Source organism: Bradyrhizobium sp. RT6a (genome assembly GCF_040547675.1).
Taxonomy (GTDB): Bacteria; Pseudomonadota; Alphaproteobacteria; order Rhizobiales; family Xanthobacteraceae; genus Bradyrhizobium.
The window spans coordinates 1-47,029 of the sequence record NZ_JBEPQC010000015.1 but is presented as its reverse complement, the minus strand read 5'-3'; the positions used below and the strand labels follow the sequence as shown (position 1 = coordinate 47,029).

General features: G+C 58.2%; 30 protein-coding genes and 4 pseudogenes. 8 read left to right on the top strand and 26 right to left on the bottom strand.

Annotated elements, in window-relative coordinates:
* From ABIC03_RS38440 to ABIC03_RS38365, 16 genes are all read right to left on the bottom strand, one after another.
* The coding region (locus tag ABIC03_RS38440) for an ABC transporter ATP-binding protein (protein WP_354066024.1) at positions 1-449 on the bottom strand (449 nt) is incomplete at its 3' end.
* Between the two features lie 877 nt (positions 450-1,326).
* Positions 1,327-2,127, bottom strand: a complete 801-nt coding sequence (locus ABIC03_RS38435) for an ABC transporter permease (protein WP_354066022.1) — start codon at positions 2,125-2,127, stop codon at positions 1,327-1,329.
* Positions 2,124-2,948 carry an ABC transporter permease gene (locus tag ABIC03_RS38430; RefSeq protein WP_354066020.1) on the bottom strand — a complete coding sequence of 275 codons (825 nt, stop codon included), beginning with the start codon at positions 2,946-2,948 and terminating at the stop codon, positions 2,124-2,126. The genes ABIC03_RS38435 and ABIC03_RS38430 overlap by 4 nt, the downstream gene beginning before the upstream one ends.
* Positions 2,949-3,031: 83 nt before the next feature.
* Positions 3,032-4,156 carry an ABC transporter ATP-binding protein gene (locus ABIC03_RS38425; protein ID WP_502917363.1) on the bottom strand — a complete coding sequence of 375 codons (1,125 nt, stop codon included), beginning with the start codon at positions 4,154-4,156 and terminating at the stop codon, positions 3,032-3,034.
* A 346-nt stretch (positions 4,157-4,502) separates the two neighbouring features.
* Complete coding sequence (locus tag ABIC03_RS38420; protein WP_354066015.1) at positions 4,503-5,612, bottom strand: ABC transporter substrate-binding protein; 1,110 nt, start codon at positions 5,610-5,612, stop codon at positions 4,503-4,505.
* Positions 5,613-6,507: 895 nt separating this feature from the next.
* Entirely contained in the window at positions 6,508-6,888 is a 381-nt protein-coding gene (locus tag ABIC03_RS38415; RefSeq protein WP_354066013.1) for a RidA family protein, read from the bottom strand.
* A 688-nt stretch (positions 6,889-7,576) separates the two neighbouring features.
* A complete protein-coding gene (locus ABIC03_RS38410) occupies positions 7,577-8,665 on the bottom strand; it encodes a dipeptidase (protein ID WP_354066011.1) in 1,089 nt (362 codons plus the stop codon).
* 189 nt (positions 8,666-8,854) lie between these two features.
* Entirely contained in the window at positions 8,855-10,033 is a 1,179-nt protein-coding gene (locus ABIC03_RS38405; protein ID WP_354066009.1) for an ABC transporter substrate-binding protein, read from the bottom strand.
* A gap of 537 nt (positions 10,034-10,570) precedes the next feature.
* Positions 10,571-11,455, bottom strand: coding sequence for a beta-keto acid cleavage family enzyme (locus tag ABIC03_RS38400; protein ID WP_354066007.1), 885 nt, complete (start codon positions 11,453-11,455; stop codon positions 10,571-10,573).
* 138 nt (positions 11,456-11,593) lie between these two features.
* Positions 11,594-12,553 (bottom strand): 3-hydroxyacyl-CoA dehydrogenase NAD-binding domain-containing protein, encoded by a 960-nt coding sequence (locus ABIC03_RS38395; RefSeq protein WP_354066005.1) that lies wholly within the window; start codon positions 12,551-12,553, stop codon positions 11,594-11,596.
* Between the two features lie 160 nt (positions 12,554-12,713).
* Entirely contained in the window at positions 12,714-13,496 is a 783-nt protein-coding gene (locus ABIC03_RS38390) for a carnitinyl-CoA dehydratase (RefSeq protein ID WP_354066003.1), read from the bottom strand.
* Positions 13,489-15,567, bottom strand: coding sequence for an acetate--CoA ligase family protein (locus ABIC03_RS38385; RefSeq protein WP_354066001.1), 2,079 nt, complete (start codon positions 15,565-15,567; stop codon positions 13,489-13,491). The genes ABIC03_RS38390 and ABIC03_RS38385 overlap by 8 nt, the downstream gene beginning before the upstream one ends.
* A 166-nt stretch (positions 15,568-15,733) precedes the next feature.
* A complete protein-coding gene (locus tag ABIC03_RS38380; protein ID WP_354065999.1) occupies positions 15,734-16,891 on the bottom strand; it encodes an acyl-CoA dehydrogenase family protein in 1,158 nt (385 codons plus the stop codon).
* Between the two features lie 49 nt (positions 16,892-16,940).
* Positions 16,941-18,134, bottom strand: coding sequence for an acyl-CoA dehydrogenase family protein (locus tag ABIC03_RS38375; protein ID WP_354065997.1), 1,194 nt, complete (start codon positions 18,132-18,134; stop codon positions 16,941-16,943).
* Positions 18,135-18,168: 34 nt separating this feature from the next.
* On the bottom strand, positions 18,169-19,632 hold the full coding sequence (locus ABIC03_RS38370; protein ID WP_354065995.1) for a 3-hydroxyacyl-CoA dehydrogenase NAD-binding domain-containing protein: 1,464 nt from the start codon (positions 19,630-19,632) through the stop codon (positions 18,169-18,171).
* A 775-nt stretch (positions 19,633-20,407) separates the two neighbouring features.
* A complete protein-coding gene (locus ABIC03_RS38365) occupies positions 20,408-21,379 on the bottom strand; it encodes a D-2-hydroxyacid dehydrogenase (protein ID WP_354065993.1) in 972 nt (323 codons plus the stop codon).
* Positions 21,380-22,306: 927 nt separating this feature from the next.
* On the opposite strand from ABIC03_RS38365, the gene ABIC03_RS38360 reads away from it, so the two are divergent.
* Positions 22,307-23,230 (top strand): HamA C-terminal domain-containing protein, encoded by a 924-nt coding sequence (locus ABIC03_RS38360; RefSeq protein WP_275174573.1) that lies wholly within the window; start codon positions 22,307-22,309, stop codon positions 23,228-23,230.
* The gene (locus ABIC03_RS38355; protein ID WP_354065991.1) at positions 23,230-25,341 is read left to right on the top strand and encodes a DEAD/DEAH box helicase; all 2,112 of its coding nucleotides are present in this window, start codon (positions 23,230-23,232) and stop codon (positions 25,339-25,341) included. The genes ABIC03_RS38360 and ABIC03_RS38355 overlap by 1 nt, the downstream gene beginning before the upstream one ends.
* Before the next feature lie 1,365 nt (positions 25,342-26,706).
* Here the strand turns inward: ABIC03_RS38355 and ABIC03_RS38350 are convergent.
* From ABIC03_RS38350 to ABIC03_RS38330, 5 genes and pseudogenes are all read right to left on the bottom strand, one after another.
* Positions 26,707-28,029 carry a CHAT domain-containing protein gene (locus ABIC03_RS38350; protein ID WP_354065989.1) on the bottom strand — a complete coding sequence of 441 codons (1,323 nt, stop codon included), beginning with the start codon at positions 28,027-28,029 and terminating at the stop codon, positions 26,707-26,709.
* On the bottom strand, positions 28,026-29,507 hold the full coding sequence (locus ABIC03_RS38345; protein WP_354065987.1) for a hypothetical protein: 1,482 nt from the start codon (positions 29,505-29,507) through the stop codon (positions 28,026-28,028). The genes ABIC03_RS38350 and ABIC03_RS38345 overlap by 4 nt, the downstream gene beginning before the upstream one ends.
* 18 nt (positions 29,508-29,525) lie before the next feature.
* Positions 29,526-30,338, bottom strand: coding sequence for a gasdermin (locus ABIC03_RS38340; protein ID WP_354065985.1), 813 nt, complete (start codon positions 30,336-30,338; stop codon positions 29,526-29,528).
* 1,625 nt (positions 30,339-31,963) lie between these two features.
* Positions 31,964-32,256 (bottom strand): annotated as a pseudogene (locus ABIC03_RS38335) (adenosylmethionine--8-amino-7-oxononanoate transaminase); the annotation flags it as partial.
* Positions 32,257-32,418: 162 nt separating this feature from the next.
* Positions 32,419-32,664, bottom strand: coding sequence for a hypothetical protein (locus ABIC03_RS38330; RefSeq protein ID WP_354065981.1), 246 nt, complete (start codon positions 32,662-32,664; stop codon positions 32,419-32,421).
* A gap of 606 nt (positions 32,665-33,270) precedes the next feature.
* On the opposite strand from ABIC03_RS38330, the gene ABIC03_RS38325 reads away from it, so the two are divergent.
* Positions 33,271-33,564: a hypothetical protein gene (locus ABIC03_RS38325; protein WP_354065979.1), complete on the top strand. Its 294-nt coding sequence runs from the start codon at positions 33,271-33,273 to the stop codon at positions 33,562-33,564.
* A 450-nt stretch (positions 33,565-34,014) separates the two neighbouring features.
* Here the strand turns inward: ABIC03_RS38325 and panC are convergent, their stop codons facing one another.
* The 3 genes and pseudogenes from panC to ABIC03_RS38310 form a co-directional block, all read right to left on the bottom strand.
* A complete protein-coding gene (gene panC / locus ABIC03_RS38320; RefSeq protein ID WP_354066026.1) occupies positions 34,015-34,857 on the bottom strand; it encodes a pantoate--beta-alanine ligase in 843 nt (280 codons plus the stop codon).
* A complete protein-coding gene (gene panB, locus ABIC03_RS38315) occupies positions 34,832-35,740 on the bottom strand; it encodes a 3-methyl-2-oxobutanoate hydroxymethyltransferase (RefSeq protein WP_354065977.1) in 909 nt (302 codons plus the stop codon). The genes panC and panB overlap by 26 nt, the downstream gene beginning before the upstream one ends.
* A 450-nt stretch (positions 35,741-36,190) precedes the next feature.
* A pseudogene (locus ABIC03_RS38310) lies at positions 36,191-37,293 on the bottom strand (8-amino-7-oxononanoate synthase).
* A gap of 1,367 nt (positions 37,294-38,660) precedes the next feature.
* Here ABIC03_RS38310 and ABIC03_RS38305 point away from each other — a divergent pair.
* The 4 genes and pseudogenes from ABIC03_RS38305 (at position 38,661) to ABIC03_RS38285 (ending at position 43,567) form a co-directional block, all read left to right on the top strand.
* Positions 38,661-39,875 (top strand): annotated as a pseudogene (locus ABIC03_RS38305) (diaminopropionate ammonia-lyase).
* 612 nt (positions 39,876-40,487) lie between these two features.
* Entirely contained in the window at positions 40,488-41,051 is a 564-nt protein-coding gene (locus ABIC03_RS39375) for a hypothetical protein (RefSeq protein ID WP_502917362.1), read from the top strand.
* Positions 41,052-41,728: 677 nt separating this feature from the next.
* Positions 41,729-42,484 carry an SDR family NAD(P)-dependent oxidoreductase gene (locus ABIC03_RS38290; protein WP_354065975.1) on the top strand — a complete coding sequence of 252 codons (756 nt, stop codon included), beginning with the start codon at positions 41,729-41,731 and terminating at the stop codon, positions 42,482-42,484.
* Positions 42,485-42,652: 168 nt separating this feature from the next.
* On the top strand, positions 42,653-43,567 hold the full coding sequence (locus tag ABIC03_RS38285; RefSeq protein WP_354065973.1) for a polysaccharide deacetylase family protein: 915 nt from the start codon (positions 42,653-42,655) through the stop codon (positions 43,565-43,567).
* 103 nt (positions 43,568-43,670) lie between these two features.
* On the opposite strand, the gene ABIC03_RS38280 is transcribed toward ABIC03_RS38285, so the two are convergent.
* Positions 43,671-44,318, bottom strand: coding sequence for a TauD/TfdA dioxygenase family protein (locus ABIC03_RS38280; RefSeq protein WP_354065971.1), 648 nt, complete (start codon positions 44,316-44,318; stop codon positions 43,671-43,673).
* 448 nt (positions 44,319-44,766) lie between these two features.
* Between ABIC03_RS38280 and ABIC03_RS38275 the strand changes: the two genes are divergently transcribed.
* Positions 44,767-45,954 carry a M24 family metallopeptidase gene (locus ABIC03_RS38275; RefSeq protein ID WP_354065969.1) on the top strand — a complete coding sequence of 396 codons (1,188 nt, stop codon included), beginning with the start codon at positions 44,767-44,769 and terminating at the stop codon, positions 45,952-45,954.
* A 516-nt stretch (positions 45,955-46,470) separates the two neighbouring features.
* On the opposite strand, the pseudogene ABIC03_RS38270 reads toward ABIC03_RS38275, so the two are convergent.
* Positions 46,471-47,029, bottom strand: a pseudogene (locus tag ABIC03_RS38270) (IS66 family transposase); the annotation flags it as partial.

Here is a 47,029-nt window from a genome sequence, read left to right as displayed (position 1 = left end):
AGCGCGACGCGCTGCTGCTGGCCGCCGGAAAGCTGGGCGGGCCGGCGACGGCCATATGCACCCAGACGAACCATGTCGAGCGCCCGCTTGATCTTAGCCTCTCGCTCCAGCTTCCCAAGCTTGCGAACCTTCAGGGGGAAGGCGAGGTTCTCCTCGACGGTCATATGCGGAAACAGCGCGTAGTTTTGGAACACCATGCCGATGTCGCGCTTGTGCGGCGGCATGTTGCCGATCGAGCGTCCCGCCAGCAGGATCGAGCCATGGGTGGGCGCCTCGAAGCCGGCGAGCATCATAAGGGTTGTCGTCTTACCGGAGCCTGAGGGCCCCAACATCGTCAGAAACTCACCCCGGGCGATGTCCAGGTTGAGATTCTTAACGACCAGAGTTTCGCCGTCATACGTCTTCTGAACGCCAGAAAACTCCACAAAGGCATCGTTCGTGCCCAGCATCGACCCTCTTCCCTCCCCCGCGCGCCCTGGCGCTCCCGTGGAAGACCAGACCGCGATCCTCTTGACCGACTGCAGCAGCTGCGTGCGCGGCCAGGATCGCAGCGACACACGTGCATATGGCGCCTGCGGCTGGCTCACTGTTCCCCCTCCCTCGTCTTCCCCTCCGCGACCCTGGCGGCCAGGAAAAGGCTTCTGTTTCACAAAAAATATGTATCCATTGACAGCGCTGGATTCCGCCGATTTGGACCTCCGGAGGGCCGCAATTGTGCGTTGAAGGGAAGGTTTCTGACTCTTTAGAGCGCTTCACTTTAGAGAGTCGGTTTTGAACCGGCGCACCGTCATGACATTAGGCGCGAACGTTCATCATCGTCGCGGGCATCAAACTCATAGGCGACTTCTTGCTTCAGGATTTTTCGCTTGAGCACTAGCCGCCGGCGCGAGGTGAAACCAGCCTGGTGTCCTGAGTGAGGACTTGGGCCCTAACATTCGTTCGCCGAACAACGTGTGGCCATAGTGAGCGATACTCCCTCGAGCAACGGCCGATCAAAGCATGCGTTGTTGTGGCAACACTCTGTTCTCTCGAGGTGCTATCGCGCACCCGATCGGGCATCCAGAGCTCACAAGTCCTGGTCTCCTGCGATGGTAGGTAAATTTCCCACAGAATCCGATAAGTGTTGATCATGCTGTACTGGCCCGCTCGGAAGTTAATCGGCCCGCAATCCAGCATGCTAATCTCCAGGAGCGATGGTGCACCATCGATCCCTCGGGCGCGATACACTGGTGCAGTTGATAACGCTCAAATCAGCCGTTCGAAGTCACTACAACAATCCCAAGTAATTGCGGATCGCACGAGCAGAGGCGAGCTTTTGGATCATGCTTAGCCTTTTTCGTTCTTCAGTTGCTCGGTGCGCCTGCGCATCAAGTGCGCGATGGCGAGCAGCAACGCTGTCAGAATTATCGTGAGCGTCGATACGGCCGCAATCGTGGGATTGAGCTGGAAGCGCAGGTCATCCCACATGCGCCGCGGCAGCGTGACAGCGCCAGAACCAGACAAAAACAGCGCTATGATCACCTCATCGAAGGAGGTGATGAACGCGAACAGCGCGCCGACGAGGACGCCCGGCCGGATCAGCGGTAATGTTACTTGCCACAAGGTCGCACCAGGTGTCGCGCCTAGGCTCAAGGCCGCATACTCAAGCCTGGGATCAATTCCAGCGAGGCTGGCGCTGACGCTAGTTACGACGAACGGCACGGCCAAGCAGGTATGCGCCAGCACGATGCCGATCGGCGAGCCGACCAGCCCGTAGCGGGAGAAGGCATAGTATACGCCGATCGCGACGACTATTCCCGGCACGACCAGTGGCGAAAGAACGAGGGCGGTTGTGACAATGCGTAAAGGTCGAGGCAGGCGAACAATGCCGATCGCGGCAACGGTTCCAAGCGTGGTCGAAAGCACCACGACAGCTGCCGCCACCCAGAGGCTAAGCCAAGTTGCGTCCAGCCAATCAGAATCCCCGAAATACGCCTTATACCATCTGAAGCCAAAGGCCGGTGGCGGGAACGTGAGATACGCCGCCGAGGAGAAGGAGAGCACGAACACCACAACAACCGGAAGAGCAAGGAATAGCAGGATGAGCGCAACGATCAACGACGGCACGAGGCGAACAGCACTCTTCACTTGCTTGTCCCAAAGGCGTTGCCAACCGCAGGCAGGAGTTGCGCAACGGCGACTAGGCCGAGCGCGATCGCCAGTAACAATGTGGAAAGAGTGGCGGCGTAACCCCAGTGGAGTTGATCGACTTCCTGAGCAATCAGCATCGAGAGCGTAATATCACGAGAGCCGCCCACCATGGCCGGTGTAATGTAGAACCCGAGCGCCAGCACGAAAACCAGCAGCATGCCGGCCGCGACACCTGGCATCGACAAGGGAAACGTCACTTGCCGGAAGGTGCCCCAGGGTGTGGCGCCGAGACCAGAGGAAGCCAGCGCCAGCGAGGGATCAATCTGCCGCAGCGCATTGGCAATCGGCAGGATCATATAGGGTAACAAAATGTGAACCATTGCGATCTCCGTCGCAAGCGTCGTGTTGAGCAGCCGGAGCGGCTGTTCGATTATACCGAGCGCCATCAGCGCCTCGTTGATCATGCCGTAACGGCCGAGCAACACCATCCAAGCGTAGGTCCGTACCAGCACCGAGGTCCAAAATGGCAGCAGGACCACAATTAGGATAAAGGGCGCGGTTGATCGGGCGCGAGAGAGAGCAAGCGCCACCGGATACCCCAACATCAGGGTGGCGAGCGTCACGATGAAGGACGTGCTGAGCGTGATCCAGAGAACCTTGAGGAAAACGACGTCGCCTAGCAACGCTGCATAGTGGTCCAGCGACCATTTCGGATCGTTAACACTGCGCAGCAGCATGGACACGACCGAAACGGCGTAGAACACGACCATGTAGAGGAGGAGCGGCGCAGTGAGCAGCAGCGGGGTGAGCCATGGCACCTCGCGCTTCCATCTGCTCCACTCCCATCGGCCACCTAGGATGCGCATGGATGACGTCATGCTCGAGTCGGACATTGCGTACCCTATACGATGATCGTGTCCGCGACCGACCAGGCGATCTCCACGCGATCACCAACGTCGCGGCGGCGGACCGTGGCACTGGAAGCTTCCTTGAGCACCATGGAGGTACCGTTCTCGGTCTTCAGCAGGTATCGGCAACGCTCACCGGCAAACACGGACTCCGTCACCGTAACAGCGATGCGGTTGATCGCATCGGACTCGGCAAGCCGTTCGGTGAAGCGCAGGCGCTCCGGACGGGTTGCCAACGTAATCTCCGCGCCGATTGCAGGACGCTGTGAGGTCGCGGCTCGCAGCAGCACGCCCCCGCACTCCGCAACGACCATGTCATTTTCCAGACCGCGCACAACCGCAGGAAGAAAATTGGACTCACCGATGAAGCTAGCCACGAAACGATTGCAGGGCCGGTCGTAGAGATCCACCGGCCGTCCGACCTGCGCGACCTTCCCGTCGTTCATCACGACGATGCGGTCCGACATGGTGAGCGCCTCTTCTTGATCGTGAGTCACATAGATGAATGTGATGCCGAGTTCTGCGTGCAGCCGGCGCATCTCAAGCTGAAGATTCTCTCGCAATTGCTTGTCGAGTGCGCCCAGTGGCTCGTCCATCAACAACAGACGCGGCTTGAAGACCAGAGCACGCGCCACTGCCACGCGTTGCTGTTGCCCCCCGGAAAGCTGGCGCGGATAGCGCCCGCCGTAGCCGGGCAGATGCATGAGTTCAAGCGCCTCGGCCACCAGGCGTGCCCGCTCCACTTTCGGAACACGACGCTGTTTCAGGGGAAAGGCGATGTTCTCGGCCACGGTCAGGTGTGGAAAGAGGGCGTAGTTCTGGAACACCATGCCGATGTTGCGTCGATAAGGCGGGGTATCGACTACCGATACACCGTCAATGGCGATGTCGCCCTTGCTGGGAGCTTGGAAGCCCGCGATCATCATGAGTGTCGTCGTCTTGCCTGAACCGCTGGGGCCCAACAACGTGAGGAATTCACCGGATTGAATATCAAGCGATACTCCGGCCACTGCGGCGAATCCGCCGTAACTCCTCTCCAAGTCACTGAGCGACACCGAAGCCCCGCGAAGACAACCATCGTCCCTAGGCCGAGCCGAACGCCCTGACGCTTCGTTCATAACATCCCTCTGGGTTAGCCTTAGAGCACCAGTTGACGACGACCACGAACTTCTCCAAGGGCTTGAATCTCATGGGCGGTTGCCTCGCGATTGTCCGGCCACTCTTCACAATCGTAGGACACGACGGTTTTCGATCCAGGCGAAGCTGGCAATATCGCTAACCGACCCGGCGCGACGTCCACTTGGGAAGCGAGAGGGACTCGTGACTGCAGATGCGGGTGTGGCCGTTGCCACCGCCGCATTTGGGTTGGCAATGAGCCCGGGTAAGCTACGCAGTTCTTCCCTCCAAGCGGCAGTTCAACTTAAGCTCGATGCAGCGCAGGGGCTGCTACCGGGAAAGAAGGCATCAGCCTAACAGCCACTTGTTGAACTTCGCGACAGCCATATCTTGATTGGCAATCCACCAATCGTAGTCGTACGAGATCAGCTTTTTCTTGATCTCAGGCGCGCTTGGCAGTAACGCCATTCGCTCTGGCGGGATATACTTAAAGGCATCTTCATTAACCGGCCCATATGGTATGGAGAGTGCAAAACGCGCCTGCGGAATTGCCATAGTCGAATAGGCCACGAACTTCATGGCATTGGCCTTGTTCTTGGCTCCCTTAGGAACCCCCCAACCGTCACGCCGGGCCACGCCCTGATTCCAGCAGATCGTCGCCGGCACCCCTTGCTCCTGCAACGCCGCCATCCGGCCGTTCCAGACCGTGGTCATGACGACTTCGCGATCGGTCAACATCTGCGGCGGCTGAGCGCCGGTGGTCCACCACTTCGTCACGCTCTTTCTAATCTTTTCGTAGCTCGCCAGAGCCTTGTCGACATCGAGCGGATAGAGCTTGTCAGCGGGTACGCCGGCCGCCATTAGAGCGAACTCCAACTCCGGATGCTCAGAGCCGATGCCGTATAAGGCGCGGCTGCCAGGAAATTTGCCGATGTCCCAGAAGTCGGCCCAGCTTGCCGGCGCTGCGCCGTTGAATGCATCGGTGCGGTAGGCCATCACGCTGGCCCAGACCAACATTTCCAGCCCATACTCGGACCGGTATTCTTTGCCGACACCATCGTCGACGAGGGAATAGTCGATTCTCTCAAAGTAATCGCCGGACTTCATCAGGTTCATGATGGAGCCGTTGCTGAGCTGTACGATGTCCCATTCGACGTTGCCGGTTTCAACCATGGCCTTGACTTTGGCCTGGTCGGCGCCAGGAAGGGCGCGCACCTTTATCCCGGTCAGCCTCTCGAACGGCTCGAAATAAGCCTTCTGCTCTGCCTGCTGCAATGCGCCACCCCAAGTGGCGATACGCACTTCGCCCGAACCCTTGAGGATGTCGGGGACGGTGGTCTGCTCTGGCCAAGCCGATTGTGCGCCCGCCCAGCGGCTGACGAAAGGTGCAGCGAGCCCGGCGGTGATCAGGCTGACGGCGCGGCGGCGATTCATGGTCACGATCGGACGTCCACCCATATAGGCCCTCCTTTTCTTTCAGTTCAGCGTCCCTGGAAGCGCTAGGAAACATCGACATTCACGAATGACCGCAGGATTGCGCTCAAGCGATGCAAGCAGTGTCAGCCGCGGTTAGGACGCTTCTTCGCGTGAGGCAGAACCAGATAATTCTTGGATCGTAGAGACGCCCAACGCATAAAAGCCGCGAAAATCGCCCACAAAAGCAGAAAATCCTACGAATTGAGACGCCTTGCTGCGTTTTGAACGCCGAGCAGACCGATAGCTCTCTTCGGGTCGGGAAAAACGGAGCGCCCCTCAGACACTTCGTTGCTCTCGCAAGGAGGCGCAGAAGTTTCGCTTGGCCTGACGTCAGAGAGGCGAACAGACGAGTGATCGGCTGCACAGGTTTGGGAATCGCTCTAGCGGCGGAATTCAGCTCCCCCGGCCGCTCTCTGGCTCTAGGCCACCTTTCGTTGAGATAGACGATCTCGCCGCTATCACAAGAGGCGGCGCAAGCGCGTGACCAGGATGCTCAGCGTCTTGCCATTGTTGAGGCAAGCCATTGGGATCAAGAATCCAGCCATAGGCCGATCCCGACGGAATGACACAATCGCAGAAAACCGGTCTGCACCCGTCCTGGCCGAAATCAACATTGATAACATTGATAAAAAACACGCCTGTCAGTGATTGGTGCGCTGCCGGTCTCGATAAGTGCGCGAGATTGATATTGGCAACTCAGCCGATGACCGACGATCGAGCTGCCGCGAGCCACAATTCATCCTCTGTGCCGGGCCTTGCTGGATGGACGTGTCCGCGACGGTCGTCCAGCACGATCGGCCGCAACGACGAGCGCGCGACCGATCCGTCCAGTTGCCCCGCCCCGATCCGATGACAGCGATCGGGGCGGAAGTTGTCATCAGGCCTTGTTCCGGTAAGCCCAGCAATCGATCTCGACGAGAGCACCATTCCACAACTCATGCACAGCCATCGTCATTCGAGCCGGCGGATTATCGTCCGTTGAGGAGGGGAACACCTTTGTGTATTCGGCGTGCATCGCCTCGTAATCGCTCCACTTCACCAGGTAAACGGTTGCCTTGACAACGTCTGCGGAGGTGAGGCCGTTGGCCTCAACGATGTCCAGGAGATTCTTTAGTGCCTGCCGGGTCTGTGCAGCTACTTGCGCGGCGCGGTCACCGGGGGCGGTGACGAGCCCACCCGGCGCAGTACCCAATTGGCCCGCCACGTTCAACAAATCGCCAGCCCAACGGGCTGGGCTACAAGGAATCTGCTTGCTCATTTTGTGTTCGTACCTTTCCTGAGTGGTTGATATTTGACATGCGAAAAACTGAGAGAGGAGCTCATCACACTTCAAGGAATGCTATTCTGAACATCGCGCAGGTTTTCACCGAGCTTTGATCGCTGTCGTGGCGCTTCGAGCTCACTTCGGTTTTTTAAGCAGCTTTACCACGCAATCTCGCAAGAACTCGCTCGAGACGCCGTCACCGTGGCTTCCGCCGGTGCTAACGGTCAGCAGTCCGGCATCAACTCTACAGATGCACTACTGAGCTCGCGCTCGTGCACGAGGCAGAGTCCGACGCCAATAATTACTGACGCAATTGCGGCGGCTGCGTCCGGCATGAGCGATTGCTTTGTTGGCTGAGTTGCCAGCGGATACAAGAACGCCGCAATCCGTGGCGTGGCGTGTACGCATGAGTCGCTTCATCTGCTCACGGTTCAGACGGTGAACCGCATGCGTCGCGGTTAGATCCTTCAATCATCGCTGACATTTGCCCTAGTCGCGAGATGTCGGCTGCCGCCGCTATCAGCTTTCATAATCTTTGGGTTCGCCCCAGAGCGATGTGTCCGGCTGCGTAAGCCGGCGGTCGAGGACGCAGCCCGGCATTACATTCGAGCGTGCCGCATTAAAGCCGATAAAGACAGCGCCTTTCATGCACCGCGGCCTGAACGTCTGACCGGCGCCCGAACTATGGGAACTCGCCAGCTACGTGTGTTCCAGCCACCCCTTCCCAGACGCGGAAGAAGTTCCCGCCCATCACCTTTCCCACTTCCTCAACGGAGTAATCCTCAGCCAACAAGCCATCAGCGATGGCACGGAAGTTCGCGTCATCTCCGAATTCGGCCATGTATTCCGGTTGCGAGGAACTGCCCACCTCGCGGAGAAGGTCGCTGCCGATGCCGAAGTGATCGATGCCGACGAGCCGCCTGATGTGATTGCAGTGGCGCATGAGGTCGCTCAAGCGAGGCATCCACTCTCGGACGAGAATGATGCCGATGACGCCGCCCTTCGCCGCGATAGCCCGGATCTCTTCGTCCGTGAGGAAGCGATCGAAGCCAATCTGTTCTTGCCCGTTGTAGAGGCTCTGAACGCCAGTGTGGCTGCAGATCACGGGGTGCGAAGAGAGCGCGAGGGTGTCCATGATCGTCTCGGTATTGGCATGCGCCAGGTCGATGACGATCCCAAGCTCATTGCACGCGCGAACGACCTCACGCCCAAAAGGCGTCAGGCCCCCGGGTGAGTAAGGAAATGTCTGGACGTGCCCGACTTCGTTCGCACGCATGTGAACCAATTGCAGGAGTCGCAAGCCGCGACGATGGAACTCATGCAAGTTGTCGATGAGCCCTTCCAGACTGTCCGCCCCCTCGAGAGCCGGCAGCAACGCGAGCTTCCCGTCGCGCTTGGCCGCTCGCACGGCTGCCGGGCTTTCCGCCAGCACAGCGTCGCCGTCCTCGACTGTCTTCAGGATCGCCGACAAGCGATCAAGGTCGAGTGCGAAAGGCTCCCCGCGTTTCGGACGGTACCGGCCGCGAAAGGCCGCTCCGGACCCGGGCGGGTATTGGCCAGATTCGTCGCGCTTCACGCAGCTATACGTCGCGTCGCCGACGAGGCTACAGACGACAAGGTCCATGAGGCTGGAGCGATATCGATTGAGTTCGTCGGACCCGATGCGCGGCACGCCGGGCCAGCAGAAGCCGCTCGGATGGGCATGTATGTCGACGAATATTGTCTGCTGATGGATCTGTTCGAGTCGATCCGGGCGACTTGCGTCATCCATATTTGCCTCCGTCATGCGCGCCAGCGCTCTATGATTGTGTTGTATCGAACGTATGATTCAGCGTCCGAGGCGGAAACACCAGGAGCAATGCGACCAAGAAGGAATACCGGAAGCGAAGACGCTCTGGAGCAGCGACATAAGAACGCCGAGCTGCCTAGATTCCCGTCGTCAGCCTGCCTTTCGCCGAGATCACTGGACCCGCCATGCCAGCCAGCGTTCCCCGATGTGCTCGAGATTCGTCTTGCCATCAGGGCGCTTGGCGGCAACCCACGCCGAATCCTCGTGGATCACCTTCGAGGCATTCTCTGGATTGATGCTGAGCAGCGGAACAAGATCAGAAGGCAAATGCTTCAGCTGATTTGTATTTGGTCCGGGATACCCGGTACCCAGGGTAAAGCCCGCAGCAACAGCGGCTCGATTCAGGAAGGCAATTAGCTTCTGTGCGTTTTCGGTGTTCGGTCCACCCTTCAACACCACCCCATACGTGTAACTTACGTATGCGCCATCCCAAGCCATCTGAACGGGTGCCCCTTGACGAATTGAGCTGATCGTTCGACCGTCGAAGCAACTAGTCATTACGACTTCCCGGTTGATCAGCAACTGATTTGGCTCGCTGCCCGCTGTCCACCACTTCGCTACGTGCGGTTTGATTTCGTCGAGCTTCTTGAGCGCCCTATCGATCTTGTCATCGGTCAGCGGCCAGACGTCCGATTTCGGAACCCCATCGGCCAGCAAGGCAATCACCATGTCGATTCTTGCGGTTGCTGCCAGGCCCGTGAGACCACGCGGACCCGGGAAAGCTTTGACATTCCAGAAGTCAGCCCAGTTTCTTGGCCCATGATCCCCAAGCGCCCGCTTATCGTAAACGAGCAACTGCGCCGATGCGAACACCGGGACCGCCGTCTTGAGACGGACCGATTCGGGTGTCCCCTCTAGGGATTCAGAGTCCCACAGGCTGTAGTCGATGGGTACGAACATGCCAGCGTTGTCCATGGGCGGAAAAACGGCCGCTTGCAAGAAAGCCGTGTCCCAATCGACCCGTCCCGCCTGGTTCATCGCCTTGACCTGAGGGTCGGAAACATCAGCAATCACGTCGACCACCTTGATCCCGGTTGCTTCCGTAAACGGGTCGTAGACGTATTTGCGTATTCCCTGAGTAAACAGACCGCCATATGAGAATGCGACGACTTGGCCGGAACCGGCGAGCTTATCCTTGGCAAAGGCGGTCGTGGATTGCGCGATGGCCGGAATAGCCATAGACGCGGCTGCAGCCCGCAGAATGTCCCGGCGATTGAATTTAGAGTTTTCATCGGAAGCCGAATTTATGCTCCTCGACGGCCCTTGCGGCTCTGGACGTTTGTTGTCCATGACGATGTGCTCCCTTAGCCGGTATAACTTTGAGCGTAAAACTGATGCACATTAAGCGAAATGGTGGATGAATAACTGCATCGATTCTGCTTTGGTGCTGTAGTCCTGCGCGCCGGCACTTTCTTTTGCTGGAATCGAAAGATGGTCGCCTCGCGGCCGATCAAACGCGCAAAGCAGTGGGGTACGCGTCCTACAGATCCTCAGAGGGTCATTCTCATTGCAAGGGGCCGATATACGGCGGCTCATAGTGCCGCCTGCCTTGACGCGCTCCATTCGTCGCGCGATGCGCTCGGCCGATCTGCTCGCCGAAAAGCACCCTGGAGCTTTCTTTGATATTTTTGAAAATCTCTGGATGAGTTGTGGCGAGCGCCATGTGCCAGCAATCAAGACGTCGAGCACGTAGGCTAACGCGACAGCTCCAGCTGAATTTTCTGCGACTGCAGCATGCGCCCGCCCTGCGAAGATTGTAACGGGCGACTCCGCGTTTCCAGCGGCTTAGGATCCGGCATGGCACAAGCCATGCCGGATCTAGTACGTTCAGCCGCGCTTCTTGAGACCAAGAATTGCCCGCGCCTCAGCGGGTGTGGCAACGCTGGCGCCCATGCGCTCGATAATCCCAACCGCATTTTCGACGAGTTCGGCGTTGGAGGCGAGCACGCCACGTCGAAGATAAATGTTATCCTCTAGTCCTACTCTGACGTGGCCGCCCATGGTGACCAGCTGTCCGACCATTCGCATTTCGTCCGGGCCGCAGCCGAATCCACCCCAGACGGCGCCCTGGGGTAGAATCTCTCGCATCGCCTGGAGAGCGATCGGAACGCCGGGAGCGCCATAGCCCGTGCTGAGACAGAACTGGAAAAGAGGCGGTGCCTCGATCAGCTGTTCAGATATGAGTCTCTTGGCAGTTTCAATATGGCCGAGATCAAAGCATTCAAGCTCGGGCTTCACGCCAGCTTCTCGCATGAGCTTGGCCAGTTCTCGCAGATCCGACATGCGTGCGACGAATATGCGCTCCCCGAACGCCATCGTGCCGCAATCCAAGCTGCTGATCTCTGGCTGAAGTTTGACGGCGTGAAGACAGCGCCCCAAGGGCGTTTTAAGGGTGCTTGTTTGACCAATCTTTGGCGGCTCGATGGAATCGAGCACGAGCTCGCCATCCATTCCGCTGGTCAAGTTGATGATGACGTCAGTCGATGCATCACGAAGCTTTTTGACGACCTGTTCATAGAGGTCGAACCGGTTCGATGGCGCTCCGGTGTCTGGGTCGCGGACATGAATATGAACGACCGCGGCCCCGGCCTTCGCTGCGTCCAGCGCCGCATCCGCGATTTGCGAAGGCGTGATCGGAATCTTGGGATGTTTCGCAACAACGGCAGAATTGCCGCCGGTCACGGCACACGTGATGATAACTTTCTCTGACATTTGAAAACTCCTGTGTTGATACTCTTCCATGCGATCAGTGGGGCGACGGCCCAACTATGCGAGGTTTCCTGCCGGTAGTGGCTTATCCTGACGGCGCCTGTGCCTCGCAAAAAGCGTCGATCGATGGCTGTGATCGTTTCAGACGCCGTGAGTCGACAGTCCGGCCCGGCGCTGCGCTAGGAGTACCTCGATCACCATCCTGTCGCGGGCCGCCGCAAGTTCGGTCCGGCTGCGGTCGGCGGACATGGCGCGGCACCCTTGTTCCATAGCCCGGATGAATTCAGGCGTGAACTCCGGCGGTTTAACGTGAGACAGAGACGGTTCGCTGCCCTGATAGAAGCGCTCGAAATAGGCGCCGATACCGGCGGGATTGCCCATGTTGCGGACCATGCAGGGGCCAATTGCGCTCCAGCGTGGGGCGAGACCATGCACAACTGCAGCATCGATCTGCTGGGGTGTTGCATGGCCCTCAGCAACCAGGTGCATTGCCTCCCGCTCCAGCGCCGCCTGCAGATGGTTGGCGATGAAGCCAGGGATCTCGTGATCCATGCGAACAACGATTTTCCCAATTGACTGATAGAATGCCTCAGCAGCGGCGAGCGCCGCCTTGCTGGTGTGCGCTGCGCCGGCGACCTCAACCAGCGGAATGAGATAAGGGGGGTTGAACGGGTGTCCGATGACGACGCGCGGCGATCGCGAGCCTTCTGCCTGTAGGTCGGCGATGGTGAACCCGGAGGTGGACGTGGCGATGACCGCATGGGCAGGCACCAGCGGTTCGATCTCCGCATAGAGTTTTCGTTTTAGCTCCAGCCGTTCGGGAGCACTCTCTTGCACGAAATCTGCGGCAGTGACCGCCTCCGCCGCTGTCTTCGTCCAGGTCAGACTGCCGCGATCCTCGGCACGCGCGCCGAGGCGCTCCTGGGTCGGCCAGGCCGTCTTGAGCAGTTCATCGAGCCGATCTTTGGCATCTGGCGCCGGATCCCACACGACGACGTCGAGCCCACGCGCCAGAAAGTGCGCAACAAACCCGCCGCCAATGATTCCCGTGCCAATGCAGGCAACACGGCGGATCCGATCTGGCCCACGAAAAGCGGTCATAGCTTGGCCTCGTCCCGGTTGAGCTTGCCAACCTGATAAATTGTCATTGATTGTTCCTTCTCTCGCATCGGGAGTTTACGCTGGGTCACGCCGCCGGATGAAATCCATCGGACTTTCACGTGATTAGATGGTTTGAAACATCGCGGTGGTCGGCCCCGCACTATCTGCCCTTCCAAACGGGGGCGCGCTTTTCGGCAAAGGCCCGAGCACCTTCAAGGCTGTCCTCCGACCCATAGAGTACGTCGACGGTCGCAAGCTGACGGCGTGTCAACCGGTTCATAGCGTCCTGAAACGAGAGCGATTCAGAGACACGCGCCGCTTCTTTGATTGCCGCAAAGACCAAGGGCGGGCCATTAGCGAGCAGGCGTGCGACCTCCCAGACCCGTTCTTCGAGCTTTTCCTTCGGCAGCACCTCGTTCACCAGACCCCAGCGATGCGCCTCAGCCACATCCATCCACCGCCCGGTGAAGAGAAGCTCCATTGCAATGTGATAGGGCAGGCGTTTCGGCAGCCTGACCGATGCTGCATCCGCCAACGTTCCCGCGCGGATCTCCGGCAGCGCAAAGGAGGAATGATCGGAGGCGTAGATCAGGTCGCAGGAAAGCGCCAACTCGAAGCCGCCACCCACCGCCATACCATTGACGCACGCGATCACAGGTTTGTTGAGACCGCGCAGTTCCTGCACTCCCCCAAATCCGCCGACGCCCCAGTCGCCATCGGCCGTCTCGCCCTCCGACCTCGCCTTCAGGTCCATCCCGGCGCAAAAGAACTTGTCACCGGCGGTCTTGAGAACGGCGACGCGCAAATCCGGATCGTCGCGAAACGCCTTGAAGGTTTCGCCCATCAGCCGCGACGTCTTGGGGTTGATTGCGTTGGCCTTGGGCCGGTCCAAGGTAACTTCGAGAATTGCGCCTTCGCGATGGATTCTGATCACATCAGACATTCTTGTCTTCTCCGTATACGAGCAACGCATCCGCGATCCAGGCACCCTTGCCTTCGGCACAAACGATCAGCGGGTTGATATCGAGTTCCTCGATCTCGGCATTCTGCTGCACGAAGGCAGCGATGCCCGCTATGGCCCCGATTGCCGCTGTCACGTCGGCCTTGGGGCGCCCCCGGTACCCTTCGAGCAAAGGGTAAAGCTTAAGGCCGCGCAACGCTACCTCGATGTCACTGTGTGTTGCCGGCAGCATCAGAGTGGCACTATCGCGCAGAAGTTCGACCAACACGCCGCCTGAGCCCAGCGTCATCACCGCGCCGAAGATCGGATCACGAGTGAATCCGACGATAAGTTCGGCGACACCATCGCGCACCATGCGCTCAACATAAAGCTCACTGGCGAGAGGCAGCAGATCACGTGCCGCGCTGTTGATGCTTGCAACGTCACTGAGGTTGAGCCGCACCGCCCCGGCCTCAGATTTGTGGCTGACGCCGAGCGCCTTCAGCGCCACTGGGAAACCAAGCGCCAGGGATGAGGTCACTGCCTCGGCTGCGCTACCGGCGCGCATGCCTTCGGGCACTGGCAGCCCGGCCTGGATCAGCCGCGCCTTCGCCGCTGCTTCATCGAGCGTAATACGGCCGGCTGCGCGTGTGCCAGAACCGGCAGTGTTGGCCGGTTGGGCCTCGGGCTCACGCCAAGCAGAACCAATGAAAGCGGCCGCTTGGGCGGCATCCAACGCTTCCGGAACGCCGAAGAGCGGTGTGATCCCCCGCGCCATCAGTTCTACGGCGTAGTCTTCGGGCATGTTCTCGTGCAGCGACGTGACCATTGCTCCGTTCGCCCTGTTGCTCTTCAGCGCGGCTTCGAATGCGCCCACGATGGTCCAATAGGGAGCAGCGTTCGAACAGCGGTCGGGGCGCTGGAAGTCGAGCACCGCCATATTGAGATCGAAGCCGCCCGACACCATCGCGGTGAAGGTGGAGGTCAACGCCGGCTCGTTGTTCCAGGTGAATGTATTGTAATCGAGAGGGTTGGCCACCGCCACCAGCGGCCCGAGCGTTGATCGAACACGTGCACGGTGTTCCTCAGTGAGGCCAGGGAAGCACACCATGCGACCTTCCGCGGTGTCAGCCACTATTGAAGCTTCGCCACCCGAGTAGCTCATTGACGACAGGCGGTATCCCGCCAATGGCCCGGTGACGTGCAACAGTTTCAACGTTTCAATAAAGGTGGGAAGGGAATCCACCCGGGCGATTCCGAGCCGCTTCAGGAACGCGCCGGATGCGGCGTCGGAACCAGCAATCGAAGCCGTATGCGAAATCGTCGCCTGCCGGGCCTGCTCCGAACGGCCGGCTTTCATGGCAATGATCGGCTTTCTCAACTCTCGCGCGCGTGCCGCCAGTCTTTCGAAGCCGGCCACTGAGTCGAAGCCTTCGATGTGCAGGCCAAGCGCGGTCACGCGCGTATCCTCGATGAGGCCGTGCGCAATTTCGGAAAGCCCGGTCTGCGCCTGATTTCCAGCTGTCATCAGAATGGCAATGGGCAAACCGCGCTTTTGCATCGTCATGCTGATGGCGATGCTAGAGGACTGCGTGATGATGGCGACGCCAAGTCCACCCTCGGCAAGTCGGATTCCACCATGCTGGTCCGGCCATAAAAGCGCGCCGTCGGCGTAATTGATCAAGCCGTAGCAGTTGGGACCGATGATCGGCATCTCGCCGGCGGCGGCGACCAGTTCGGCCTGCAGCCTCTCGCCGTCTGCGTCATCGGCTTTCGTCTCAAGAAAACCGGCGGCAAAACAAACAGCAGCTCCGGCATTCCGCTCAGCCAGCGCCCTGATCACCTCTATGGTGAGGTGCCGGTTGACGCCGACCCAAGCAGCATCCGGCGATCCGGGTAGCTCGGCCACGGAACGGTAGGCTTTCCTGCCGGCAACCTCGTCTTTGGTGGGGTGGACTGGCCACATCTCTCCAGCAAAGCCCATCTTGATCGATTGCGCGACGACAGTGGCTGCCTGCTTGCCGCCAAACACGGCGATCGATTTGGGCCGCAGAAGACGCTCGAGCTTGCTCATTGATCAGCCCCGTTGCGCGGCATCGCCATCGAAATGCGCTTGAGGCATTTTCGGTCCTCCTCCCAATTGTGCTCGATGCGGAGCGGCGCAACCCGCCCGACCGGAAGGTGTGATGACGCAGACGCGAGAGCTGAACATGACATTCGAATTCGACCGGAGTTGTTCTTCAATTGACTTGCCCGCTACTGAGCCCTCCAAGGCCGGCAAGCCGCTTCAGGTGATGGTCGGCATCTCCAAAAAGCATGTCGAGCATGGTCACATGCTTGAAATAGTGGCCGATGCTGTACTCCATGGTCATTCCAATGCCACCATGGAGCTGGATCGATTCATGGCCGATTGCCTTCGCGGAACGTCCGATCTGGACCTTCGCCGCGGAAATGGCACGCTCGCGCTCGGTCGCGTCGTCTTCACCCGCCATCATCGCGGCATACATGGCCATCGAGCGCGACTGCTCCAATTCTACGAACATGTCGACGGCACGATGCTGCAGCACCTGGAAACTACCGATCTTCTTGCCGAACTGCTCGCGCGCTTTCAGGTAGTCGAGCGTGATCTGCTGCATTGTTTCAAAACAGCCGACGGCTTCCGCGCAGAGCGCTGCGACCGCCTCGTCCGCCACCCGGGTGATGATTGGAAACGCGCCTTCTGGATCCCCAATGACGTCAACATTCTTGATGCGAACATTCTGAAGGATGATTTCGGCCGCACGCAGACCATCCTGTGTCGGATAGCCACGGCGGCTAAACCCCGGCGCGTCTGCGTCGACAATGAAGAGACCGATCCCATTCCTCTCGCGTGTATCTCCGGAGGTGCGCGCAGAGACGACGATCTTATCGGCAGTATCGCCGTGGAGGACGAGGCACTTTGTGCCATTCAGTATCCATTCGCCGCCGTCTTTCTTCGCCTGCGTCTCGACGTCGAACAGATCGTACCGCGACTGCGGCTCGGCATATCCGAAGGCGAGCTTCAATCGGCCTTCCGCGATACCGGGGATCAGATTGGCCTTTTGTGCTTCGCTCGCCCCAAGCCGAAGCAGCCCGCCGGCAAGGACAACCGTTGCGAAATACGGCTCGAGGATCAGCGACTTCCCGAACGCCTCCATCGCAATCATCGTCTCGATGGCGCCACCGTCGAAGCCGCCATGATTGTCAGAAAATGGCAATGCAAGCAGCCCGATTTCTGCGTACCGTGCCCACATTGCGTCACTATAGCCCTTTGCGTCCGTCTGATAGGTGCGGCGCTTCTCAAAGCCGTAGCTGTCGGCCAACAGTCGCTCTACGCTATTTTTGAGGAGCTGTTGTTCCTCCGATAGGTCAAAGTTCACGATCAAAATTCTCCTGAATGAGAGGCGCCTGGCCAATCTCGTTCGAGCATCACAGGCCGAGGATTGCTTTTGCGATGATGTTCTTCTGGATTTCTCGAGACCCCGAATAGATTGATGCCGCGCGGCTGTAGAAGTAGCCGGGCGCGGCCGTTGCCGCCCAGTCGGGGCCGATCGGCGGCTCGTTACCTTCGAGTTGGTCTTCCGAAAGATAAGGAAGGACGTAAGGACCGGCCAGGTCCATCAGCAACTCCGCAATCTCCTGCTCGATTTCGGCACCCTTGAGCTTGAGGATGGAGCTTGCAGGATCCTGCGCACTCTTCTGCTGCCTCGAGGCGTTCGCTAACACCCGGAGCTGCGTCATTTCGAGCGCCTTCAGCTGGACTTCGAGGGCGGCGATCTTCTCGCGAAACGAGCCTTGGTCTATGATCGGCTCCCCGTCGGCGCAGGACCGTGCGGAAAGCTTCTTGATGCGACCGATGCTTTCTTTTGATGAGGTTACGCCAGCGTCCGAAAACCGTTCGTTCGCGAGAAGAAACTTAGCGTAGTCCCAGCCCTTGTTCTCTTCGCCGACCAAGTTCTCAATCGGAACACGAACATTGTCGAAGAAAATCTCGTTGACTTCGTGACCACCGCTGATCAACTCGATCGGGCGCACTGTGACACCAGGGGTCTTCACATCGACCAGGAGGAAAGAGATACCCTGCTGTTTCTTTGCTTCGGGATTTGTCCTCACCAAGCAGAAGATCCAATCAGCGTATTGCGCCCAGGTCGTCCAGGTCTTCTGACCGTTGACGACATAGTGGCCGCCGTCACGTACCGCCCGCGTTCTGAGTGAGGCAAGGTCTGAGCCCGCGCCTGGCTCCGAGAAGCCTTGACACCACCAATCCTCAGCATTGGCGATACGCGGCAGGTAGTACTTCTTCTGGGCCTCATTGCCGAAGGTGTAGATTACGGGACCGACCAGAGACTCGCCGTAGCCAAACTGTGTCCATGCGGGAAACGCCCGCACCTCCTCTGTGAAGATGTAATATTGAACCGGATTCCAGCCCGCCCCCCCGTAGTCCTTTGGCCAGGTGGGCACGCCCTTCTTGTAGAGGATGCGCACTCCGGCGGCCTTTTCGTCTTTCGACAGCTTTCGCCCTTCAGCCAACCTGCGCCGCAACCTCGGCGGCATGTTGTCTCGCAAGAGCTGACGTATCTCTTCTCGGAAAGCCCGCTCGTCGTCTGTGAACGCGATATCCATCGATTTCTTTCGGTGAGCAATTCTGGCTTCGATCTCAACGCTGCCGTATACTGGCGCCGACGCGCTCGGGACGAGGCAACTTGGCGTGCCGTTCGGCGAGTTCTAGCAATCGCTCGCGAACCTCGCCCCGCACGGGCGCGCTACGCCGGCTGCTGGCGTCGACATGAATTAGCATCTGTTCCGCCATCGCAACCGGCTTGTCGTCTGCCTCACGGGTAAGAACGTGAAAGACATGAAGGCGCTTGTCCTGTGCACCGAGTACCTGCGTGAGAACCTGGGCACGATCGCCGGCGCGCAACTCCCCCAGGTGGAATAAGTGGGTCTCGACTGTGTAGAAAGCACCGCATTTTGACCGGTACTCGCTGTCCACGCCGACATAACGTTCCAGGGTGCCTGTGGCTTCACTGAAGAGCTGGAGGTAACGGCTCTCATTGACGTGTCCGTTACTGTCGAGCCAGTCAGAGGGCATCTGGGCCGGCGGCATCCGCAGTGGTCCGCAGCCATCGTCGATTTGGAAGTTGGCCTTGCGCAGCCCCTGCTCCCAAAGGGCAACTGTCTCGCCCGCGCCATAGCCCTGTGAACGCAGTCCTTGAAGAAGGGCCACGTAGCAGTCATCGCGTTTCTGTTCGATCTCAAGGCCGCTAAGCTTCTCACCTCGATCGTCCGCTTGCTTGGCAAGCTTGTCGAGGAAAGCGTCCGTGAGCTCTGGCACCTTAGTGAGCTTCGACCACGGCCGCTTCAGCATGGGCCCCCATTGCTGCATGAAGCGGCGCATGCCGCCTCCGCCGCCTGCAATGCGGAAGGGGCCCATAATCGCCCGGCGCAGCCCGAAGGAGTAGCGGATAGCGTCATCGACCTCCTGCACCGTGGCTAGATCATCGTGCACCAGCCAGAGCGCCTCGCGCCACATTGCCTCCTGGAGCCGGTTTGCGATGAAGCCGTCTACCTCTTTGCGCACCACGAGCGGGTGCATTCCGACTCCCCGGTAGATCTCCGCCGCCCACTCCAGCGCCTCGGGTGCCGTTCTCTCTCCACCACACAGTTCGACCAGCGGCAGCATGTAGACTGGATTGAAGGGGTGTGCGACAAGAAAGCGCTCCGGCCGATCCATCTCAACCTGTAGCAAGGACGGGCGAAGACCTGAGGTGGACGAGCAGATCAGCGTCTCCGGCGCGGCCGCTCGGCTGGCAGCCCCGAGGAGTTGCTGCTTGAGATCCAACCGCTCCGACGCCGACTCCTGCACGAGATCGGCGCCCCGCACCGCCTCGGCAATCGAATCCGCAACCGACAGACGCCCCTCAGGTGGCAGCGCGACTCGCGTCAATCGCCGATATGCCCGCCGCGCGTTCTCCAACTGCTGCTGTACGCGCTCCAGTGCACCAGGCGCGGGATCGTGTAGCCGCACGTCTATCCCGTTAAGAACAAAGCGCGCAGCCCAGCCGCCACCGATCAAGCCGCCCCCTAACAGTCCGACTGTTCGCAGCCGCCTCTCAGACATGAGTCTTCACCTCACGACGGACGCAGAGCGCCGCCTTTTTGCGCACGCAGCTCGGGCTCGGCCCAAGACACCCTGCACCGCCCAGTCGCCCAATCCGGCATTGGTCGCCAGCCGCGCCTGTGCTGACGGACATGGATGCGCACAGCGGTGGCGCCAGCCCGAGCCGTGTTGATGCCGACTCTGTTCTCTGCTCCTGCGTCAGCGGCGGATGCGGACTCCAATCGACCGCAAACCTACCTCCCGCAACCGCACAGGTGATGACTGCCTCCGGAACCATTCCACCCTCTACCGCCGCTGAATCATTCAGCTTGAACACGGGCAGCGACACGTTTTGTCTGCGGGATTTGTACTTCGCCCCGCGATCTGGTTTTGATCGATAAAGTCAGATGACAGGCAGAAATCCTGCGTATCTTCGGTAACCTACGAAGTTATTGCCGCGCCGCTCTCAGTTTGATGCCAGGAGACCACCCAAGCGGGACAGATCGGGGAGAGCGGGCGGGCCATCTTTGAGAACAAGGGGATCGCCGAAGCCGAGGATTGAACCAGCGCGAGCAGGTGAGCAAATTCTCTGATATTTGGCTGCGTATTCTGCCGCAACCACTCTCACTCGATGATGCTCATCGGCCGACGGAGAGAGCACAAAAAAAGGGCCACTCCCGAAGGAGTGGCCCGCAGTTATTGGGGAGGAACTCCCCACGCGAGACCCTCTGAGATCAAGCCGCAGCCCGATCAATAGGCGAAATGAAGAAGCGAGCACTCGCCGGAAATCGTCCAGTCAGTACCCTCGCGTCAGGTCGATTACATTTTGCAATGGCTTCTTATCGATAAACCGTTGCAGGTTAGCGGCGAATATCTCGAACAGGCGCGCGGAGTAGTCGCTCGGATACCCGGAGACGTGGGGGGCGACGAGTACATTAGGCATCGTCCAGAGCGGACTGTTGGCCGGGAGCGGCTCCTGCTCGAACACATCGAGAAGAGCCCCCGCTATGGTGCCTGCTCGCAACTCTTCCACGAGCTCGCTCTCCGCAACGACTGACCCGCGAGCAATATTCACCAGAAAGGCACTGCGCCGCATTAGACGAAGCTGCTCACGCCCAATCAGCCTGGTCGTTTCGGGAACGAGGGGAACGGCAAGCACAACGAAGTCAGAGAGTTGCAAAAGCTCTGCAAGGCCATTGGGCGGGAGGAGCCTGTCGACGCCCTCCACTGGCGCGCTGACATCGCGCTTCGTGCCGAGCACTGTCATCCCCGCGCCTTTGCCGCGGCGGGCGATGGCAGCTCCGATCGAGCCGAGCCCGACGACGCCGAGCGTCTTCTGCGAAATCGGCGGTACCGGACGTGTGTGCCACTCCTTGCGAGACTGCTCCTGCATGAAGCGTGGGAAGTCCCAGTGCATCATGCCAATGCCCGTCATGACAAAATCCGCGATGGAATCGCCATGGACGCCTCGAGCATTGGTGACGATGAGATCGCGGATACGGTTGCAAGTCGGCAAAATCGCGTCGATGCCCGCGGAGGTCGACTGGAACCAGCGTAGCCGACGGGCCTTGTCCAGGACCTGGGGAGGAAAATCAATCCCGGAGCCAACAATGACATCAGCATCCGCCACCTGGGATTCCAGTGACGCAGTATCTTTGGCGCTCAAGACGCGCACGGTCGGAAAGCGCTCATGGACGCGGCGCGCAACTTCGGACCCATGGACCAAGACGGTGACGGCAGCGATAGCGGAAGATGTGGACGATGTCATCACCGGCTCGTCCTTGTTACTCGAGTAAACCGAAAGGACTTTTGAGCACCAGCGCGCCCTGTGCTTCCCTTAAACGCACAGGTGATGAACACCTCGGAAGTCAATGCACCCTCTCCTGTCGTTGGAAGCCCGGCCTGTCCCCGCCCCGGGCTTAGCTATAAAGCTATCACGCAGCTTGTATTCTGCTGAGGGATCGGAATTTGACCGATGTGGTCTGTTACAAGCCGAAATCCTGCGCATGCGTGGCACAAGATGAAGCTTTTCTAGCTACGGCCACGCGCGATAAGGCGGCTCGCCAGATGAGCAGCGCACGATCGGGGCCATCGGGCACATTGAGATAACCAGTTGCCCCATGGGTGTTGGCAGGACGACCTCGCTTCTACAGCCATCGGCGTTAGTTGAGCCCAAATCCCAGAGGGCAAGGTCAGGTGATCAGCTTGGCCGCTTTGCTCTTCCCGATGAACTCGACCCGCTCTCATTCTGCGGCTCTCCATCGCGTACGAATGCATGAGCGGGGCAAGGCCCCTGCTGGCGACCCGGACGGGCGCCACGAGCCTCTCTCGCGGCCTGTAACGCGTCACGGCAACCGCGCGACACTCTTACGCTCAGCCTCTAAGTGAGAATGTGAATCTGCGAGGGGGCTTGGCCCTTCGTGCGATTCTTCATGGGAGTTGGCATTGAGGTGCCACGGCCGCAGGCCCTACCATGTGGGTGGCAAGGTCGCCCCCGCAGAAAAGGGCACCTGCAGGGGCGTGAGCAAAGCGACCCCGAAGCCGGCACGCGTGACCGAGTGTAGCGACGAGACCGGTTACCTTTTCAGATAAAATAGCCGGGCAAATGCACCAGCATCCCCCTCTACCTACGAATGTGCAGTAGGAACCTGTACGAATCTGAAATATGTGTAAGTTTTTGGGGGTAATTATAGCGATGACCGGCTTGTCATTCGAAATCCTTATTGATGACGCCCTTGCCGGCATCACTTCCGTGTCTCAGCTCACCACTTTGGTAAACAAGCGCGTTCTTAGCTTAATTAACGACTTCGAAGACACCGAGTGGCGGTATCTCAAATTCCAGAGTTACCTCTGGGACAATATAGCTGAAACCGCATTGTCCCAAAGAGAGCGATCCGCACTTGTGGATCAGAGTCACAGCAGCCTCATAGCAGCCGCTCAGAACCTCAGATTGACTGACAAGGACGAGGTGGGTCAGGGAAGCGAAATAGCCGAAGTGTTCTTGTATGGCCTAATGCGCCATCGTTTTGGCGCTCTGCCTGTCGTTCCGAAGATATTTTACAAACAGAATGTTCAGGACAACGCCAAGGGAGCAGACAGCGTACACATTGTAGTGAAGGGCGACGACTTCACACTGTGGTTCGGCGAAGCGAAATTCTACAACTCCATAGCTGATGCTCGCCTCGATGCAGTAGTGACCTCCGTCTTGAACTCACTATCGACCGATAAGCTGAAGAAAGAAAACGCGATCATCACCAGCGTCTCGGACCTGGATGGACTGCCAATCCCCGCACGCCTTCGAGAGAAGATCAAAGCCGCTTTGAGCAACCGCGAGTCGATCGACAAGCTGAAGGCGAAGATTCATATACCGATCCTTCTATTACACGAATGCCTCACGACGGCCGCTGCCAGCGAATTATCGGAGACCTACAAGACGGAGTTGGCCGCCTTTCACAAGGAACGGGCTGAATCTTACTTTTCAAAGCAGCTCGCAAAATCCAGTTCAGTTCACAAATACGATGATCTCAACTTCCACATCATACTCTTTCCGGTCCCAAGCAAGAAGAAGATCGTTGATGCGTTTGTCCACGCCGTCGCCTTCTACAAAGGACAGAAATGATGGAGATTTTTGACACCTGTCAGGAGATTAACGGGCTGCTATCGATCCAGAATGAGCTGGCTGCGAGAAATCTGTTGATACAGCTGCTGGCAGACTTGGATCGGGCCAAGACGCCCTACCCGCAGTTAGTGAACCAGATGATCCGCGCGACGGGCCTGTTTCCCTACCTGCAGCTTGAGAGCGCGTCGTGGGACCAGAAATACGTGCATCACGCATTTGAGGTTGACGTTGGCCGCCGATTGGCAACCCTACACCGAGAGCAATCCTCTGTCCTTGCCAGACTTCTGAACGGGAGGAGCGTCGCGGTAAGCGCCCCAACGAGCTTCGGAAAGAGCTTTATCATTGACGCGTTTATAGCCGCGAAGCATCCGGACACGGTGGTGATCATCGTTCCGACAATCGCGCTCATGGACGAAACACGAAGGCGACTGTTCAAGAAATTCTCCGAACACTACACGATCATAACGGCACCGGATACGCGGCTCGGACCTAAGAACATCCTCATCTTTCCGCAGGAGCGCGCCTTCGGATACCTGGCGTCCCTTAAAACGATCGACCTTCTCGTCGTCGATGAATTCTACAAGGCGAGCCAAGAGCACGATCCCGAGCGCGCCTCCTCTCTGGTAAAGGCGATCTTAAAACTTTCGAAGAAGGCAAGCCAGCGGTACTACCTTGCACCGAACATCAAGAAACTCAACGATAATGCATTCACGCGCGACATGGAGTTTGTTGAACTCCTCAATTTCAATACCGTGTACTTGAATATCCAAGAACCGTACAAGGAATTTGGAGGAGACGCCGCCAAGAAGGGCGCGAAGTTGATTGAGCTGATTTCTCCGGGCGATGAAAAAACACTCGTCTACGCTGGTACTTACGGTGAAATCCGAAAAATTGCCGACCTTGTCATCAAGAACCTGCCAGCCGTAGATCGGATATACACTTCAGCGTTCGCCAAGTGGCTGAGGGAAAATTACGAAGAAGACTGGCTCTTGGCCGATCTGGTCGAGCGGGCCGTCGGAGTTCACAATGGCAGCATGCACAGGTGCCTGAGCCAGCTGCAGATCAGGCTGTTTGAGTATGAGGACGGCTTTGACAGCATTGTCTCCACGTCTTCTATCATTGAGGGCGTCAACACTTCTGCTCAGAATGTGATCGTATGGCGCAGTAAGCTTGGCAGCACCAACCTCAAGGATTTTACATACAAGAATATTATTGGCCGCGGCGGGCGCATGTTCAAGTACTTCGTCGGCAACATCTTTCTGTTAGATGCGCCGCCAAAATCGGAAGATGCCCAACTCGAAATCTCGTTCCCAGATAAGATGCTGGGAACTCTCGACGAAGATGGCGATGCAGACCAGCTGACAGACCGTCAAATTGAAAGGATCGTCGAGTACAGAACCCAAATGTCCGACATCATTGGCGAGGAACAATTCGCACGTCTCAAGAAGGACAATGTTCTGCAGGACAGCGACGCAGACTTTCTGCTGCGCTTGGCAAAAGATATGAGAGACGCTCCAGATGATTGGAGGGGCTTCGGCTATCTCAACTCATCAAATCCTGCCCAGTGGGACTCCATGCTGTATAAAGTGCTCAGGCTCAAACCCAGCGGTTGGGATACAGCATGGTCTAACGTGGTGAATGTGACCAAGGAGATTGCGCACAATTGGCGTGATGATTTGTCCCAGATTATTTCAACACTGAGGCGAAACGGTATCAGCATAGAGGACTTCTTCAAGCTGGAGAGGACTGTTACATTTAAGTTGTCTGCTCTCCTCGGCGACACAAATGAACTTCATAAGATCATCGTGAACCCTGCTGTTGATATCTCAGGGTTCGTAGCCAGGATGAGCCGCGCGTTCCTTCCTAGTGCAGTCTACCATCTTGAGGAATACGGCCTACCGCGCATGATATCGAAGAAGATCCATGCGGCCGGTCTCATCAATTTTGAAGATCCTGACATGGATCTCCTCAGGGCACTCGACCGATTCAAGTTTTTGGGGATTAACGCCGTACTAGCGATCAAATCTCTAGGACCTTTTGATCGCTACGTTGTGCGCTTCTTTTTCGATGGGATTACTCCTGACGAGTCCCAGACACCGGATGACGCTTGATAGCATGGTGTGCTCAAGGGACGCCGATTACACTCCAGGCGGCACTACGCGATCCCACTATTGGCAGTTCATCCCTAGAGTGCGTGCGATAATTGGAGAGCTCGACATCGATCGTCGGTTGCCCCTTGCGCGCCTACTCAGCCCAACTGTTTTCTCCGACGCGTTGGCGCCCTGGACGGCAATCTCTGAATGCAAAGCACCCCTATGAGAAGCGAAGAGCAACCAGAAGAAATGTTGCATCGTTCCTGATGGTGATGCGCAGCTTCGTCGATCGAATCAAGGCGATCGAGGCGAGGAGGGGGTGTTCTCGATCTCGATCTGCCATCCTTGACGAAGATGCTTAATACGGTGACGTCGCATTGCGTCCGGCTGGCCGCGACCAGCGCCACGCCATATGTCCGTCGAATTGCGTTGCACCAAGCTGCTGATTTGCGCGAAATTCTATTGAGGGATTTGGGCGGATTCCCGATCAGGAGCTGTCGCTACAACTACGACGTCCGCCCAGTCCAGCTCAAAGCGGGTAACATACGCTTTATTTTGCCTTTGTCCGCAACGGGACAGCCCTGATTGGAGCTGCGGGCCTCGCCGCCCCGACCGGGGGGTTCTGCGCTCCTCGGTGGGACGGAACCCATACCTGCCGTCGGGCGTGAAGAATGCCAACGTTGGGATGATCGCTGATCCGAAGAAGAGGATCAATATCGGCCGGCTCGGGTACAGTGACGAGGAGGGCCCTTCTCAAACCCGGGCCTGATACAACTTGCTCCACAGCTCCAACGTAATTGCGGATGGCGTCCTCATCGAGGGCGGCGATCGGAACGTGAAGGCATTCGGGCAAAGCCCATCGGGTGAGGACTATGTCTTTCGCGATGTCATCGATGAGCAATGCCATGGCTGCCCCGTTGAAGCAGTGTAGCGCTACTTTTGTCGCGGCTGAACGGACCTCTGACCGTGGAATGCCTCGTACCTGGAGGCGAGCTTAGCCTTGGGATCCGACAATCTTGTTGCCGGACAGCACGAACGTCTTGGAGTTGACGTCACTGTCTAGAGACCCCTTCTTTTTGGCGCGCACAAGGGTCGAATGTTCCAAGCTTTGTCCACTCGAGGTGTCGCTATCCGAAGCGTACTTCTTGGCGACCTTGACGAATTCCTCCGCCACGCGGTCTGCCTTCTGAGCCGGCTTAGCGACTGAATCGATGCCCTTTGACGGGGGACACTGCCGCTTCATGTTGCAGGACCTCCTGGACGATTTTGATTTCTGCTGCCGTTAGAGCCGAGCCGAGAGCGGCATTATTGGACCGGTCTACGGTCCGGAACCCTCTCCCGCGCGCAGCGGCAGGCTGTGCGCGCGGTGTGTGTCGATCTGCCTTATGGAAGTAGGAGAGGGATCGGATGCGATACCCGAAGGCCAGGATCTCCATGAAGAGTGTAGAGAATACCGAGTGGATTGTGATGAAAATCAACCAGATGCCATCGGGCGTGATGCAAGCTTTGGCCCGCAGTGCTGCCCCCAAGAAGGCTTACATAGAAGGCCTCGCAGATTGAAGCAGCGACCTGATCAGGGATCTTCGTCTCAGTACCTATCACTGCCCGATGCGACGCAGAAAAAGTGCGGGGAAACGTCGGCAGGCCCCTTGGGCTGCTCATTGAGCTGCCACAAGCATTGAGGAAAATTAGCGGGTTTCCGCTTGGGGTCGCCGATTTGGGATGTGCCTTTCTCACCTGGTGAAGCGCCGCCTTCAGTTCAAAAAGCGAAATCTCGAAGGGCCCGCAGGTCTCGCTTCCAAGAGTTAATTTGTAATCCGCAGCAAGCTTCGGGTTTACACGGCAGTGACAGGATACATGATGGATTTGATCGGCCAACTCACGATCACTCCCGTCGAAACGCTGAGACGACCGCCACAGTGCTTCGGCGAGCTTCGGCGCGATCGTCTCCTCGTCAACGCCCGCGTCAGTATGTCGCGGCCAGGGACCGTCGAGCTCAATGTAACTTGCCATGTCGTGGAAAAACTCACATTCCACCGTCGCGCCATAAAGAGTGCCGTCCTGGAAGAACTTGATGGGCAATTTACCTTCATTAAGCAGTAGCCGATCCTGATCGATCGACGCGAGAGAATCAAATTCGTTCGCATCATCGGCAGAATGAGGCATCGGCTCAACATAGCGAATGACGGCCGCCATGCCGAGAAAGCGAAACATGAATCGACGCAACTTTTGTAGATTATCAATTGGACCACGCTTACCCGGATCAAATGCGGGAATCAGGCCAAATGGAATAAGCTCGTTTGGCGCCTCAACTTCGACAAGGAGCGGCTCGTAGGCCACGGGTGGGCCGTCGTCGGGATGATAGGATAGGTGCCTGTGCACAAACTTCCAAAAACGCTCTTCGTCCGGTCCTTCGAACAGATCGAACATTATATTCGACCCAACCTTCTCGAGAGCCGACGCCGCCTTATCGATCTCACTCGAATTCGTTAGGTGCAGGAGCTCACGCGTTGCGCGGACAGCGAATAATAATTGCTCGGCCAACACTTCACGGAAGGATTCGAGTTGCGACCACATCAGTTTCGTCGAAACTTTTGTCAAACATCCATCGTGCTCGAGGCCAATGACCGCGGCCTCGTCAATTTGCATCAATATTATTCTGAATGCCGCGCCCCGGTCGATTACATCAACTATGCCCATCGTCATTCCTCGTCCGGGAACTTGGCGCTCATCGTTTGAACCAATCGGTTAGCTTGGAAAATCTTGATGAGAACGCCAATCGATTTGCCTTCGGCGTTCGTCACTTCAAATTGCTCAGTGGATGAGTCCCCATCAACAGGCACATCAATCCGGAATGATTGGCCTGGGATAACGGGTGGCCGAAAATTAACTCGAACATCGAATGGTATCCGAGCTCCACGGTCCGGTTTGTTCTCGCCGTCGCTTATTTGAATCGGAGCCTCATATTTGCGGGAGCGATCGGACTTAGTCGAAAATTTCAGCTCACCTCGGCATCCGATGCCCTGGGATGGCCTCAGGTCTGCAAGCGCCAAAACGAAATTTCCATTGTAGTTGATGATGGCGGCTCCATGGACAGCCTGGTCAATTTTCTGAGCTACTTCGTCGATCGACGTGGGGGGTTTTTCGACGACATCAGCATAGTTTCGCAGCACACGAAACGCGGGACTACCTTCGATGAGATTACGCATGTGATTGCGGCCCGCAGCGCGGCCTTTTGCACTCCTAAGCTGCTCTTCGTTCCTGTCCTGCGTGTAGACGGCGGTTAGCTTAAGCGCATCGCGCATGCGCTCTTGAACCTGCGGCGAGTCAAGCAGCCGTGCCAGATCGAGGATGTTGCTAATCCCGAGCTGCCGGAGTTCGTTGAGCCCGTGAGCCTTCCCTGATTCGTCACTTATCAGAACCCGGAGCTGCGCCTGCGCAACCCAATCGATAATCCAGGCCAGTTGCAGGCCTGTCACCGTAAATAACGCCCCGGGGTCAGCGTATGCAAGATTTTGCATGTTGCGAACACCGGCTTCATAAAGTCTGGCGAAGTGAATTTGATCGAGACCCGAGAGAGGCAACAGCAAATTTGTCGCATTTCGACGAGCTACCCATCTTTGAATGAGAGCAAGCGAAGGGCAACAGCCGATCATGAACGACAAGGCCAATCCGTAAGGTTGGATTTCCGGCGGTACCGGAGCTAGTCCGCCAAGAATGGTCCAAAGCAGCCAAACTGCTACCGCGACCAAACAGGCAAACACTATGTCGGTCGTCGCTTCGAATAAGGCTCGAGCGCTAAGAGCACCTCGCACGGCTGCAACATAGATTCGAAACAGGCTTGCAAGATACGCAGGCACAAGCACAAACAGTTGGGCCTGAGCGATCTGAGCAGCGAGCTGTGAAGCCGGATCGGCCGGTACCGCTCGTCCAAACCCAAAATCAAATACAATACCGGCAGCGACTGCGACGACGAAAGAGAAGATGAGTGCACTGAAGGTTAGCTTCCAATTTTCGGGCTTGACGTAAGCAAGCGAAGCCGCCCGAACAATCCCACCAATCCGGATACTGCGCTCACTTCGCTCGTTCCCGTACTCCGACTGAAGCAACAGCGCGACCGTGGTGATAGCAAGGTTTAAAACCAACACAAGCCAAACATGGTGGAAGTCATCACCAAGCGACACAGCGGCCTCTCCCGGTCGTCATTGATTTGAGCTGAGATCAAAAAATGCGTCACCCGTTGCTCGGTCACCGATCCAGGCGTAATCCTTCTCGGTTGTATCTAAGGTACCTTCGCGAACAGCAACAGGCTCGTTTGTTGCTCTTAATTTGAATTTACCCCCAACGGGCTCAATGCCAAACAGTTCGACACCTATGGCGAGGGCCTTTTTACCCGTGTAAAGCATTCGCCCGCCGCCCTTGCTTTCCGCATCGACCCGCAGATTACCCTCACCAAAGCCCTTCACACCAAGTTTCGCGTCGAGTGCCTGGCCCGCTGCGTCGGTCGAATGAATCTGGATACCGGAACTACGCACAATTGCGGTGATGACAAAGAGGCGGTCGCCTTCCTGGAAGAGAGACTGATCCTCCTTGATCTCGGCCGCGCCCAAAAAATTGCTGAGCGTACCAAAATTGACAGTCTCTCTCGTCAGCATCTTCAGCTTGATAGCGACGTGTTCGACCTGGTTATAGGCGCCGGCAGCTTTGGCGGAAGCACCGGGGACAAATCGAAGCAGCTTGTCGAGGAAAGAAAGTCCTGCCTTCGTTTTCAATTTTCCGGATGATTCGTCCTCCAATGCAGTTATGCTGTCGTCCTTTGGGCCTTTTAGATTTGGCAATTTGCCGGTGAAGACTTCGGTCAAGGGGCACCGGATGGTAGCCGTGCCCTTTTGCTGCTCGATGACCAGTTCACCCACCGCAAGTCCTTCTTGCGGAATCCGTAGCATATTCAAGTGGTAGGTCCCCAGGAGAAGTTGCAGCAGGGGATCAGCATGATCTCGCTTGCAGTTGGACATCACGTCAGCCTTTCTCTTGGTGAGAAATCGGTGAGTAGCAGCTCTTCTATTAATTGTGCCTAATGTTGCCGGACGTCCGGTGGCTCCAACCGAATATCTTACACTATTGCAGCCAGTTGTCAGTCAAAATATCAACGAAAGGTAGAACTTGTCTTTCGAACAGCGCTGCATTTAGGATGATTTCATTGAGCAGCACGACGGGCAACTCGCCTCCACCTCGCGGTGGCTGATGGCGCGTGCTTCGACGACCCGACGGCCGATCGACAACGAAGACTTCGTGCCCGAAGCTTCGCACTTGATATGCGGTTGTGACGCCGATAACGCCCGCGGCCCGACCAAGACGGATTCGGTGTGAGGCCAGAGCTCTCGCGGAGCTCCAGATTTCAGCGTCCCCAAGCTGTTGCACACCGCCAGCCGCTAAGCGTCTCGGCGCGGATAGCACAGCTCTTGCAGATCGTGACGAAGGCTGTCTTTGCCCCGGTAGGCGAGCGTGAGCGACGACGGCGATAGCCCGCTTGCGCTTCGGCAGACTCGCCTTCCACGAACATATGTTTTCGGGAGGAAAGAGCTTGCGACCCTGCGCGCGGCTTATCGCCAAAGGAATCTTGAGCGACCGAATCGAATTGCAGCGCTGGAAATCAACGGGCCAACAGCGTGCTCGGCATCACGAACCCTGGTTTTCTGTTGCGGGCTGACCCATCAAGAATGGGGTCCAAGCCAAGAAAAACCAAAATACAAAGAGTGGTACGACCGCGCAATCTGGTGCAATCGAGCAAACCTGGTTTCTTGAGGACCCGGCCGCAGCACGCTTATTGGTCCTGTAAGCCATGAAGTCGATGATTGTCGCCGAATTCTGTGTCACTTGATACTTCGATACCATCCTGAATCTACTCGGCCAATGTCCTTGTCCAATTCGCATTCTCCGCCGCAATTACTGGTGCCGTGCCTTGAGCCGAGTGCAACCAGCAAAGCCACCTTTGGTCGGCCTCCCGCCTCGCCCTGAAGCTGCCAACGCATTTCTCGGAGCAAAGAGCCTTCCGCCAGGAATAATGGCGGATCAGCCCAAACTTTCCACCGCACATCGCGCAGCACCTTGACTGATCGTGGTGACCATTACTGGAGCTGTTGCGCATTGTGGCCTCTCGGCGTTAGGTACGCACCTGGCATTCTCGTGGCCGCAGCACCACGCCCCCACGCAAAAGTGGGCGGCGCCATGTTTCACGATGTGTGCGGGACATCGGGCGCAAGTGTGAGACTGATGTGCGAGCCAGGCTTCATCCGAAGCGCTTCGGCTACACTGACGAATGTAGCAAGTATCTAATCTCGATTAATGCAATGAGTCGGCCACTCGCGACCCAATCCTGCGTTTACGCCCCTTGTTTGATGGATTTCAGCCAGCGCAGCGCAAGAGGGACCTAACGGCACTCTAAAGCTTGTAAGCGCCACCGCTGTGCGTTCGCACGGTTAAGGCGGCACCTGACTTCCTCCGCGAGCTTTTGAGTACGCATGATCACTGCGGGCGGGTGTGACGCAGAGTTGTGCCTGCCCCCCAGGCCAAGCTGAAGTGCTTGGGTTGCCTAAAGGCGCGGCAAGCGAGACTTCAGGTCAGCGCAGCGGCCGCATCCCTGAAGCTTCGCACCGAGTTCAGCCAGGTAGCCTTTATCGCTCGCTTTCAGATCGAGTGCTGCGATGGGGCCAGTCCGACGGACATTTCCGAAGCGCGAATCGGCGCGGAGTACCTCAACCGCCTCGTCTTGCATCATGCCGACCGACGCCACGCGCTGGTGAGTTTCCGGATCGTGCCAGAGATCCAGGTTGGCCTTTGCCGCGAAGCGGAACACGTGGGTTTCGCTGTATAAGAACTCCAGTGAAAGAATGTCCGTGTACGATCTTTTGAATAGTGAGCGTCTAAAATATCCTATTTGGCTCGCTCGACTGGTGCGCCGCGCCTACTAGCATTGCTCAGGGGCGCGGCCGTTCACCAGCGAAAAGCGCTTGTATGCGAAACGAAGCTCTTTCGCGATTTAGGTAAGCCTCCACCAGACTGCCCTTTTGTTGCAATGCAATCTAGCTCCTAGCGTTACAGAGATTTGCGCGCATTTCGCGCCAGGCTTTTCTCAACCTCTACCATTGTCTTTTCGAAGGCGTCGCGCAGCGATTGCGCGTGGGCGGTGCTCTCCGGCTCCGTGAGATATGCAACCTTAATCAGCAATCTGTTCAATAGATTCGTGACGCGAGCATTGTCGGAGTGCCGGCTTCGCAGAACGGTGATCTGTCGTCGTATCTCGACAAGGTCGAGCGATTCATGCTCCGGCTGCTTGATCAATCTGGAGCTCGCTATATCGCGTCGGCACTGAACGAAGCCGACAGCCGACTATGATTGCGTGCGGGACTTCGTCATCTTGGACCCGGACGGATCAATGTCCGGCGCGCCCATCTTATTGGTCAAGGCTGCGCTCGCAACCGAACTCCAAAATTAAGCTTGATGGCACGGCCGCGGGTTAATTCCGGAACCTATCACGGTACAGAGAGCATGTGGCATTCCGCTTGCCCGTCCGGGATCGAGGGCCCGCCCGACAAGGAAGGCCTGATTCAGGTCGAGGCAAAGGGATGCAAGAACTGTCCCCGTTTCGGCCCGCAGAGCTACATCTCAACGCGCTGATCGCGATCTGTGGTGCCTCGTCCAGCTTATGAATTCCGACATTCTCGAGGAAGAAGCTGAAGTTGGCGTCTTTGACGTGCGGCAGCATATCTATCCAATGCTTGCGGACAACCTACGTGCACGTCGAGACAAGCTCACATCGACAACTAGACTGCCCGAAGAAACAGCGAGATCGAGCCAGCAGCGCGCGGCCCGAGCCCGCAGATCCAAACATAATACGGGCTCGCGCGACGAAGAGCTTTGTCGTATAGAGGACCTTTGGGAGACATCATGAGCGATTGGAAAGCCGAACTGAAAGCGTTGCAGGCGCAGACTGATGCGCTCACAAAGTCCGTCGCCTCCGAGATCACCGCTTCTAATTTGTCGTCAGCAGCTTCTGCGTCGGCGCCAATGCACGAGAGTATCGCGCCTCCCCAGTTCGGACCAATGGATACGGTCATTTCAGAGCGCGATGAGATCAGCAAGCGTGTCGAGAACTTTCGAGCTCACCAGCGTCGCTTCGCGCGCGAGAGAGAAAAGTTTGCTACGTCCGTGATCGCAAAAATGCGCCGGCCCGGTAGCTAAGTCGCGGCCTCCTCAACCCGACGGAGCCGTAAGTTGGGCCGGTGCGCAGGTTTCTCCACCCGGAATTCACCCAGGCACGCACACTTCCGCGCGGCCGGCTTGCGCGATGCGATATTCGGCAGCTGCGGCCACCTCGCGCCTCCCGATCGATGCATTTCTATGGAGCGTCAGGTCTGTCCTTGGCACATCTGGAAGCCTTTGAGGACGGCAGCCATGCAGCATGTCGAAGATTGTCCGGGCCTAAAACGGCGAGTGGCTTTTCGGCCTCCATGCGATCTGGAACGGGCACGGACGCTTTGATCAACTAGCCTTGGGTGGGAGTTGTACCTGAGGCCCCCGCGCAACAAGGTCGGCGCGACAACGGCAAGCGCCGGCTACATCTTGCCAAACTATATCGTGCCGGCAGGCGAGCACCTATGAACCTGCTCCAAAAGAGACGGATGAACGCGTTCAGCGGTTCAGGATCACATTGTCGATGAGCCGGGTCCGGCCGACATACCCCGCGACGCAAATAGCGGCGGGGCCACTGAGGGGACTTGCGGCTGGCCTGAGCGTATGGGCATGGACAATTTCCAGGTACTGCAGGTGATCGATCGACTGCAGATGCCACTCGGCAATTCGTATCAGTTTCTCGGAGTCACGCTCACTTGCGCGAAATGCCGCCTCAGCCGCGAACAAGGCTCGGCTGATTGCAAGGGCGCGTTGACGTTCCTCGGCGTTGAGATAGCGATTCCGACTGCTCATTGCGAGCCCGTCGTGTTCTCGAACTGTTGGCACGATGACGATCTCGGTCGGAAGATCGAGATCAACTGTCATCCGACGAACGACCGCACATTGCTGCAGATCCTTCTGCCCGACGAAGGCCACGTTGGGCTGGACCATGTTGAATAGCTTGCAGGCGACAGTCGCGACACCACGAAAGTGCCCAGGCCTGAAGGCTCCGCATAACCGCCGCGCCAAGTCGCCCGGTTCAACGAAGGTGTCAAACTCAGGCGGGTAGATCTCCCGTGCATCTGGTGCGAAGAGGAAATCTATCCCGGCCTCTGAGCACAGCCTTTGGTCCCGGGAGAAATCACGCGGGTAGACACTTAGATCCTCGTTTGGCCCGAACTGAGTTGGGTTGACGAAGATGCTCACGACAGTCACTGGGCACCGAGCCCGGCTCGCCTTAACCAAGGCCAGGTGTCCCTCATGCAGGCAACCCATCGTCGGGACGAATCCGATGCGTCTGTCGTTCTTGCGGGAGTCTGCGAGAGCGCGGCGGAGCTCAGCGGCCGTTGTGATTGTCTGCATGTTCTGAACCATCAGAGAGAGATCGAGGCGCCCAATTTGCGATCACGCCGCCAAGACGTTCAGGCAGCTGATAAGCCTCCTGTCGCCCGGGAAAAGTGCCGAGACGAACGTCAGCAGCCCAGCGCGATAGCGCCTCCTGCATCACTTGAAAACCGTCTGCATACGCGCGAACGAATTTCGATCGGCGGCCCTCGGCCAATCCGAGTACATCATGCAAGACGAGCACTTGCCCTGAGCATCCGGGTCCGGCGCCGATTCCGATGGTTGGTATGGCTAGCGACTCGGCCGCCCGCGCGGCAAGTTCCGCCGGGATTCCCTCCAGGACGAGAGCGAAACATCCGGCCTCCTGCAGACGGTGCGCGTCATCAAGCAGGCGCAATGCATCATCCGCGTTCCGGCCCTGCACCTTGAATCCTCCCATCACGTTGACACTTTGCGGCGTCAGGCCAAGATGGCCCATAACAGGGATCTCACAACGGACCAAGGCGCGAACCATGTCGACGCGGCTGGCACCTCCCTCGAGTTTCACGGCATCGGCACCGCGCTGCAGAAAGCCCCCGGCATTGCGGATTGTCTCCTCGGCGCTGAGGTGAAAGCTAAGAAAGGGCATATCGGCTATCAGGAGAGCACGGGGCCCGGTGCGCGCGACCGCCTCTAAGTGATGGTTCATCATCGCCATGGTGACCGGAAGGGTGCTGTCAAACCCGAGACAGACATTCCCGACACTGTCGCCCACAAGAATAATGTCCACGATCGGATCGGAGATGCGAGCGGTAATTGCGTCGTAGGCAGTTGTCATTGTGATGCGACGCCCTTCCCGCCTCCATTTCTGCAGGGCGGGAATAGTAACGCGCTCGATAGGCGCTTTCAAAACGTCGCTCATTTTCGATCCTGATCCATCCTGGCCGGGCACTGCTGCCGGATTCCACGGTCGGCGTTTGCTACTAGCGGCGCGAGAAAGCGGTCAATACTGGCGCGAAGAAAGCAACGTTCCTCTCCAAACGTTAGGTGCGGCGCGCCAAAACTTCTCATGATCGCGCGATCATTGGGTCAAGACGTCTCCGTCTGGCCCCGGGTATCTGCGTCGCCATGTGCCCGAACCCACCTGCTGCCTCCATCGATTTCGGCAAGGATAAACCGATGCGGATATGGGGGCGTAAGGCCCCGCACAATCCGATCTGGCGAGAGGCTTCCCAGGCGTGGACGAGTTCGCTATCAACCCCCTTCAGCTCCGGCCTGAACCGCCTCCACAGCGCGCCGGCGAGACCGGCGAGCGCGGCGGAGAATTTTGTCTTGCTCCGGTCTCGGCTCGTGCCTTTCAGGAGCCGGAGGTTCAGCGGGAATACCCTCTCGTCTCTTCAGCCAGCGCATCCAGCATCGATGTCGCGTCCCTCTCGTTGACGTTCAGCGTCAGCGAAATTCGCAGACGGGCCGTACCCGCCGGCACCATTGGCGGCCGAATCCCGCGAACATCGAAGCCTCGCTTCCGCATGGCGGAGGCGAGCCCGTTCGTATGTGCATTGTCGCCCACAATGTAGGGTATGATCTGTGAGTTAGATGAGCGTGGAAGGCCACGCGCTTTCATCTCGCGATGCGTGAATGAGATCAGCTTTTCGAGACGTTCAAGGCGCTCAGGTTCTTGCTGTAGGATCAATAAAGCCTCCCGGACAGCAACAGCGACTAGCGGCGATGGTGCGGTAGCGTACATGAACGGGCGACAGCGGTTGATGATGAAGCCGCAAACTGCGCTGGAGGCAGTAACGAGTGCCCCCGTGGCCCCGAGCGCCTTTCCGCACGTATGAATGACAACTACATTGTCACGCCCCGCGTAGGGCGCGGCTAGCCCTCGTCCCTGCTCACCGTACACGCCCGTAGCGTGGCCCTCGCAAAGCATCAGGAACGCGCCGTACAGGGCCGCCAATGCGACGAGCTCTTCCAGCGGAGCGAAATCGCCATCCATCCCGTAGAGGCTCTCGGTCACGATCCAGACGCGCCCCATTCCGCCTTGAGCCCTCCAGTCACGGATTGTATTTTCCACCGAGTGGGGATCGTTGTGGGCGCTTATCCGAAAGTCGGCCCGGCCCGCTCGCGTCCCGTCATGGATACTCGCATGAACGAGCGAATCGACAACTACTAGATCGCCTCGCTGCGGCAGCGTTGTCAAACATTGGCGGCATAACCACCGTCGAAAAAAAGGGCCCTCTCTGCTCCAAAGAACTGAGCCGCTTCCGCCTCGAGCCGTTCGTGTTCCTGGCAATTGCCCCGCAGGAGCCGCGGGCCGCCCGCCCCGATTGGGGTGCCGGCCTCTATCGCACGGGAGACAGCCTGTCTCATGCGTGGCGCACTTGCGAGCGCCAGGTAATCGTAAGATGCGAAATCAATTCCTGCGCGCGGCTCAGGGCCCCGCGGCCCGCTGTTTTCCTCCCGGGCGTACAAAGCAGGCCTACAATCGGCGTTCTTGGCGGAACGCCTCGAATTCACACGTGTTCTCACGACTGAACCAGCGGTCTCAAAGCAAGCCTTCTCTCTCCGTCCTGAGCAAAAGGGGCTAGCATTCGCAGCCAGCGTTCCAGCCCAGCACGATACGATTGTTGCGGTGGACCCGCACAAGAGGCCGAGCCAAATCGAGTCATAAAGCGGCTTGGACGTTGATCAGCGATTGTTGCGTGCAGACAAACCAAAACACCCGTGGCCCTCGTAAGGCCACGCCGGAGAACAAAGCTTTTGCACCGCATCCGTTACGTTCCAACCATGAGAGCGGTTTGCGCAATCCCCGCGAAGCGCCGCCTTCGGACTGGTCATGTGATGGGCGATGTGCGAGCCGTAGCCGCAAGTTTCCGGAAAGCCGCTAGACTTGATAAGCAGGTTTGCGAGTTGCACACGGCTCGCATCGAAGCTCTCGCGGTGGACCGCGCTTGAAGTCAGCCCCAAAACAGGTCATGCAAGGCGCGGGCCTCGGCACGACGCCGTTCTCCGCGAAAAGGTGCGCTCTTCCGGAGGTCGTTCGCTTCCGCGCCAGTCTGCATTGGACGCACCCTTGATCACATCATCTTGCAGGGCGCCGCCCACGCCTGAAGCTGTACGTCCCTCCCGGAGCAGAAAATCGCCTACTTCTGCTCGAGTGCGCACATATCAAGCGGCTATTCCTGCATCAACGCAGGTCTTCCTCGCAGAAGCCGATGCCGTGGTGGTTCGTAAGCTCCGCATAGCGAGTTGCTCCCGCTCGGAGCCCCTTTAGGTCGGCTCGCACATGCCCCCCGCGCGCCCGCGAAGGCCGCCGTAACCGGCCGGCTGCCAAGGACATCGATGGCGGCTTACAATGCACGTCACGGGTACGAACAGGCCGTGGGCGGCACCGGGAACGCGCTCTTCATACGTAGTCTCAAATCCGATCGGCAACTTGCGAGCAGGCGGCGAGCTATATGAAACTTGTTTAAGTCGATCCTTTTGGTCCTCGCACAGTTCTGTCTGTCGGTCGGGCTGACGCTTCCGATCGTCACGATCAGGACGGATTGAATAAGAACGGCCCGAGGCCAGCTTAAGAAGGATGCGAGCGGGTCGCTTTCCCGCAATTGATGCAGCTTGTGAATTTGACCGTCTGCGAACCGATCGAAGATGCGGCCGAGGGCCGCAACTCGACACGCAGGCATCACCCGCCGGCTGGCCCGGACAGGCGGGGCTTCATAAGCGGGGCCTCCGACTTGTCGGGGATTCCAGAGAAGGCGTGACATCGCCGGCATAGCGGCTAGTCTACAAAAAGCACGCCGCCGCGATGCTTCTCTGCATTCCTGAAAGTCGAAACCGTGTTGCTTCTCAACCATAGCATTGGGCACCGCGTGCCATTGGAAGTCTCGGATGCCAATCTGCTAAGTTGCGAAGCCGCGCGCGAAGTGGAGCGGTTTCTTAGACGCCGCGATGGTTACAAGGTGACGCCGCTGATTTCCCTGCCGTGCCTTGCTCGCGAGATCGGGGTGGGCGCGATCCAGCTGAAGGACGAGGGTCATCGATTCGGACTTGGCAGTTTCAAGGCGTTAGGCGGGTCCTATGCCGTGATCCGCCCTGTGTTAGAGGAAGCAACTCGGCGTTTTGGCCGGCCTATCGACATCTCCGAGATTCACAGACCTGAGGTGAAGGCGCTAGCAGAGGCGGTCACGGTGTCCTGCGCAACGGATGGCAACCATGGCAGGTCAGTAGCGCAGGGCGCCCATCTCGTTGGGGCGAACTGCGCCATATTCGTTCACTCGGGCGTCAGTGAGGAGCGTATTGCCGCCATCGCCCGGTTTGGCGCGCGGATACTCCGCGTCGATGGCAACTATGATGACTCCGTGGCCGAAGCTGCGCGAGTTGCCGCGAACAATGGTTGGACGACCGTATCCGATACGTCCGGGCCAGGCTACGAGCGTATTCCGATTTGGTGATGCAGGGCTACACGGCTCTCGTGAGTGAAGCCTTAAGGCAGTTGCCCGAGCGTCCGACTCACGTCTTTGTCCAGGCAGGTGTCGGTGGAGTGGCCGCAGCACTCGCCGGACACTTATCGGCTTTTATGGGGGGACTATCGTCCGTTCTTCACGGTAGTCGAACCCTCACCCGCAGCGTGCCTCTTTGAAAGCGCTTGAGCCGGACATTCGGCTAAGATTGCTCATGGGCAGTCGACCGTAGTGGCGATGCTCGAATGCTACGAAACTTCGCTCATTGCTTGGCGCATCCTTTCGCGCGCGGCCGACGCGTTTATGACTGTCGATGACCAGGACGCAATCAGCGCCATGAATCTTTTGGCCAATCCTGAGGACAGCGACCCCGCTGTCGTTGCGGGTGAAAGTGGCGGGGTTGGTCTGGCGGGGTTGCTGCGGGTTGCTGCCGACCCGAGCTTGCGCGGTCAGACTGGTCTTGGACCTGACGCACGGGTCTTCCTCATCAACACCGAGAGTGCGACTGACCCTCGTCTGTACGAGCAGCTCGTAGGTGAGTCTCCGGCGCAAGTAGCCGCGAAAAATCATGGAAAATCGAGCAGTTCGTGATCGGCGGCCCCAGGCCGGCCCCGCGGCCGGAGGGAACCAGGCTGACAAAAAGCGGCCGCGCAAGCATTAAGCGTGGTTGAGAGCTGCTGCACTATTTCTGCCACGAACTAGAACTGGACGCACCTTTTCGGCACGAAAGGGCTGGCTTTGCTGCCTTGCCGCGCGCGCAAACGCTATGAGTTTGGAGTTCGCAATCCAAACGCCTTCGTCTCAGCCCATGCGACCACATGCGCATTTCTTGTCGATCCGGCACAGCAGTTGTGAGCGGCTTCATAGTTGCGTTACAGCTCGCCGGGTGATCTTCGATGCGTGGACTCCTTATCGTTCTCACGGCTTTCGTGATCATGTTGGCGGCACGTGGCCCGCACCAGACTGCTTTTATGCCGCACCCGACGGCGCCCCTACCACCCGTCAACGTACCCTAGCCAAGCCCCCTGGCGCCTGGAAAAGTCACGAAGGTGGAGGATAATAGGAAAGGCATCTTGATGCTGCTCTGGCTGATGTCTCCGATCTATACCGCTGCCTTGGTGGCCGGCACCTCCCCCGAGCACTAGAACGTCAGCCTCATATTCAACGCATCCGGGAGCGGCCGCCACCGCCGGGCGATTGCCCATGCTGAGCCGTGAGCACTTCCTCCCGGAGCAGTCTCCAGACCTCAAACTCAGGTGGCGAACGCACATCCTCGCTTTCGGAGCGGAGTACTTCGCGGATATCGACGATATGTTCGATTCGCCCCCGCCGGGAGGTCATCACCGCCACGAACTGGCCGAGCACGACGGCTTCGTCGGTGCCACGGGTAATGAAGAGGATCGTCTTGCCGGTCGCCTGCCAGATGCGCGGGAGTTCGCCCTGAAAGCGTCTCGCCCGGCGTCTGAATCCCTGATCTGTCCCGGTCTGAACAGACCATCCTTGACTAGCCAATCGATCCACACCTGTATTTCACCATCGGAGATCACCCCGGCTTTGGAGGTGACACCGGTGCTTTTCCAGTATTTGATGGACGAGGCGTCTTCGTTGCGCTTGCGATCCGCGACGATCCTCTCAAACTGCATCCGCACTTCGGCCAGGGGCGCGGTCTACGCCCATTCGACCGCGCGGGAAACGCCCTCAGCCAGCTTGCGGGCGGCATTGGGGTGGTCGTTGATGTTTCTCGCGCAGGACATACCTCCTCGGTAAGCTGGCCGAGGCGCGCGCGGCCATTGGGTGATTGCCGGCCCACCCGAAAAGATCGCCGACAATATCCAGCACTGGTTCGAAGCTGGTACCGCCGACGGGTTCAACGTCACCACCATTCCTCCCAGGCGGGTTCGAGCTGTTTGCGGAGCAGGTGCTACCGATCCTGCGGCAACGCCCCAGGCATCGCTTGGCACAGCCCTCGCCTCGATTCGAATCTATCGCCAAACGCAATGCACTATTGCTGCTATTCTCGTGACAGCGTGCATTTTTTCGTCCGGACCAGGACCAACCTCGCCGTCTTACCGCAAGAAGAGATGATATCGAGTTATAGCACCCCAGCTGACGACAGCAGGCTCTATCTCCCTTCCGTCGGACTTGGCTTGGTTCGTATGGCGGCACCGGTCAGCGCCTCGTCGCTTGCGCGGCGCTCAACATCTTCGGTGTAAGCGGGTCTACGTGCCTTAATCGAGACTGCCGCTCCGGTAGCAAATTTCGTACCCGATTGTTGGAAGCATTGACGTCGTTCACAGACAAGGCCTTCGCGTCTTTGGGTCGTGCATCCCGGAGAAAACTTCGGAAAGTCTCCTTTAAAGCATTCCGGTCGCTTCCTGAGTTGTAACAGCGCGTTCAAACACCGGAGCGGCGACCTACGCAATGGCAAGATGTGGAGCAGCTTGATGGAACGTTTCAAAGGCAAAATCGCAGTTGTAACCGGCGGCGGAGGAGGAATCGGAGCCGCCGTCTGTAAACGATTGGCTCGCGAAGGTGCGGCGGTCGTCGCTGCCGACATGTCCGCGCCAGCTTTGCAGTCAGTCGTTGCCGACATTGTTGCCGGTGGCGGAGCGGCGGAAGCTGCCATCATCGATCTTCGTAATGAGAGCGCGAGCCGCCTCATGATTGAAGGTATCCTCGCACGACATCAGCGCATTGATGTGTTGGTAAACAACGCCGGCATTTTCCGCGGTGGCAAGCTACTGTCTTTGTCGGATGATGATTGGCGGCTAAGTTTTTCAGTGAATCTCGATGCAATATTCCACCTTTGCCGAGCCGTTCTGCCGGGGATGATCGAGCGCCGCGCGGGGGCGATCGTCAATATCTCTTCGCAATGGGCTCTAAGCCCCGCCCCAAACTGCATCGCCTATAATGTGACCAAAGCAGCAGTTGCATCGTTTACCCAGAACCTTGCCAGGGACTATGCGCCTGACGGGATACGCGTCAATGCAGTCTGCCCCGGTGAGATACATACCCCTATGCTGGAGGAGGGTCTAAAGCGAGCGGGCCGAACAGTAGAACAACTAAACAAACTAGTCCCATTTGGGCGAATTGGTACTTCGGAGGAAGTGGCGGCGCTTGTGGCGTTTCTGGCCTCGAACGAAGCACCCTTTATATGCGGGTCGTTGGTCGAGATCACTGGTGCACAGGCCGTTGCCTGACCAACAGCGAGTGGTAGGCGGGCGGCAATTGACCGAGTCGCAGGAGAGGGTCAAAAGAGGCCGGTGGCGATGACCATGTCGCAGGTATGCCGCCAGCTACCGAGAGGATCTGGCGTCAGTCTCACCCCAAGCGCTCACGGGGGCCTTGCATATAGAAGGAGGTTGAAGGTGATCAAAAATCCGATTCCTTGGCCGAACGGCGCACGGTGCGCAGTGGCCTTCACATGGGACGTCGACGCAGACAGCGCCGTTCACGCTGCCCGCCCAGACAGCGCCGACAACCATGTCGCGACACTCTCCTTCATGCGGTACGACCCGGAAATTGCCGTTCCTCGGATTATCGATTTGTTCAGGCGCTATAACATCCCCTTGACGTTCTTCGTACCTGGCTGGACGATAGAAAACTACCCGGCCCCAGTGGATCTCATGCTCAAGAATTTGCATGAGATTTCTCATCACGGTTACCTCCACCACGACAATAACGCGATGTCGCGTCAGCAGGAGATGGAGGTACTTTGCGAGGGCATTGAGATAATCACCCGCGTGTCAGGTCGCAGACCGCTTGGCTATAGAACACCAATGATATCATCGAATGGTGTTTCGAGGCATACGATCGACCTTCTGATCGAGCAAGGCTTTCTATATGACACGTCGCTGTATGGCGATGATATTCCTTACGTGCTTCGCAACGATAAGGGATCCCTAATTGAAATACCTTGCATCCAAGGATTAGGAGACTGGTATCACTACATGAGCTGGCGCGATTTTGGCTATAGTGCAGCCATCAAATCTCCTATGCATGCAGCTGACGTGTTCAAGGCGGAATTTGATGCCGCGTGGGAATACAAGGGAATGTGGATGTGTGTGTGGCATCCGTCGGTGAGCGGGCGACTCGCGCGATGTACAGCCATTGAGCCGTTGATCAAGTACATGATTGAAAAAGGCGATGTCTGGTTTGCGTCGATGTCTGAGATCGCTTTGCACGTCAGAGAGGTCATATCATCCGGCACATGGAGACCACGCATCGATCAGGTGCCCTATTACGCCAGCCCGGCTCGGGACGCCGCCGCCAAGGAACGCTAGCGCTTGCGACAGCGCCAGCCGGCGCCCAAGTCATGCCTCCCCTAGACTGGCGAGCAATTCGGGTCTTTCTGAGCACGGTGGCCTGTTCTGAGCAGCGTCAGCCTCAAAACCAGCATAATGCTAAACGCGTGGCCCGTCTCAAAGCGTAGTCGGGCGCAAGTCGCGGCATTCGACCTTGAGCTGCTCGCCCCTCTCGCTGCTTGGGGTTTTTGCGGCTTGACCGCGTGAGGCAAGGAGGGGAACCGAGGCCGCGCGCATCGCGACCGGCCGCTGTGGAGTGATCATTGGCAGACTGCGTGAGGCGGTTATCCCAGATCGCAACGTCGCCCTCCCTCCACTTCCAGCGCACGCTGTTGTGCGGGGCCTTGATGTAGGAATGGAACAGGTCAAGCAGCTTTTGACCGGTATGTGTCTGGAGGCCGACAAAGCGGCGCACGGTACAGCCAAGCATGAGCATGCGCTCGCCGGTTTGCGGATGAGTGAGCACCACCGGAAGGGGCGTTTCGTAGATCGTTCCGGTGAACATCTCCTCGAGTTGCGCTTCTTTCACCTCGGTCGAATGGTCTTTCAAGCCGTGTCGATCGCCATTGGCGTGAACTGCCCAGAGTTCGCCAGCGAGCATGCGCATCGATAGCGGAAGATCATCATAAGCGGCCGCCGTATTCGACCAAACCGTGGCGCCGCCATAAGGCGCAGCCATTACGGCGCGCAGCACAGCGATACTTGGTGCTTCGTCAGATGTGACACTCAAATAGAATCACGGCACAGCTCCGGGCAGACGGCCCCGTCTTCGCTGCCCGTCTCGAAAGCTGGACCTTTCACCGTTACAACCAGCTCAGCGGCTGAAATCCGGCGACGACCGCCTCTAAATGCGGGATTTAAGCGTGAGCGAGGAAATGATTGCACTATATGGTACCGAGACATCTTTACTGTCCAGATCGACTAGGAGAATTGCGGTTTCGCGCGCCTCGTTCAGCGGGTAAAGGGCAGGAGGATAGGCGAGAAGCGGCAGGCGGCTAGGCCGCATGCAACACGGTTGGCCGGCCTACAGCTTGCAACGATGCGCGGCGAACCTGTCGATCCATTGAGCCCGCTTCACGTTCAAGCTCATGCCGTTTTCCGCCCCGCCCGACAGTGTCTTATGAATGGCCGTTCGGACACGATCGGCTATGATGTCTTGGTAGAAAAGGAGCTATGTCATGAGGCCGACTGGAGACGGAATTCCATTTGCAAAGGAGGAATTTTCGCGTCGCTTGGCGCTAGTCAAGCAGGAGATGGAACGCCGAGAGATGGATACGCTGCTCATCAGCGAGCCATCAAACATCTATTATCTCACAGGATACGAGGCTTACTCCTATTACGTGTTTCAAATGCTGGTTGTCCATCGCGAGCTTGATGAACCCGTCTGGATCGGCCGGTTCATGGATGCGGTGTCCGCTCGGCGAATGACGCATCTTCCAGAGACGGCCATACACCCCTATACCGACGAATATGTGCAATCGTCAGAACGGGATCCAGTCGATTTCCTCGTCGCAAAACTCAGAGAGATTTGCCCGACCCTGAAAGCCGTCGGGACTGAGACGGGCTCATTCTACTACACTGCAAGGGCCCATACCAAGCTGCTTGGCTCTCTCCCGAACGTGCGCTTCGTTGATGCCGAACTCCTGATCAATTGGATTCGCATTCGCAAAAGCCCAGCCGAGCTCGCGATCATGCGGGAGGCTGGCACGATTTCAAGCGCGATGATTGCCGATGCTATCGAGGCGGCAAAGCCTGGCATGCGCGAGTGCGATCTGGCCTCAGTGATCTACCAGCGCATGATCGCCGGCACCCCGGAATACGGCGGTGTTTTACCGTCGAGCCCGACCTATTTGCTGACGGGCTCGCGATCAGGCGAACCGCATGCGCCCTGGTCGGATCGCTCAATTGGCACAAACGTTCCCGTAAATGTGGAGACCTCTGGCTGCCGCCGGCGCTATCACGCCCCGATTAGTCGCACGATATTCCTTGGCTCGCCACCGGACTCCTATCTGCGGCTCTCCAACGCTGTGGTCGAAGGTATCGAAGCGGCATTGGCGGAGGTGAAACCTGGCGTCACTTGCGCGGATATAGAACACACCTGGCAAGCTACGATTGCCCGGCACGGCTTCCACAAGGAAGCAAGACTTGGTTACTCGATAGGAATTGGTTTCTCGCCGACTTGGGGGGAACGGACCGCGAGTCTCCGCAGTACCGATCTCACTGTTCTTGAGCCAGGCATGGCATTTCACATGATGCCGGGACTATGGCTCGGCGACAACGGGGTCACCATTACTCAATCGTTCATTGTGACTAAAACTGGCCGGGAGGACTTGACAACGTTCCCGAGACAATTGGTCATAAAATAGAACTCCTTCAATGGAGGCTGCACATCTAGGCGGAGGCGGTTCTCGCCGCCTCCATGGAGCACGATTTGCTGCGAGTTCGCCGTGTTTGGCGGGCGCGGCTTTGTCCGGCATCCTTGCACTGCTCTCAGCATTCCCGTCGGCGCATTCGCCCAAGCCATAAGGCGACCAAGTCTTAGACGGCGAGGGCCGGAGCATTCGCTGCATGACAGGCCTTTGCGAGGCATCGCGGACGCCACAAACCACGGCTGCAACAGCCGTCCGACAGTGAGCGGACGGGCCGGGGGAGCGTTTAGGGCGGCGCGGCGCTTGAAGGGGCATCGGCGCGCCCGCTCGGTTGGCCGTAAGATAGCGGCGGCCGATCCACGGCGACGCTCCGGACGCCATTGTCGTGGCGTGCGGATGTCCCTCTTCTTCCACACACTCACTCGCGAGCCTGACGGTACGCATACGACGAAGGCCGCCTGATTGACGCATGCGCGCGAGCGCGACGAGCTCTATGAAGGCGTTGCGTGAAGATCAGGCAGCCTGCTGATCGGCGGGAGTGTCGCCTTGGCGGAGGAGCTTCCATTCCCAGGGCAGCAGTTCGTGCAGACGCGATGCGGGAAGATCGGCGATACGGGCGACGATATCGGCGAGCCGGCCTTGGGATCGACATCGTTAAGACGACAGGTGGTGATCATCGTCAGCATGATGGCGGCACGGTCGGCACCATGCTGGCTGCCGGCGAAGGTCCAGTTGCGCCTTCCCAAGGCGATGCATCTCAATGCGCGCTCAGCACAATTGTTGGTCAGGCAGATCCTGCCATCGTCGAGGAAGCGGCCGAAGTCGTCCCAGCGCCTGAGCATGTAGTTCATGGGCTTCAGGACCTCGGAGGAGCGCGAGAGGGTTTCTCGCTCTCGGAGCAGCCAGGCGTGCATGTCGTCGAGCAGCGGCTTGCTTTTCTCCTGGCGCACGGCTCGCCGCTCGTCGGCGCCGCGGCAGTTGATGGCGCGTTCGATCTCGAACAACGCGTCAAGGCGTCTGACCGCCTCCAGCGCGATCGGAGAGACTGGTTTGCCCTCGCGGCCTTCCCGGG

Bases quoted from the DNA above. Each gene is read 5' to 3' on its own strand.
- ABIC03_RS38425 (WP_502917363.1), bottom strand. From the start codon at position 4,156: ATGAACGAAGCGTCAGGGCGTTCGGCTCGGCCTAGGGACGATGGTTGT.
- ABIC03_RS38420 (WP_354066015.1), bottom strand. From the start codon at position 5,612: ATGGGTGGACGTCCGATCGTGACCATGAATCGCCGCCGCGCCGTCAGC.
- ABIC03_RS38415 (WP_354066013.1), bottom strand. From the start codon at position 6,888: ATGAGCAAGCAGATTCCTTGTAGCCCAGCCCGTTGGGCTGGCGATTTG.
- ABIC03_RS38410 (WP_354066011.1), bottom strand. From the start codon at position 8,665: ATGGATGACGCAAGTCGCCCGGATCGACTCGAACAGATCCATCAGCAG.
- ABIC03_RS38405 (WP_354066009.1), bottom strand. From the start codon at position 10,033: ATGGACAACAAACGTCCAGAGCCGCAAGGGCCGTCGAGGAGCATAAAT.
- ABIC03_RS38400 (WP_354066007.1), bottom strand. From the start codon at position 11,455: ATGTCAGAGAAAGTTATCATCACGTGTGCCGTGACCGGCGGCAATTCT.
- ABIC03_RS38395 (WP_354066005.1), bottom strand. From the start codon at position 12,553: ATGACCGCTTTTCGTGGGCCAGATCGGATCCGCCGTGTTGCCTGCATT.
- ABIC03_RS38390 (WP_354066003.1), bottom strand. From the start codon at position 13,496: ATGTCTGATGTGATCAGAATCCATCGCGAAGGCGCAATTCTCGAAGTT.
- ABIC03_RS38385 (WP_354066001.1), bottom strand. From the start codon at position 15,567: ATGAGCAAGCTCGAGCGTCTTCTGCGGCCCAAATCGATCGCCGTGTTT.
- ABIC03_RS38375 (WP_354065997.1), bottom strand. From the start codon at position 18,134: ATGGATATCGCGTTCACAGACGACGAGCGGGCTTTCCGAGAAGAGATA.
- ABIC03_RS38370 (WP_354065995.1), bottom strand. From the start codon at position 19,632: ATGTCTGAGAGGCGGCTGCGAACAGTCGGACTGTTAGGGGGCGGCTTG.
- ABIC03_RS38365 (WP_354065993.1), bottom strand. From the start codon at position 21,379: ATGACATCGTCCACATCTTCCGCTATCGCTGCCGTCACCGTCTTGGTC.
- ABIC03_RS38360 (WP_275174573.1), top strand. From the start codon at position 22,307: ATGACCGGCTTGTCATTCGAAATCCTTATTGATGACGCCCTTGCCGGC.
- ABIC03_RS38355 (WP_354065991.1), top strand. From the start codon at position 23,230: ATGGAGATTTTTGACACCTGTCAGGAGATTAACGGGCTGCTATCGATC.
- ABIC03_RS38350 (WP_354065989.1), bottom strand. From the start codon at position 28,029: ATGACGATGGGCATAGTTGATGTAATCGACCGGGGCGCGGCATTCAGA.
- ABIC03_RS38340 (WP_354065985.1), bottom strand. From the start codon at position 30,338: ATGTCCAACTGCAAGCGAGATCATGCTGATCCCCTGCTGCAACTTCTC.
- ABIC03_RS38325 (WP_354065979.1), top strand. From the start codon at position 33,271: ATGAGCGATTGGAAAGCCGAACTGAAAGCGTTGCAGGCGCAGACTGAT.
- panC (WP_354066026.1), bottom strand. From the start codon at position 34,857: ATGCAGACAATCACAACGGCCGCTGAGCTCCGCCGCGCTCTCGCAGAC.
- panB (WP_354065977.1), bottom strand. From the start codon at position 35,740: ATGAGCGACGTTTTGAAAGCGCCTATCGAGCGCGTTACTATTCCCGCC.
- ABIC03_RS39375 (WP_502917362.1), top strand. From the start codon at position 40,488: ATGCTGAGCCGTGAGCACTTCCTCCCGGAGCAGTCTCCAGACCTCAAA.
- ABIC03_RS38290 (WP_354065975.1), top strand. From the start codon at position 41,729: ATGGAACGTTTCAAAGGCAAAATCGCAGTTGTAACCGGCGGCGGAGGA.
- ABIC03_RS38275 (WP_354065969.1), top strand. From the start codon at position 44,767: ATGAGGCCGACTGGAGACGGAATTCCATTTGCAAAGGAGGAATTTTCG.